The sequence below is a fragment of the Streptomyces sp. Ru73 genome, assembly GCF_002920575.1.
Taxonomy (GTDB): domain Bacteria; phylum Actinomycetota; class Actinomycetes; order Streptomycetales; family Streptomycetaceae; genus Streptomyces.
The window spans coordinates 1-48,629 of the sequence record NZ_PQSQ01000064.1; the positions used below are offsets into that span (position 1 = coordinate 1).

The following is a 48,629-nucleotide window of genomic DNA, read 5'->3' on the forward strand; positions in this document are numbered from 1 at the left end:
CCTTTCCCGGGCGCGTACGGCCGTGGTGCCGCACAGCGACCCCGAGGCGGTGCACAAGACGCTGGACGCGGCCCGCGCCGAAGCGGACCACGACGGGCGTGCGGTCGTCGTCTCGGACTCGGTGTTCTCGGTGGACGGGGACGCCGCCCCGCTGACGGCGTACGCGGCCGCCTGCCGCGCGCACGGTGCCGCGCTGCTGGTGGACGACGCGCACGGGCTGGGCGTCCTGGGGGAGGGCGGCCGGGGCGCGCTGTGGGCCGCGGGGCTGGCGGGGGACCGGGACGTGGTGGCCACGATGACCCTCTCCAAGTCCCTGGGCAGTCAGGGCGGTGCGGTGCTCGGTCCGGCGAAGGTGATCGAGCATCTGGTCAACACGGCGCGGACGTTCATCTTCGACACGGGGCTGGCGCCGGCCGCCGCCGGGGGCGCGCTCGCCGCGCTCCAGTTGCTCCGCCGGGAGCCGGGGCGCGCCGAGCGGGCCCGTGCGGTGGCCCGCGAGCTGCACCGGCGGCTGACGGCCGCCGGGCTGGCCGCGGTGCTCCCGGACGCCGCCGTGGTGTCCGTACGGGCGCCCTCGCCGGAGCAGGCCGTGCGGTGGGCGGCGGACTGCCGGGCCGCGGGTGTGCGGGTCGGCTGTTTCCGTCCGCCGTCCGTTCCGGACGGTATTTCGCGGCTGCGGCTCACGGCCCGCGGAGATCTGACCGAACGCCAGATGGATGAAGCGGTCGGCGCGATCCTTTCGACCGCGCCGACCGCCTGAACTATTTTCATGAAACCGGTCGTCGAATTTTATTCTTGAACCGGTTCCTCAAAGGTGTCCGGATCAGACCGCCTTTGTGGTCCGGCCGGGGTGCAAGGCGTCGACGAATGCCTGCCAAGCGGGGACTGCGAACAGCAACGCGGGTCCCGAAATGTCCTTCGAGTCGCGCACGGCGAGAGTTTCACCGTTGACCCGGGCGGTCTCGACGCAGTTGTTCATTCCCGTGCTGCGCGTGCTGCGCACCCAGCACACGCCCGCAAGGGCGGTGCTGGCGGGTACGTACCGCGGCGATGCCGTCATGTGGTGCCTCCTCAACGCGCCCGGACCAGGCCGTCAGGCATCTGCGATCCGGGCAATCAAAGCCGATGATTCCTCGCATGAGAGGGCGTGCCCCCGCAGCGTGTCGAATGCATCGCTGTACGCCCTGAGGTCCTCTTTGCGTTCGAGGTAGAGGCTACTCGTCAAATGGTCGAGAACCACCACATCCAAGTCAGCAATGAGCGGAAAGGAGAAGATAACGAAAGGGCCGGTGATGCCGATGTGGACACCGGCCGCAAACGGCAGCACCTGCAGCCGCACGTGCGGCAGTTCCATGACATCGAGCAGATGCCGCAATTGGGCCTTCATCACGTCCGGACCACCCGCCGGACGGCGTAGTACGGCCTCGTCCAGTACGGCCGAAAGATTCAGCGGAGAATCGCCGTCCAGCACACTCTGACGGGCTATGCGGACGTCGACCAGTGCATCGATTCTGCTCTGCGGCAGGTCGGCCAGCGCGGCCCGCGTGACGGCCCGCGCGTAGTCCGGGGTCTGCAGCAGACCCGGTACGACGGTGGTCTCCAGCGTCCGCGCGTGCGAGGCGCCGGCCTCCAGGCTGATGAAGTCGCGGTACGCCGGCGGCAGCAGGTCGCGGTAGGTGTGCCACCAGCCGCGCCCCGCATCACCGCCGCCCCCGCCGCCCGCGTCCTGGCCGCACAGCGCGGCCAGCAGCGCACGGGACTCCTCGTCGTGCACGTTGTACGCGTCCAGGAGCCGTTCCACGTCGGCCGGACGCACTCCGCTCCGGCCGGTCTCGATCCGGCTCACCTTCGACTGGTGCCAGCCCACCAGACGGGCGGCTTCGCCGCTGGTGAGCCCGGCCAGATTCCGACGGCGCCTCAACTCCGCACCGAGCTTGCGACGGCGCACTGCGGGACCGTGGTGCATGAACCCTCCTCACGGATAACCGCGACTCGTCATAACTGACACCGATGCGTCAGTGTGCCGCCCAAATACGGTCTCGCGTCGCAGAGTTCACCGCTTCGGGCGACAGATATATGCATATCTTGGTGGATGGCTCACGGCAGGGGCAGCATGAGTGGCAGTCTGGCGCAAACCAGCGGCACGGGGCCGATTTTCGGACCTGATCATGCCGCTGCCCAGCGGTAAGACGGCCTCGGACGGGAAAGGGACGGCGCGGCGATGGCAGATCACCAGGAAGCATCACTGACCCTGCCGAGCGCGCCGGAGTCCGTACCCACGGCGCGCAGATACGTTACTGGAGTCCTCGCCGAGTGGGGTGACACGGAGGCGCCCGACCGCGCCGAACTCCTCGGCACCGTGCAGCTGATCGTCTCCGAGCTGGCCACCAACGCCGTCGTCCACACCTTCGGCCGGTCCCCGTCCTTCACCGTCGTGCTCCGCCTCGACCGGCACGAGCTCCTGCGCATCGGCGTCACCGACGGCCACCCCCGCATGCCGCGCCGGCTGCCGGCCGCCGTCCAGCAGGACAACGGCCGCGGGCTGATCATCATCAGGTCCCTCGTCGCGGAGAGCGGCGGGAAGATCACCGTCGTGCCGACCGGGGACGGCGGCAAGACCGTCTGGGCCGAACTCCCCTGGCCGGGCCAGGTGGTGCCGCTCGCGCCGCGGCACGCGGAGGAGTGAGCCGCCGCACCGGATGCGGCCGAGATCATTCGCCCCCGGACGCGGCCGGCGGGACGCCTGCGCCGTAGAGGTCAGAATGGGGCACGCGTGAGCAGCGCCTCGGCGCCGACGGGCACGAACCCGGCGGCGAGCAGCGCCCGCACGCTGGCCGCGTTCGCCGGCGCGACCTGTGCCCAGACGGGCTCACCGGGCGGCGAGAGATGGCGGGCCGCCACCGCGAGCCGCCGGCCGAGCCCACGCCCGCGCGCGGACTCCGCCACCTCGAACGCGATCTCCCGGCGGCCGGCCACGCCACGGCCGGTCACCATCGTCCCGGCACCCGCGGCACCGGCGCCGTCGCCGCCTTCGGTGATCCAGGCCCGCACCCCGTCCCGGTGACGCAGTGCCCGCGCGACACGGGGATGGTCCGCTCCCTCGGCTTCCCGCAAGGGGAGTGGCGGCGGGCCGGGCAGCGGTTCGGCGACGGTGAGCAGGTCGACGTTCTCGACATGGCGTCCGGTGCGGTCCGCCAGCGCGGCGAGGAACGCGGGGCTGAGCGGCGCCCCGAGGTCGCCCGGCGGGAGGCGGTCCCGCACCCAGGCGGGGGAGACGTCGGCGCACACGTAGGCGCAGCCCGTGAAGGAGAGGACGCCGTGGTCGCGCGGTGAGGCGGGCGGCAGGACGGTGACGCCGCCGTCGGCGGGCGGGAAGGCGCCTCTGGCCGCGGCGGTGAGGATCTTGGCCAAGTCGGTGGTCACGGCGGGAGGTTAACGGGTGGTCAGGACACCCGGCGGCGGTTCCGTGACCGCGCTCCGGGTGGAGGCGGACGGGCGCCCGCCCGCCTCCACCCGTCGCGTCACGCGCGTCCGTACCAGACGCTGCGCGTCCAGATGCGCTCCTTGCGTACCGAGGCACCCGGCTTGGGCGCGTGCCACATGCGGCCCTTACCGGCGTAGATGCCCACGTGGTACACGTACCGGCCCGAGTGGAAGAAGACCAGGTCACCCCGCTTGCGGGAGGATGCCTTGACGTGCCGTACGTGCCGGTACTGGGAGTCGGCCGTACGCGGCAGCCGCTTCCCCGCGCGCTTGAACGCGTACTGCGTCAGCCCCGAGCAGTCGAACCGGTGCGGCCCCGTCGCCCCCCACTTGTACGGTGCGCCCTTCTTCGACGCCGCGACGCGCAGCGCCTTCTGGCCGGACCCGGACGAGGCCGCGGTGACGGCGGACGCCGGGGTGGCCGCCGAGGCGTCCGCCGTGCTGCCGGGGACCAGCCCTCCGCCTCCCATCAGCGCCAGGGTGAGCGCCGAGACGGCCGCGGCACGGGACACCGCGGCGGGGAGGCGAAGAGCGGGATGATGATCGCGCGCAGTCATGCGCACTCCTTCGTCAGCCGCCTGCGAAGGAAGACCTGTCGGGTTCGGGCAGGCGAAGATGCCCGGCCGGACGACCGCCGCCCGAAGGCGGCGCCGGCTTCACCCCAAGGGACCCCCGGCCGCTTCCGCAGCCGGCCGGCAGCCCCGTCGTGCTCGGGTCCTCCGCTCCTGCCGATCCACGTCTCTCGACCAGACGTCCGGGTACGGCGGCAGGATTCGGCGTCCGCCCGGACCGCCCCGCCGCTGCGGCGGGGGCTTGTCGTCGGAGGGATGGTTGCGCAGGGCACCGGTGAATCCCGAGGGGAACATGCCTGGTGTGAGGGTCGTCACGCTTGATCCAACCGGGTGGACAGCCGCCCTGCGTCGAGCGGGCCGACCGTCGTACGCACCCCCGCACCGGGGCCGTCGTACGGTCCGCAACCCGACACGTCGGCGCGGCGCGCAAGTCGTGCCCCGCGCCGGTCGCACACGGGAGTACACCGTTGGGGGTAGTCCGATCGGAGCCCCGACACCATGGGGAACGGAGTCCTCCCGTCATTCCTCAGCAGGCGGTGGGACGGCGACGAGACGGGCCCGCCGCTCCCCGTCCAGCACCCGCAGTGCCCGGGTGAGCGTTTCGGCGTGCAGTTCCGTCTCACCGCGCTCGTGCATCAGCGCCAGGGCGTCCCGCAGCGCGGTCGCCCGGCCCACGAGGGCCTGCGCGGCACGCAGGCCCCGGTACGTCCCGTCGCCGCGCGCCGGGTTGATCCGTCCCAGCAGGTCCAGGACCTGGAGGTAGCTGTCGATGACGGCGCCTTCGGCCCGGGTCAGCGCGGGCAGCGGCGGCAGCTCGGGAGGCAGGGCTGCCATCACCTCACCTCGCGAGGGCCGAGGTCTTGCGGCCGCGGGTGAGGCCGTCGACCAGCCCGTACGCCACCGCCTCCTCGGCGTTGAGGATCTTGTCGCGCTCGATGTCGGCGCTGATCTGCTCGCGGGTCCGGCCGGTGTGCCGGGCGAGCAGCTCCTCCAGGAGCGCGCGGGTGCGCTGCAGTTCGCGGGCCTGCAGGTCGAGGTCGGTGATCTGGCCCTCGATCGGTTCGCTGACGGAGGGCTGGTGGATGAGGACGCGGGCGCCGGGGAGGACGAGGCGGCGGCCGGGGTGGCCGGCGGCGAGCAGGACGGCCGCTGCCGAGGCGGCCTGGCCGAGGCAGACCGTCTCGATGGGGCTGGTGACGTACTGCATCGTGTCGTAGATCGCGGTCATCGCGGTGAACGAGCCGCCGGGGGAGTTGATGTAGAGCGAGATGTCCCGCTCGGGCGCGGCGTGTTCGAGGTGGAGCAGCTGAGCCATGACGTCGTTGGCCGCGGTGTCGTCGATCGGGGTGCCGAGGAAGACGATGCGCTCCTCGAGCAGTTTGGAGTACGGGTCGAGCGTGCGGACGCCGTGGGTCGTGCGCTCGGTGAACTCCGGAAGGACGTAGCGGGCCATGGGTGCGCGCATGAGGGAGCTCCTCACTCTTCGTTTGTAAAAAATGTACAGGACGTACATCCCGTTAGAATGGGGAGCATGACCTACGAGATTCCGGTGACGCAAGCCCGGGCGGAGCTCGCGGATCTGATCAACCGCGTCGTCTACGGCTCCGAGCGCGTGGTCGTCACGCGCCACGGCAAGCCTCTGGTGGGGTTGGTCTCCGCGGCTGACCTGCGCAGACTCGAAGAGCTCGACCGGGCGGAGGCGGCCGCCGATGAGGAGGTCATCAGCACCGTCTCGGCGGTCCGGGAGCTGCCGCAGTCCGCTGCGGGCGAACGCCGGCGGTTCGGCATCGCCGCCGAGCACCGCGGCCCGGCCGCCGGGGATCGGCGACCGGGCCACGGGAAGTGAGGCGGGTCAGCGGCTGAGCCGGCCCGCGGGACGCGCGGGCGTCAGGAGCTGAGCTCCCAGACCGCGTGCGCGATGGCGTCGGTGTTGGTGTCCAGCGCCTTGTCGTCGATGTTCTCCGACGTGTCGCAGGACTGGTGGTAGCAGGCGTCGAAGGCCTTGCCCTCGGTGCCGCCCCAGTTCTTGGCCTGTTCCGCGGTCTTCTTGTAGTCCGCGCCGGAGAAGAGGCCGCCGACGGGGATGCCGGCGTCCTTGAACGGCGCGTGGTCGGAGCGGCCGTCGCCCTCGGTCTCCTTCTCCGTGGCGATGTCCTTGCTCGCGTACCAGTCCTTGAAGACCTTCTCCAGGCGCGGGTCGTCGTCGTAGACGAAGTAGCCGGGGTTGGGCGAGCCGATCATGTCGAAGTTCAGGTAGGAGTCGAACTTCGCGCGGTCGGCGTCGGCCAGCCCTTCCACGTAGTGCGTCGAGCCGACCATGCCCAGCTCCTCGGCGCCCCACCAGGCGAACCGCAGGTGCTTGGCGGGCTTGAGGTCCGCCTTGGCGACCGCGAGGGCGACCTCGAGGATGCCGGCCGAGCCGGAGCCGTTGTCGTTGATGCCCGGGCCCTCGTCGACGGAGTCCAGGTGTGCGCCGGCCATCACCGTCTTGCCCTCGTCGCCGCCGGGCCAGTCGGCGATGAGGTTGTAGCCCTTGCTGCCCCCGGAGTCGAACTCCTGGACCTTCGTGGTGAATCCGGCCTTGTCCAGCTTGCCCTTGATGTAGTCGACGGACGCCTTGTAGCCGGGCTGTCCGTGCGCCCGGTTGCCGCCGTTGGCGTCGGCGATGGACTGGAACTGGTCCAGATCGCCCTTGACCGCGGAGACGGGGATGTCCGGCGCGGCCTGCGGGGCGGTGCCGGCCTGGGCGCCGGCCGCGGTGAAGAGCGTCGCGGCGACGGCGGTGCAGGCGCCCGCCGCCAGGACGGCCCGGCGTATTCGTACGGAACGGGTCACGATGTGGCTCCGATACTGGTGTGGGGGGTGGTGTTGCGGAGCGTGCTGTTGTGCATGCGTGCGGACGCGACGCGTGGGGCGTGCGAGCGCGCGGGGATGAGCATCGTGACTTGTCGATGGGCAGTCAAGAGCGCATAACGAACGCGCTGTTCCGGGCACCGGAGCCGACGGTGTGTTTTGTCTCTTTCGGGGGAAGTGGGGGATGGGCCGGAAAGGCCTTCCGGGGGCCCACTCCCCAGATTTAACAAGGGATTCACCGGGTTAACGCGGCCGACATCGGCCGGGGCTAGCCTCCGAAGTCCGCACGGATTCATGGAACTTATCTGGAGATCAGTTTGCTTTTCCTTTGTTGAATGTGTGATACATCTACTTATACGGGTGGGTCGCCGCCCGTGACCTGGGCTGATGCGGTCCGGGCGCAGAATTGTGAGGTGGAATATGCAACTGACTCCGCATGAACAAGAACGGCTGATGATTCATGTCGCGGCGGACGTTGCCGAAAAGCGCCGGGCCCGCGGCGTACGGCTCAACCACCCCGAAGCCATTGCCCTGCTGACCGTGCACATCCTGGAAGGCGCGCGCGACGGCCGGACGGTCGCCGAGCTCATGTCCTCCGGGCGCAAGGTGCTCACCCGCGACGACGTCATGGAGGGTGTCCCCGAGATGATCCACGACGTCCAGGTCGAGGCGACCTTCCCCGACGGCACCAAGCTCGTCACCGTCCACGACCCGATCAGCTGACCCAGGAGAGCCGAAGATGATCCCGGGACAGATCGTCTACGCGGACGAGCCGGTACGCCTCAACGAGGGGCTTCCCGTCACGCGCCTGACCGTCCTGAACGTCGCCGACCGCCCCGTGCAGGTCGGCTCCCACTACCACTTCGCCGAGGCCAACCCCGGCCTCGACTTCGACCGTGCGGCCGCGCACGGCAAGCGCCTGAACGTCGCCGCCGGCTCTGCCGTGCGCTTCGAGCCCGGTATCCCCACCGAGGTCGAACTCGTGCCCCTCGGGGGCAAGCGGATCGTCGCGGGCCTGCGTGGCGAGACCGGAGGCACCCTCGATGGCTGAACTTTCCCGCGCCGCGTACGCCGACCTCTTCGGCCCCACGGCGGGCGACCTGGTGCGGCTGGCCGACACCGACCTGCTGATCGAGATCAGCGAGGACCGGTCCGGCGGCCCCGGGCGCAGCGGCGACGAGACCGTCTTCGGCGGCGGCAAGGTCATCCGCGAGTCGATGGGCCAGTCCCGGCTCTCCCGCGCGGACGGCGCGCCGGACACCGTCATCACCGGCGTGGTCGTGATCGACCACTGGGGCATCGTCAAGGCCGACGTCGGCATCCGCGACGGCCGCATCGTGGCGCTCGGCAAGGCCGGCAACCCCGACACCATGGACGGCGTCCACCCCGACCTGGTCATCGGCCCCGAGACCGAGATCATCGCCGGGCAGGGCAAGATCCTCACGGCCGGCGCCATCGACACCCACGTGCACTTCATCTGCCCCGAGCAGGCGACCGAGGCGCTGGCCTCCGGCGTCACCACCATGATCGGCGGCGGTACCGGCCCGGCCGAGGGCAGCAAGGCCACCACCATCACCCCCGGCTCCTGGCACGTCGCCCGGCTCCTGGAGGCGATGGACGCCTTCCCCGTCAACGTCGGGCTGCTCGGCAAGGGCAACACCACCTCGGTCGCCTCCATGCGCGACCAGCTGCGGGCCGGCGTACTCGGCTTCAAGATCCACGAGGACTGGGGCGCCACCCCGGCCGTCATCGACGCCTGCCTGAACGTCTGCGAGGAGAGCGGCGCCCAGCTCGCGATCCACACCGACACCCTGAACGAGGCCGGCTTCCTCGGCGACACCCTCGCCGCCATCGCGGGCCGCTCGATCCACGCCTTCCACGTCGAGGGCGCCGGCGGCGGCCACGCCCCCGACATGATCGCCATGGTGTCGGAGCCGAACGTGCTGCCCGCCTCGACCAACCCGACCCGGCCGCACACCGTCAACACCGTCGAGGAACACCTCGACATGCTGATGGTCTGCCACCACCTCAACCCCGCGGTCCCCGAGGACCTGGCCTTCGCCGAGTCCCGCATCCGCCCCTCGACCATCGCCGCCGAGGACATCCTGCACGACATGGGCGCCATCTCGATGATGTCCTCCGACGCGCAGGCGATGGGCCGCATCGGCGAGGTCGTGATGCGCACCTGGCAGACCGCGCACGTGATGAAGAAGCGCCGCGGCGCGCTGACCGGCGACGGCGCCGCCGACAACAACCGGGTACGGCGGTACGTCGCGAAGTACACCATCAACCCGGCCATCGCCCAGGGCATCGACCACGTCGTCGGCTCCGTCGAGCCCGGCAAGCTCGCCGACCTCGTCCTGTGGGACCCGGCGTTCTTCGGCGTCAAGCCGCGGCTCGTCCTCAAGGGCGGCCAGATCGCGTACGCGCAGATCGGCGACGCCAACGCCTCCATCCCCACCCCGCAGCCCGTGCTGCCGCGCCCGATGTTCGGCGCGATCGGCAAGGCCCCCGGCGCCAACTCCCTCAACTTCGTCTCCGAGCAGGCGGTCGAGGACGGGCTGGCCGGCCGGCTCGGAGTCGCCAAGGAGCTGACGGCCATCCGCTCCACCCGCGGCGTCGGCAAGCACTCCATGCGCAACAACGACGCGCTGCCGAAGGTCGTGGTGGACCCCGACACCTTCACGGTGACCATCGACGACGAGGTGGTCGAGCCCGACCCCGCCGCCGAACTGCCCATGGCCCAGCGGTACTTCCTCTTCTGATGAACACCGCCGACACACCCCGGGCGGAGGACCGCCGATGAGCCGCGCCGCGCTGCTCGTCCTCGCCGACGGCCGCTTCCCCGCCGGAGGGCACGCGCACTCCGGCGGGGCCGAACCGGCCGTCGCCGCGGGCCGCATCAAGGACGCGGGGCAGCTGGAGGAGTTCTGCCGCGGCCGGCTGCACACCGCCGGACTGGTCGCCGCGGGGCTCGCCGCAGCGGCCGCGGCCGGCTGCGACCCGCTCGCCCTGGACGAGGCGGCCGACGCCCGCACGCCCGTACCGGCGCTGCGCACCGTCGCCCGCAAGCTCGGCCGTCAGATGATGCGGGCTGCCCGCGCGACCTGGCCCTCGCCCGAGCTGGACGCGCTCGCCGCGGCCCGCCCCAAGGGCGCGCACCAGCCGGTCGTCCTCGGGCTCGCCGCCCGCTCGGCGGGCCTCACGCCCGAGGACGCCGCGTACGCCGTCGCGTACGAGACGGTGAGCGGCCCGGCGACCGCCGTCGTCCGGCTGCTGAGCCTCGACCCGTTCGACGCGACAGCGGTGCTCGCGCGGCTCGCGCCCGACCTGGACCGGGTCGTGGCCGAGGCCGTCGCCGCCGCCGGGCACGTCCCCCGGGAGGGGACCGGCGCGCTGCCCGCGCGCTCGGCGCCGCTGCTGGACATCACCGCCGAGCAGCACGCCGCCTGGCCGGTACGGCTGTTCGCGTCCTGACGGCACGCAGCGCCGCGCCGCCCCCGTACGACTTACGCACCACACGGAGTGACCATGCACCTCGACCACGACCTCGACGAGAAGTTCCCCCACCGGCACACCTACAGCGCCGCCGATGCCAAGCGCCCCGACGGCAGCCGCCGCGCCGTGCGCATCGGCCTCGGCGGGCCGGTGGGCTCCGGCAAGACCGCCACCGTGGCGGCGCTGTGCCGCAAGCTCCGCGACGAGCTGTCCATCGCCGTCGTCACCAACGACATCTACACCCGCGAGGACGCCGAATTCCTGCTCCGCGAGGCGGTGCTGCCGCCCGAGCGGATCGCCGCCGTGGAGACCGGCGCCTGCCCGCACACCGCCATCCGCGACGACATCTCCGCCAACCTGGAGGCCGTGGAGGACCTGGAGGACGAGGTCGGGCCGCTCGACCTCATCCTCGTGGAGTCCGGCGGCGACAACCTCACCGCCACCTTCTCCAAGGGCCTCGTCGACTTCCAGATCTTCGTGATCGACGTGGCCGGCGGCGACGACATCCCGCGCAAGGGCGGCCCCGGCGTCACCACCGCCGACCTGCTCGTCGTCAACAAGACCGACCTCGCCCCGTACGTCGGCTCCGACCTGGAGTCCATGGCGCGGGACGCCAAGGCGCAGCGCGGCGAACTCCCCGTCGTCTTCACCGCGATCAAGTCCGAGGGCGGCGTGGCCCCGGTCGCCGACTGGGTCCGCGAGCGCATCGCCGAGTGGACCGCGGGCGCGGCATGACGCTCGCGCCGCCCCCGCCCGCTCCCGCCACGGCCACCGGCGTGCCGCCCACCGCCCGGCAGCTGCGCGCCACCGCCCGCATCACCGCGGTCGCAGGCCCGGACGGCACCTCCCGGCTGCCGGTCCTGGACGGCGACGGCCCGCTGGCCCTGCGCCGGCTCAGCTCCCACGACGGCGCGGCCCGGGTCTGCGTGGTCGGTGCGATGAGCGCCCCGGTGGGCGGTGACCAGCTGCGCGTCGAGGCGGCCGCCGGCGCCGGCAGCGACCTGCGGATCACCGCGGCGGCCGCGACCCTCGCGCTGCCCGGCCACCACCCGGGAACGGCCCGCTACGACGTGGCGCTGGACGTGGCCGAAGGGGCCCGGCTGGACTGGCTGCCCGAGCCGCTGATCACCGCGGCCGGCAGCGATCTGATCCAGACCACCACCGTGGACCTCGCGCCCACCGCCCGGCTGGTGCTGCGCGAGGAGCAGGTGCTCGGCCGGGCCGGCGAGGACACCGGACGGCTCAGGGCCCGGCTGACGGTCCGCCGCGCCGGCCGGGTCCTGCTGGACCAGGAGACGGCGTACGGACCGGGGGTGCCCGGGTGGGACTCGGCAGCGGTGCTCGCCGGGCACCGCGCGGTCGGCCAGCTGCTCGTCGTCGACCCGGCGTACGAGGAGCGGCCCGAGCCGGTGCGGACCCTGGAGGCACCGGACGGCGCGGGCCAGGCGGTGGTCACCCCGCTCGCCGGGCCCGCGGCTCTGGTCACCGCCGTCGCGCCGGACGCCCTGGCCGTCCGGCGGCTGCTGGACGCGGCCGCGATTCCCGCGGGCTGGTGAGGGCGCGAATCCTACGGGTTGGTAAAGAATAGGCCGCCCGGTCTTTTCATCGGACGGATGTACGAGACAGGATCCCCCTGCAGCTCTGTGATCATCGCCGCCACAAGTGGCGCACCATGCAGGGGGATCATCCACGTGAGACGTACAGCAGCGCTCGGCGCCGCCGGCAGCCTGGTGGCCGGCGCGCTCATAGCCGGCGCCATAGCCGCCACGCCCGCCAGCGCCGGCGTGAACCACCAGCGCGGCTCGGCCGAGGACCGCGGCGTCCAGACCGCCGCGGCCCGCGCCGCCAAGGCGGGCATCGACTGGCAGACCTGTCCCAAGGACTGGGGTCTGAACGCGCCGATCGAGTGCGGTTTCGTGACCGTGCCGGTCGACTACGCGAAGCCGGACGGCAAGAAGATCAAGATCGCGGTGGACCGTGCCAAGAGCACCGGCACCAAGGACGAGCGCCAGGGCTCCCTGGTCTACAACCCCGGCGGCCCCGGCGGTTCGGGCCTCCGCTTCCCGACCCGGGTGACGACCAACAACCCGATCTACGCGAAGATGGCCAAGGCCTACGACTTCGTCGGCTTCGACCCGCGCGGCGTCGGCCACTCGTCCCCCATCTCCTGCATGGACCCGCAGGAGTTCGTCAAGGCCCCCAAGGCCGACCCGGTCCCGGACGACGAGGCCGACAAGCGCGCCCAGCGCAAGCTCGCGGCGGAGTACGCCGAGGGCTGCAAGGAGCGCAGCGGCAGCCTCCTGAAGTACATGACGACGCCCAACACCGTGCGTGACCTTGACGTCATCCGCGCCGCCCTGGGCGACAAGAAGCTCAACTACCTCGGCGTCTCCTACGGCACCTACATCGGCGCCGTCTACGCCACGCTCTTCCCCGACCACGTGCGCCGGATGCTCGTCGACTCCGTGGTGAGCCCCTCGCGCGAGAAGGTCTGGTACGAGGCCAACCTCGACCAGGACATCGCCTTCGAGACCCGCTGGGGCGACTGGAAGAAGTGGGTCGCGAAGAACGACGCGACCTACCACCTCGGCGACACCCCCGAGAAGGTCCAGGCCCAGTGGGAGAAGCTGCGCGCGACGGCGAAGAAGTCCCCGATCGGCGGCCAGGTCGGCCCGGCCGAGCTCACCGGCTTCTTCCAGAACGCGCCGTACTACGACTCGATGTGGGCGACCGTCGCCAAGGCGTGGAGCGCGTACGTCGCCGGTGACGAGAAGCCGCTGGTCGAGAACGCGGCGCCGGACATGAGCGACAAGGCCGGCAACATCTCCTCGGAGAACGGCAACGCGGTCTACACGGCCGTGGAGTGCAACGACGCCAAGTGGCCCACCAGCTGGCAGCGCTGGGACCGCGACAACACCCGTATCCACCAGCAGGCACCGTTCATGACCTGGTCCAACGCCTGGATGAACCTGCCCTGCGCCACCTGGCCCGAGAAGCAGCAGACCCCGGTGAACGTCAAGACCGGCAAGGGCCTGCCCAGCGTCCTCATCGTGCAGAGCACCCGGGACGCCGCGACGCCGTACGACGGCGCCGTCGAGCTGCACCGGCGGCTGGCCGGCTCGCGCATGATCACCGAGAAGGACGCCGGCTCGCACGGCGTCACCGGCCAGGTCAACCCCTGCATCAACGACCGCGTCGACGCCTACTTCGTGCACGGCAGGACCGACGCCAAGGACGTGACCTGCGCACCGCACGCCACGCCCAAGCCGTAGGCACGCAGCCGGCGGCACAGCACAGCGCACACAGGGCGGGGCGCCCGGGACCGGTCTCCCGGGCGCCCCGCCCCGCTGCTGCCCCTTCGCTGATCACCCGAAGGCGTCCGTGAACGGCTGCCGGGTCGGGGACGGCGTACGGCGGTCCAGGACCGCGAAGACGACGTGCCCGAACCGGCCGTGGAAGCGGCCGCCGGGGCGCAGCAGTGCGGCGAAGGCGGCCGCCACGTCGGCCGGGCGGTTCCGGAAGACGCCGCAGCCCCAGGCGCCCAGCACCAGCGCGCGGTGCCCGCTCGCCGCCGCGACCTCCAGCACCCGTTCGGCCCGCACGGCCAGCGCGCCCGGGACGGCGGCCAGGTCCTCGGGCCGCCGCCGCGCGATCACCCCGGCGTTCGGCGCCGCAGCGGTCAGGAAACCCGCCTCGTACGGCGCGTCGAGCAGCCGTCCGCGGTCGTCCCGGAAGACCGGGACGCCGGGGGAGAGGATCACCCGGTCGCTGTAGAACGGGCTGGGCTCTGCGCGGTGCGCGGCGTAGAACTCCGGCACCTCCCGCAGACAGGCGTACAGGGCCGAGCCCCGGCACACCGCCTCCTCCTGCGCCTGCGCGCCGTTGAGGTAGCCGCCGCCGGGGTTGCGCGCCGAGGCGAAGTTCAGGATCGCGACCGGGCCGAGTGCGGTGCCGTCCCGCTCGGCCGCGCTCGCCAGCCGCCGCCCGGCCGCGAGACCGCCCTCGTCGGTCACCTCGAACACGGTGTCGCCGCCGGCCCCGTCCGGCAGCGGGCCGACGGCCACCGGCTCCGGCCCGTACAGCCGCGTCCCGGCCCGTGCGCGGGCCACCGCGGCGCCGATCTCCCACGTGCGCCCGCCGGGTGACACGTACGCTCCCGCCGCGACGATCCCTTCCGTCTCCTGCGCCATGCCGCGCAGCCGGGCACTCATCCGCGCTTCCCCCGTCCTGGCCCGTGGGCCGTCGTCCATGATCGACGAGGCTAGAAGGCGGGGCGTCCGGCCGCGAGGCAATTAAGGGGCAGCGGCGCTACGGGCGACGGGCCGCCTGCTGCTGGGCGGCCTTGGCGTCGGGTGCGTACATGTCGACGTACTCCTGCCCCGACAGCTTCATGATCTCGTACATGATCTCGTCGGTGACGGCCCGCAGCGCGGCGTGCTCGGACGACAGGCCCTTGTACCGGGAGAAGTCCATCGGCTCGCCGAACCGGATCGTGACCCGCATGGCGCGCGGCAGCCGCCGCCCGGCGGGCTGCGCCTCGAACGTGCCGATCACCGCGCACGGCACGACCGGCACCCCGGCCTCCAGCGCCATCGCCGCGACGCCCGTACGGCCCTTGTAGAGCCGCCCGTCGTGGGACCGGGTGCCCTCGGGGTAGATGCCCAGCAGCCGGCCCCTGCGCAGTACGTTCACGCCCGACCTGATCGCGGCCCGCGACGCCTGGCCGCCGGACCGGTCCACCGGGATCTGCCCGACGCCCCGGAAGAACGCGGCGGTCAGCCGGCCCTTGAGCCCGGGGCCCGTGAAGTACTCGGACTTGGCCAGGAACGTGACTCTGCGCGGCACGATCGCCGGCATCACGAAGTGATCGGCGAAGGACAGATGGTTGCCGGCGATGATCGCCGCGCCTTCCTCGGGCACGTGCTCCAGCCCCTCCACCCGGGGCCGGAACACCACCCGCAACAGCGGCCCCAGGACGACGTACTTGAGCACCTGATAGAACACGCCCTACCCCCTCCACCTGCCGACCGTTGCCCCAACATTCCACTCCCGGCTCGCCATGAGCAACGGAACGGTCACCGGGCGAGGGCAATCCGGCCACTCCGGGCGCCGGGCGGGCGCCCGTCCCGAGCATCGCAGGATCAGCCCAGGGCGGCGAGGCCCTTCGCGATGCCGTTGCGCTGGATCTCCGACGTGCCGGTCAGCACCCGGAACATGCGCAGCTTCCGGAACAGGTACTCGATCTCGTTGCCCTGCGTCAGCCCCTCCTTCCCGTGGATCTGCACGGCGCGGTCGAGGATGCGGAAGGCCGACTCGGCGACGAACAGCTTGCACATGAACGCCTCGGTACGGACGTCGGCACCGCGGTCGAGCGCCGCGAGCGCTGCGTACGTCATGGACCGCGCCGCGTAGAACTCGGTCGCCATGTCGGCGAGTTGGTGCTGTATCGCCTGGAGTGAGAGCAGCGGACGGCCGCCCGCCACGGTGCGGTGGAGCGCGCGGTCACGGGTCAGCCGGAGCGCGCGGCGGGTGGCGCCGAGCGCGCTGGGGCAGTGCAGCAGACGGTTGACCGTGACCCGGCCCAGCGCGATGCGCAGACCGTCGCCCTCCTTCCCCAGCAGGTTGCCGGCCGGCACCCGGCAGCCGTCCAGGACGATGTCGCTCTCGATGTGCTCGCCGGACATCGGCGTCGCCCCGTCCCGCACCTCACAGCCGGGACTGTCCAGGTCGACGAGGAACGTGGCGAAGGAGTCCTCGCCGTCCGCCATGCGGGCCACCACGAGGGCGAAGTCGGCGAACGGCCCGGCCGAGCTGAACACCTTGTGGCCGGTGAGCCGGTAGCCGTCCCCGTCCCGCACGGCGGTGGTCCGCATGGCGCGCACGTCGGAGCCCGCTTCGGCCTCCGTGAGCGAGAAGCAGCAGGCCCGCTCGCCGCGCACCACCGGCAGCAGGTACGTCTCCAACTGCTCCTCGGTGGCGTGCCGCATGATGTCCCCGGCGCGCAGCGGCCCGCCCATGTCGCCCAGCACCGAATGGCCGAGGACGCGGCCGCTCGCCGCGACCTCCTCCTTGAGCACGGCCAGGTGCGTGTGCGAGAGGTTCCGGCCGCCGTACCGCTCGGGCAGGTGGATGCCGTAGAAGCCCAGTTCGCGGCTGCGCCGCCAGACCGGTTCGAGGTCGGCGCGGGTGAGCCGGGACTCGTGGGTGAGGCCGCGGTCGCGTTCGTACGCGGCGAGTTCGCCGTCGAGGTAGCCGCGCAGCTCCCCGACGAGGGCGGCGAGCTGCGGGTCTTCGTACTCGGGCTGGAGGGAGAAGGACGTGGGCGGGGCCGCCGGCGGGGTGACGGTCGGCGTCTCGGGCGAGGTCATGGGCGGGACTCTCCTGGGGGTGGGGTCAGTTCACGCGGCGGGCGGCGCCCGCCCAGTACGGCTCGCGGACGGCCTTGCGGTCGACCTTGCCGTTGCGGTTGTGGGGCAGTTCCGGGACGAAGGCCACCGAGCGGGGCCGCTTGAACCGGTCCAGGTGCCGCGCGCAGAACTCCGAGAGCTCCTCGCCCGACACGGTGTGGCCGTCCTTCGTGACCACGACGGCCTGCACCGCTTCGCCCCACCGCTCGTCGGGCACCCCGACGACGCACGCCTCCTGCACGGCGGGGTGCTCGTACAGCGCGGACTCCACCTCGGTGCAGTAGATGTTGAAGCCACCGGAGATGATCATGTCCTTCTTGCGGTCGACCAGGAAGAGATAGCCGTCCTCCCGCATCCAGGCCAGGTCACCGGTGTGCACCCAGCCCGCACGGAAGGTCTCCGCCGTCAGCTCCGGGGCGCGCCAGTACTCGCGTACGCAGTCGGGGCCGCGCACGATGATCTCGCCGACCTCGCGCGGTGGCAGCTCCCTGCCCTGCTCGTCCACCACCCGTATCTCGGTGTCGTAGGCGGCGCGGCCGCAGGACTGCAGCAGCTCGGGGTCCTCCGCGACGGCCCGTGCGAGGTCGGGCCCCGAGATGCCGGCGACCACGCTGGTGGTCTCGCCCAGCCCGTACCCCTGCGCGACGACCGGGCCGAACGCGGCCACCGCCGCGCGCAGCCGGGCGGGGGACACGGGGGCGCCGCCGATGCGGACGCTGGCGAGGCTGGAGAGGTCGCGGCCGGGAAGATCGGGGTGGGCCAGGACGCCGTTGAGCATGGCGGGCACGAGGAACGTGGCGGTGATCCGCTCCCGCTCCACGGTGTCGAGGAAGGACTCAGGGCTCCAGGCGGGCAGGACGTGGGTCGCCGCGCCGCCGAACACATTGGCCAGCAGCACCATGCCGGTGGCGTGGGTGATCGGCCCGCAGGCCAGGTAGCGGGTGCCGGGCCGGGGCCGGGACTCGTCGTTCATCAGCTGCTTGCGCATGTTGGCCAGCCGGTTCCCGAACGTCTGCACCGCCGCCTTGAGCGCACCGGTCGAACCGGAGGTGAAGTTCAGGACGCAGGGATCGTCCTCGGCGGTCTCGACGCGGACCGGGTCGGTGCCGCCCTCGGCGACCAGCCGCTCGTAGGGGAGGACCGCGGTGCCGTCCGGGGCCGCGGTGCCGTCGGGGGCCGAGGGACCGCCCGGGGCCGCGGCAACGGCCGTTGACGGCGCGCGATCGTCGCCGGCCCCGCCGTCCGCCAGCTCCACGGGGAGGCAGTCGGTGCCGGCCGCGGCGAGGGCCGCCAGCGCGTCCTCCCGGTGCGCCGGGTCGAAGACGAGCACCCGCACCGGGGCGTCGCGCAGGATGTGCGCGATCTCCCGCCGGCCGAGGCGGGCGTTGACCGGTACGCGCATCAGGCCGGCCTTGTACAGCGCGAACTCGATCTCCACCAGCTCGCCGGTGTTCCACGCGAGCGGGGCGACCGCGTCGCCGGGGCGCAGCCCGCGCGCCAGGAGCGCGGCCGCCAGCCGGTTGGCCCGCTCCTCCAGCTGCCGGTACGTCCAGCTGCGGGGGCGGCAGACGAGCGCGGTCGCGTCGGGCCAGTGGCGGGCGCTGCGGGTGAGGTAGACGCCGAGGTTCATCGAGCAACTCCAGAGCGGGCGGGACGGCGGGCGGACGGGACAGTGGACGGGCGGGACGAGGGGTGGTGCGTCCAGTGGAACAGTAGTGGCTTCGTTGGCTGTTTCCAGACAGAGTGTTCAGTAACAAATCTGCTGTCAAGGGCTGGGCTTCGAAGTCCCTAGACTGGGACCGCGCTCCGGCCGCCGCGCTCCGGCCCGGCCGCGGGCGCGCCGAAGCAAGGGCCGGTAGGGGAGTTGCGGAGAGCGATGGCCGAGGACAGAAGGGTCAGGAAGACCCGCAGGGCGCTGCGCGAGGCACTGGTCGCGCTCGTGCTGGAACGCGGCTTCGCCGCACTCAGCGTCGAGGACATCACCCGCCGCGCCGACGTGGCGCGCGCGACCTTCTACAGTCACTGCCGCGACAAGGACGAGCTCTTCGCACGGGTGACGACCGACCTGCTCGACGAGCTGGAAGCGCGGCTGCGGCCCGCGGTCGCCGGCAGCGCCGTCGGCTTCACCGGCAAGCCGGTGCTGGAAATGCTCCGGCACGCACGCGACGAGCGGGACCTGTACCGGATCGTGCTGCGCGGCGAGGGCGACGGCAAGCCGCTGCGGATGTTCACGGAGGCCTGCGCGCGGGTCACGGCCGACGAGTTCCGCACCCGTTCCGAACGCAACGACGTCCAGCCGCGCATCGACCCCGGCCTGCTCGCCCGCGCATGGGTCGGCGAACAGATCGCCGTACTGCAGTGGTGGGTCGAGCAGGACACGATGCCCATGCCGGCCGAGGAAGTCGTCCGCCAGCTCCTCGACCTGGCGCTGCGCGGCCGCTACTGGGCAACGGGGTTCGAGGCGCCGGCCTGAGCGCCCCGGGCGCCTGCCTGATGTGCCGCGGGGGCTGCGTGACGGGCCTCGGGCCCCGTCCGGCTGCGGGCCCCGATCGGCTGCGGGCCCCGATCGGCCGTGTGCGTGCGGGGCCCGTACGGGCGGTGTGGTCAGCGGGCAAGGGCGCCCGGGAGTTCCAGCCGGGCCGCGTCGCGCTCCGGGCGGATGGTCGCGAGGGCGAGGGCGCCACAGGCCGCCATGACCGCGGCGGTCAGCAGGAACGCCTGGGTGTACCCGGCGGACTCGGAGGCGGCACCGTCGAGGAGACGCCCCGTCAGGTACGGCACGATCAGCCCCGGCAGGGTGCCGGTCGCGGCGACGATCCCGAAGACCGCACCCCGTTGCCGTGCGGGCACGACCTCGGCGGTGGTGACGTAGTGCAGCGGCAGCGCGACCGCATGGCAGCCGAACCCCACCGCGAGCAGGACCAGTTGTGCGGGCCCCGGCCCCGCGAAGGGCACGGCGGCCAGGGCGCAGGCCGCCACCAGTACGGCCACCCCCTGCGGGACCCCGCTCGCGGCACGGCTGGACGCGCCGCGCGTCTTGAGCCGGTCGGTGAACGGCGAGACGGTCAGCAGCAGGACGAAGCTCAGCGCCGAGATGCCGCTGACCATCAGCCCCACGTGCGCGGCGCCCATGCCGGCCTGCGTCCTCAGGTAGGCCGGCAGCCAGGCGCTCGCGAGGGCCAGCGCCCACTGTGCGGCGAACGCGCTGCAGATCCCGCCCAGTACCGTCCCGGTCAGCAGCACCTTCCGGTACGGCAGCGCCTTCGGGTGCGGCAGCGCGGCCCCGTCCGACTGTCGCGCTCGCCGCGTCCACCGTTTCCGCCCCGCCCGCTCCGTCCCGGCGCCGGCCGCCGCGCGCCGCCCGTCCTCGCCGAACGGCCCCTCGTGGCCGGTCCGCAGCCACACCAGCCCCCAGCCGAGGCTGAGCACCGCCAGCGCCCCGAATGCCGCACGCCAGCCGAAATCGCTGATGAGCCAGGTCAGGAAGGGCGCCGCGAGCAGCGTGCCCAGGGCGGCCCCGCTGATGTGCAGCGCCGACGGCAGCCCCCGCCGGTCGGCCGGGAACCACTTGTACAGGGCGTGCATGGACATCGCGGCCGCCGGCCCCTCGGCGGCACCCAGCAGCACCCGGCCGGCGACCAGCGTCGGTACCGCCGCCACCAGCAGTACCGGCAGCTGCGCGACCGCCCACAGCATCGTCAGGGTGAACAGGATGCCGCGCGTGGAGATCCGCGCCGAGAAGAACCCGACCACCAGCCCGGACAGGCTGAACAGCAGGTAGAAGGAGCCGGCCACCAGCCCGTACGTGCTCCTGCCGATGTCCAGCTCCGCCATGAGCGGCACGGCGGCCAGGCCCAGCACGGCCTTGTCCGCGTGGTTGATCACCATGAAGACGACGATCAGGGCGGTGATCAGCCACGCCCGCCGGGGCGTGCCGCCGGGCGGCCCCGGCGGATCGGCGGGAACGGCGAGCGAGGGCTCGGAGGGATGGACGGCCATGGCAGCTCCCGCAACGTCACGGAGGTACGGAGGAGATACGGCGGAGATACAGACGGAGTACAGAGAGACAGTTAATGAACGCTCTGTCTGCTAACGCTTCCGCTGTCACGAAAGTAGACGCCACTCGCACCCCGGTCAACGGTCCGGAAGGGAGCGCTCGTGAGTTCGTGTCCGACGTCCGCCAGGAGTTGCGGGCGCCTGGCACGCGGGAGGCGATCGCCCGTGCCGCCGCCGGCTTTTCCCGGCCGTCGCGCTGATGAGCGCGCTGGTCGCGCAGTTCGTGCGCGCCGAACGAGGGGCCGAGCGCGGAGGGCGGCCGACCGGTCGCTACGGGCTCACCGAGCGGTAAATGCGGTCCGGCAGGGTGCGGGCCGCCTGGGTCAGGTCGATGTCGCCGACCGAGAGCCAGCGGCGGGCGACGGCCACGACAGGTCCCAGGACGAGGGATTCGAGGAGGGGGGCGGGGAGCGGGGCGAGTTCGCCGGCGGAGATGTGCTTGTCGAGCCAGGCGGCGAGGGGGGAGATCCTGGCCTCCTGGGCGTCGCGCAGCTCCTTGCCGTGCTTCATCGTGTGGTTGTCGGCGGTGGCGGAGTGCACCAGCCGGGCCGCGTCGGGGTGGTCCCGTACGAAATCCAGGTAGGCGTGGACGAGGGCGCGGATGCCCGAGCGGGCGGTGCGCGACCGTTTCAGCGCTCCGGTCAGTTCGTCCACCAGCCGGCCCAGCCAGCGCATCGTGAGCGCGGCGACGAGGCCGTCGAGGCTGCCGAAGTGGTGGTAGAGACTGCCGAGGCTGACGCCGCTGGCCCTGGTGACCGCGCTGACGGTCAGGCCCTGTTCGCCCGAAGCGGCGTACACGCCGAGGGCGGCCTCCAGGAGCTGTTCGACGGTGGCCTCGCCACGCTGCTGTTTGGGGCTCATCGGGCGGCGTCCTCGTGTCGTGCCGGCGGGGCCTTCGTGGTCCCCCCTCGGCTCAGCCTAGAACACCCGGCTTTCTAAAATCATTTTCTAGAAAACTCTTCCACTCCCGGGGACCGGTGCCCCACACTGGAGCCGCGTCCGGAGCCGGTCCGTCCGTACCGGGGGAGGTGGACGGGCCGGCTCAGGACGGCGGGCCCGCGGCCGTTCGTACTCACGCACGGCAGGCCACGCCACCGGGCGCGAAGGGGGGAGCAGCCCATGGCCGCCGTACGGGGGAGCGACGTCCTGGTGGCGTCGCAGGTCCGGATCCGCTCGGCATCCGGAGAGGTGATCGGCGCCGGATTCCTCGTCGCCGCCGACGTGGTGTGCACCTGCGCCCATGTCGTCGCCCGGGCGCTCGGGGAGCCGGACTCCGTCGCGGAGCCGCCCGGCGACCCGCTGGACCTCGACTTCCCGCTGCTGCCCGGCAGCCCCCGCGCGCGGGCCGCCGTGGTGTCCTGGCGGCGCGGCGGGCAGGACGTGGCACTGCTGCGGCTGGCGGCGGCGGTCGCGGACGCCCGGCCCGTACCCCTGGTCGACGGAACCGGCGTCTGGGGACACGCCTTCCGGACGCTCGGCCATCCGGCCGGCGCCGACCACGGCGTCTGGGCGTCCGGCACCTTGCGCGCCGGACAGGGCGCCGGCTGGGTGCAGATGGAGGCGCACGGGCCGGGACCGCGCATCGCGGGCGGGTTCAGCGGAGCGCCGGTCTGGGACGACACACAGGACGGCGTCGTCGGCATGACCGTCGCGGCGCACCGGGGCGAGCGCACCGCCTACCTGCTGCCCTCCGCCGAACTGGTCGACGAGGAAACCCTGCGGCCGCGCTGCCCGTTCCGCGGGCTCGCCGCGTTCACCGAGGACGACGCGGAGTTCTTCCACGGCCGCGACGCCGACATCGCCCGCGTGCACACGGCCGTCCGCCGACGCCCCGTGACGCTGGTCGCAGGACCCTCGGGCTGCGGCAAGTCCTCCCTCGTACGGGCCGGAGTGCTGCCCCGGCTGCGGGCCGCGGGGATGAGCGTGTCCGAGCTGCGCCCGGTACCCGGCGTACGCCCGGCCGCCGTGCTCGCCCGGGCGCTGGCCGGACTCCTGGCACCGGAGCTCGGCGAGGTCGGACGGATCGCGGCGGCCGAGGAACTGGCCGGGCTGCTGGAGACCGGCGCCGACGTGCCGGCCGAGCTGCGCGGCCGGGTCCTCGCCCGCGCGGACACCGCCGGCCACGTCCTCTTCGTCGACCAGCTGGAGGAGTACGCGGGCGCCGGGAGGGCCGCGGCCCGCGACCTGTTCGGCCTGCTCGTCGCACTGGCCGGCGAGGACGGGACGGCCGGCGAGGACGGCGCGGCGGCCCTGCGCGTCGTCGCCACCGCGCGCCCCGACTCCCTCGACGCGCTGCTCACCGCCGGCACGTCCGACCTGGTCAGCGACGCCGTCCAGTTCCTCGCGCCGCTGGCCGCCGAGGACCTGGAACGGGCGGTGACCGCGCCCGTCGACGCCGTACCGGGCCTGTGGTTCGAGCCGGGACTGCCCGAGCGGATCGTCGCGGACGCGGGCGACGAACCCGGCCGGATGACCCTCGTCCAGTTCGCCCTCACCGAGCTGTGGCGGCGCCGCAGCCGGTCGATGCTCACCCACGCCGCGTACGACGGACTGGGCGGTGTGGCGGGCGCCCTCATCGGCTACGCGGACGAGACGGTCGAGAAGCTGCCCCGCGCCCGGCAGGACACCGCACGAAGACTGTTCGTCCAGCTCGCCAGGCCCGACGCGGACGCCTTCCGCCGCCGCCCCGGCCGGATCACCGAGCTGGCACCCGAACTCGCCGCACTGGCACGGGAGCTGGCCCCCAGCAAGCTCCTCGTCCTCTCCCGTGACCCGGACGGCTCCGGAGAACTCGTCGACCTGGCGCACGAGGCGCTCACCCGCCTCTGGCCGCGCCTGCGCTCGTGGCTGACCGACTCCCGCGACTTCCGCGCCTGGCAGGAGCAGCTACGGGCCGACCAGCGGCGCTGGGAGGCCCAGCAGCGCGAACCCGCCCGGCTGCTGAGCGGTACCGACCTGACGGAGGCCGAGCGGCGGCTCGCCGCGCACCCCGCCGACGTCTCCGCCGACGAGCGCGCCTACATCCGGCTCAGCCGCCGCCACTCCCGGCGCGGCGCCCGCCTCAAGCAGTCCGCCGTCGGCGCCCTCGCGGTCCTCATGGTGCTCGCGCTCGTGCTCGGCTTCTCCACCTGGCAGAGCCTCCGCGGCACCCGGCAGCAGCTGCGCACCCAGGCGGCGGGCCTCCTTGCCCAGGCCGCCGAGGACCGCCCCGGCAACGACCCGGCCACCGCACTGCAACTGGCGCTGGCCGCATGGCACACCCAGCAGACCCCGAAGACGCGCGAGGCGCTGCTGCATCAGTACGCGCGGGGGCAGTACGTCGTGGCCGCCCACCCCGGAGTGTGGCGCGGCCAGGCCACCGGCATGGACGCCACCCCGGACGGCCGCACGCTCGTGGTGGTGTCGAAGCCGTCGGGCGGTGACCGGGCGACACTGACCGTGGTCACGGGCGCCCTCGAAGGGCGGCTGCACACCCGCAGACTCGGCGGGGTACCCGCTGGGCAGTTCGTGAGCGCCGTCAGCCCCGACGGCCGCCTCGTCGCCATGGCCACCAAGAAGACGGTCCGGCTGTGGCACGTGACCGCCCCGGAGCGGCCCGTCACCCTGCGGCGCGGGAAGCACGCCATTCCCGACCAGGCCGGGGCCACCATGGACTTCAGCAGCGACGGGAAGCGGCTGCTGTTCACGATGGACGACCACTCCGTGAAGTGCAGCAACGGCGCCCCCGAGAAGTGCGTGCCGGCCTTCGCCGAGGCCTGGGAGGTGCCGTCCGGCAAACGGCTGCACGTGGCAGCGAACGTCGTGCCACGGCGTGGCGTCGTGGAGGCGGCCTTCACCAAGGACCCCGGCACGGTGGCAGTGGCCCGCTGGGCCAAGGACGGACGGCGCCTCGACGTCCGTGACCTCGCCACCGGACGGCGGCTCTACAGCCCGGGACAGATATTCAACGTGCTCTCCTCCACGACCGCGCTGGTCCGCGAGGGCGGCGAGGCGGCGCTCACGGCCGCCGGCGACCAGTGGTACATCCAGGAACTCGGCCGTACGCCGGGCCGGAAAACCGCGATTCCCGACGTGACCACCGCGAGCGACGACGCGACCGTGAACTACAGCATCGACGGCATGCCCGGCGCCGGGAACGGTCTCACGGAGGCCGGATACATCGAGTCGGCCCTGACCGAGGTGCGCACCGGCCGCGTCTACCGCACGCGCCTGCCCACCTCGGGCGACGCGCCGAACGGGTCCGCGCAGGTCGCTGCGGTACGGCGCAAGGGCGGCGGCCTGACCGTTCTCGTGCCCGTCGGGACGTCCCTGATGGCGGTGCGGGCCGTGCCGTCGGGCAGTGCGCGGTTCCGGGCCGATGACAACGCGGGCGAGAAGCGTGCGCTGGCACCCGACGGGCACGCCGTCGCCAGGGTCACCGGGAAGACCCTGGAAATCCTGAACGCCGCCCGCACCCGCCTCCGGTCCGTACGGATCCCGGAGCAGAAGCGGATCCACGACTGGATGGTCACCTGGACCGCGGACGCACAGCGGGTCGTGGTGTGGTCGCGGTCCAGCGGACTGCACCGTTCGTACGCGGCGGCCAACCTGGAGGAGAGCGTGCCGCTCCCCGACACCGTGCGGGGCGGCAAGTCCATCGACACGGTCGCCGGCGTCCGGGGGAGCGAGTTCGTCCTGCTGACCGAGGACGGGAAGCTGGCGCGGCTCGACGCCGCCGACGGGCGCGTGCTCACCCGGCCGTTCCTCGCCCACCACGGGCCCAACTCCAACGGTCCGCTCAACGACCTCTTCACCTACGGCCAGCTGATCCGCCGTCCCGGCCGTCCCGGCCAGGTCGCCGTCGTGACGCGGGCGGGAGGCGGCCGCGGCGAGGTCATGCTGTGGGACGTCCGCGCCCCGCGCCGGATCGCGATGCTGAAAGGCCCGGCCCTCGGCATGCCGTACTCGGACGATTCGCTCGGCAGCGGGCTCGTCTTCTCCGCCGACGGCTCGCGGCTCGCCGTGCAGCACGCCGACGGCCAGGTACGCCTGTGGGACGCCGACCGCGCGAAACCGCTGCCGGAGCGGGTCTCCCGGGCGACCTCGAACCACATCCTCGGCTTCGGGCCGGACGGCACCCTCGTCACGTTCCGCTCGGACAAGGGGCTGCTGCAGGTCTACGACCTGTCGGACGGGTCCAGCAGGTCGCTGACCGTGACCGACGGGTTCGACGAGGAGCTCACCGACGTGACCACGAAGCTCACGCCGGACGGCCTCCTCATCGACAGCGGCGCCCGCCGCCGCACCCTCGACCTCCGCCCCGAAGCACAGTTCCGCACCCTCTGCGCCGCCCTGGCCCGCGACTACACCAAGTCCGAGCGCAAGCTCCTCCCCGAGGGGACGCCGCCGGAGCCGCCCTGCTCCTGACCGGCGGAGTGGCGGTGGGTCAGGAAGCGGCCCGGTTCCACACCGTGGTGTCGAACTTGACGATCGGGCCGAAGCCCTCCGGGAAGCCCGTCACCCGGAGGCGGGCGATGCGGCCGTCGCGGGTCTGCACGCAGAGGACGGTGCCGGTCTTCAGGGGCTGTGACGACGTGCCGGCCGCGTCCACGATGCCGGCGCAGTCGGCGTGGGACGGCAGCGCGCGGTCGCCCTCCCAGAGCGCGACGGTCGCGCCGTTCACCGTGCCGAGCTCGTAGTCGTCGGAGACCCCGGACGTGACGACGTCGTTGTCGCCGCTGACGTCGGCCGGCCGGGGCGCGTCCAGGTCCTTGCCGCCGCCGTTCAGTACGAGCGTGCCGTGCCACTGGACGGCCGGCGCGGCCGCTCCGCCCGGGGTGCCGCGGCTCGCCCCCGCGCTGGGCGACCCGGCCGCCGCCGAGGCGCTGGAGGAGGGGGCGGAAGAACCGGTCGGCGTGGGTGCGGAGGTGCCGGCCGGGGTGGGCGGCGGGGACGGGTCCGCGCCCTTGTCGTCGCCGGCCGTGGCCGCGTACGTGGCCACGGCGGTGATGACGGCGGCCGCCACCACCCCCGCGAAGCCGATCCACTCCTTGCGGTGGGCCCGGAACCAGCCCTCGCCCGCGCCCCGACCCGTGCCACCGGGCCGCCCGGGAGGCCCGCCCGGTTCCCCGGCAGGCCCCGGAGCGCCGTAGTAGTTGTGGTGCGTGACGTACTGATCGCGGGCAGCCTGGTGCGTCGCGCCCCGGTCGTGCGCCGTTCCGGTCATCCGCACCGTGGGCTGTTCACCGGCCCCCGGCCCGTCGCCCCTCGGCTGGTCATCGGTCATTGCCGCCTCGGCCCCCTCCGCAGCGCCCCGCACCGCCCCCGCACCGCGCGTTCCGCCGGAGCCGCCGGCGCCCGCGCGATGCCACGGGAACGTACTCGAACGGCAGGTCACCCCACAACCGCACCGGTGCCGCCGGAACCGCACGGCACCCCCGGCCGCGGTTGGGCCGGACGGATGTGCGCCAGAACGGTGAACTCCGGGACTAATTCCCCCCGAATGGGTACCCCTGACCACCCGAGCCCCATTCCCACGGCGCGGACACGAGCGCCTTCGAGTGCGAAGGAAACGGAAGCAGTGACAGACGTAGCGAGCCAGGGACCGGCCCCCGGCGACGACCGCCCCGTGCTCACCAACCGTCAGGGCCACCCGGTCTACGACAACCAGAACCAGCGGACCGTCGGCGCGCGCGGCCCGGCCACGCTGGAGAACTACCAGTTCCTGGAGAAGATCAGTCACTTCGACCGCGAGCGCATCCCGGAGCGGGTCGTGCACGCCCGCGGTGTGACCGCGTACGGCTACTTCGAGAGCTACGGCAAGTGGGGCGAGGAACCCATCGGCCGCTACACCCGGGCCAAGCTGTTCCAGGAGCCCGGCAAGCGCACCGACGTGGCCGTACGGTTCTCCACCGTCATCGGCGGCCGGGACTCCTCCGAGGCCGCCCGCGACCCGCGCGGCTTCGCCGTGAAGTTCTACACCGAGGACGGCAACTGGGACCTGGTCGGCAACAACCTGGGCGTGTTCTTCATCCGGGACGCGATCAAGTTCCCCGACGTCATCCACGCGCTCAAGCCCGACCCGGTCTCGCACGAGCAGAAGCCCGGCCGGATCTTCGACTTCATGTCGCAGACCCCCGAGTCCATGCACATGCTCGTCAACCTCTTCAGCCCGCGCGGCATCCCCGCCGACTACCGCCACATGCAGGGCTTCGGCGTCAACACCTACAAGTGGGTCAACGAGGACGGCCGGACCGTCCTGGTCAAGTACCACTGGCTCCCCAAGCTGGGCGTGCGCAGCATGACCGAGGAGGACGCGGCCAACGTCCAGGCCACGGAGCTCGGCCACGCCACCAAGGACCTCTACGAGGCGGTCCGGCGCGGCGACTACCCCGAGTGGGAGCTGGTCGTCCAGATGATGGACGACCACGACCACCCCGAGCTGGACTTCGACCCGCTGGACGACACCAAGACCTGGCCCGAGCAGGACTTCCCGCCGAAGCCGGTGGGCCGGATGGTGCTCGACCGGATGCCGGACAACTACTTCGCGGAGAACGAGCAGATCTCCTTCGGCACCGGCGTCCTCGTCGACGGCCTGGACTTCTCCGACGACAAGATGCTGGTCGGACGGACCTTCTCCTACAGCGACACCCAGCGGTACCGGGTCGGCCCCAACTACCTCCAGCTGCCGGTCAACCGCGCCAAGAACGCCAAGGTGCGCACCAACCAGCGCGACGGCCTCATGGCGTACGAGCAGGACCAGCACGGGGAGAACCCGGAGGTCAACTACGAGCCGTCGATCACCGGCGGGCTGCACGAGGCGCAGTACCCCACCCACGACGAACAGGGGCCGGAGATCCACGGCCGGCTCACCCGCAAGCGCATCCCGCGCACCAACGACTACCTCCAGGCCGGCCAGCGGTACTGCCTGATGGAGGACTGGGAGCGGGACGACCTGGTGAAGAACTTCATCGACCTGATCTCCCAGGCCGACCGCGCGGTCCAGGAGCGGATGGTGTGGCACTTCCTGCTCGTCGAGAACGACCTCGGCCTCCGGGTCGGCGAGGGCCTCGGGATCAGCCCGCAGGACGTCGCCCACCTGAAGCCGCTGGCGAGCCAGGACCTGACGGACGAGGACCGCGAGCGGCTGGCCAGCCTCGGCAAGAACCCGCCGCGTGACGTCTCCGGGCTCACCATGACCCACTGCGTTCCCGACGAGCGGCACGTCGTCACCCGCTGACGGGCAGCGGCACCTATGGCACGCGCGAAACGCTACGCGGTCGCGGCGTCGGGGCAGTGGACGGACGAGGAGGACGGCCGGCGCCGGCTGCCGGCGGGCGAGGTGCACGCCTGGGAGCAGGGTCTCAACCAGACCGTGTGCGGCCTCTCCCTCAGCCGCTCGCAGCTGGGCCGGTTCCCGCACGTCGGCTGGCCCGACATCCTCCCCGAGTCCGGGGGAGCCGCCGACCGCGTGCAGCGGGTGTGTCCCCGCTGCGCGTCGGTCGCCGGCCGCCGGGGCGGTGACGCCCGGCCGCGGTGGCACCGCACCCGCCCCCGGCCCTGACGGCCGCCGGTACCCGGCCGCCGACCTCGGCCACGCCCCGCCCACTTCGTGACACCCGCAGGAGGGGCACGTGACGGACGAGCACAGCATCAGCACGGACGACCGCACTGCCGACGTGTGGGGCGAGCGGACACCGTTCGCCGCCGGCGCGCCGTGGCCGAGCCGGGTGGACACGCATCTGACCGTGCCGGCCGACCGGGTGGAGCGTTGGGTGCCGTCCGCGTGCGTCCTGTGCTCCAACGGCTGCGGGCTGGACATCGCGGTCGCCGACGGGGAGATCGTGGGCGTACGCGGCCGGGCCGAGGACCGGGTCAACCACGGCAGGCTCGGGCCGAAGGGCCTGTACGGCTGGCAGGCCAACCGCTCGGCCGACCGGCTCACCCGGCCGCTGCTGCGCGTCGGCGGCGAGCTGCGGCCGGTGGACTGGGAGACCGCGATGGGAGCGGTGGTCGACCGGTCCAAGGCGGTACTGGCCGAGCACGGGCCGCTGGCGATGGCGTTCTACACCAGCGGACAGCTCTTCGCCGAGGAGTACTACGCCCAGGCGCTGATCGCCCGCGGCGGCATCGGCACCCCGCACCTGGACGGCAACACCCGGCTGTGCACGGCGACCGCGGAGTGGGCGCTGATCGAGACGTTCGGCAGCGACGGCGACCCCGGCTCGTACACCGACGTCGACCTGTGCGACACACTGCTGCTGGTCGGCCACAACGTCGCGGAGACCCAGACCGTGCTGTGGGCCCGGATGCTGGACCGGCTGCACGGCCCCGACCGGCCCGCGCTGGTCGTGATCGACCCGCGGCGGACGCCGACGGCGGCCGAGGCGGACGTGCACCTGGCCGTCCGGCCCGGCACGAACGTCGCGGTCCTCAACGCACTCCTGCACGAGCTGATCAGCAACGACTGGATCGACCGCGCCTTCCTGGACGACCACACGACGGGGTTCGCACAACTGGAGCAGGTCACAGCGGACTACCCGGCCGAGAAGGCGGCGGAGATCTGCGGAGTGGAAGCCGACCGCATCCGGGAGGCCGCGCGGATCATCGGCACCGGCCGGCGCCTGGTCTCCACCGTGCTGCAGGGCGTCTACCAGTCCCACCAGGCCACCGCCGCTGCCGTGCAGGTCAACAACATCAACCTCGTCCGCGGCATGATCGGCAGACCCGGCGCCACGGTCTTCCAGATGAACGGCCAGCCCACCGCCGAGAACACCCGCGAGGCCGGCGCCGACGGCTCCCTGCCCGCCTACCTCAACTGGCAGAACGACGACCACGTACAGCGCCTCGCCGACGCCTGGAACCTCGACCCGCTCCGCATCCCGCACTGGTCACCGCCCACCCACGCGATGGAGATCTTCCGGTACTGCGAGAACGGCACGATCCGCTTCCTGTGGGTCACCGGCACCAACCCCGCCGTCTCCCTGCCCGAACTGCATCGCATCCGCAGCATCTACGGCTCCGACCGGCTGTTCCTCGTCGTCTCCGACGCGTTCCCCACCGAGACCACCGCACTGGCCGACGTGGTGCTGCCCGCCGCGCTCTGGGGCGAGAAGACCGGCTGCTTCACCAACGCCGACCGCACCGTGCATCTCTCCCACCAGGCCGTCGCACCGCCCGGCGAGGCACGCAGCGACTTCGACACCTTCCTCGACTACGCGCGGCGCATGGACCTCACCGACCGCGACGGCAAGCCCCTGCTGCCGTGGCACGGGCCCGAGGACGCCTGGACCGACTTCACCGCGCTGACCAGGGGCCGCCCCTGCGACCAGTCGGCCCTCACCTACGACCGGCTGAGATCCGGCGGCGGCATCCAGTGGCCCTGCACCGACCGGGCGCCCGACGGCACCGAGCGGCTCTACACCGACCACGTCTTCCCGACGGCCGCCGACCGGTGCGAGGACTACGGGCACGACCTCACCAGCGGCGCCCAGTACGAAGCCGACGACTACAAGGCCCAGGACCCGGCCGGCCGGGCCGTCATCAAGACGGCCCACTACCTGCCACCGCACGAACAGACCGACGACACCTACCCGTTCCACCTCACCACCGGCCGTACCGTCCACCACTGGCACACCCGCACCAAAACGGCCCGCAGCCCCGAACTCCAGCGCGCGGCACCGGAGATGTGGGTCGAGCTCCACCCCGAGGACGCCGCACACCTGGGCATCGCCGAGGGCGACCGGGTACGCGTCGCATCCCGGCGGGGCAGCATCGAAGCACCGGCCCTCCTGCGGGGCCACCGCCGCGGCGTGGTCTTCGCGCCCTTCCACTACGGGTACTTCGACGCCGCCGACCCCGGCCGGCACCGGCGGGCCGCCAACGAACTCACCCGCACCGAATGGGACCCGGTCTCCAAGCAGCCGATCCTCAAGGTCACGCCCGTAAGCGTCACCCCGCTCGGCACCGCCGGCCCCGAGGACACCCCGGAGGGACCGCGATGAGCAGCGGCATCACCCTGCTGGTACGGGAGCTGCACCGCGCCGAGACCCAACTGGCCGACGCCTTCCGGGCGGTGGCCGAGCGGCAGGCAGCCGACCACGGCACCCACTACCCCTGCCGCACCCTCGCCGACCAGTGCGACCAGCACGCCCGGCAGATCCGCGACTGGGCGGCCGGACGCTTCGGCGTCACCCTCCACGAACCCCAGCGCCCCGCGCCGCTGACCGCGGCCGTCGGCACCCTGCGCCGCACGTCCTCCGAACTCACCGGCCGGCGCCGCGTGTCCGGACTGCTCCTCCTCCGCGACCTGCGCGGGCTGTACGTCAAGGCCGAGCACACCAGCATCCACTGGGTCATGCTCGGCCAGGCCGCCCAGGCCCTGCGCGACCACGATCTGCTCGGTCACGTCTCCGACTGCCACGAGCAGACCCGCACCCAGGCCAAATGGATCACCACCCGCATCAAGGAGGCGGCGCCCCAGGCGCTCCTGTAGCGGTCCGGCACACCGAAAACCCCGGCGAGAGAAGCCCCATGGCCCACCACGACCCCGACGACTCCGTCCGCGTCCACTTCATCGGCAACGCCACCGTACTGATCCGCCACGGCGAGCTGACACTGCTCACCGACCCCAACTTCCTGCACCGCGGACAGCACGCCTACCTGGGCTACGGCCTGCTCAGCAGGCGTCTGACCGAACCGGCCCTCGACGTACGGGAACTCCCCGGCCACCTCGACGGCGTCGTCCTCTCGCACCTGCACGGCGACCACTGGGACCGCACCGCGCGCCGCCACCTCCCCCGCTCCCTGCCGGTGATCACCACACCGCACGCCTCCCGCCGGCTGCAAGGGCTGCACGGCTTCCACCGGGCGGTGGGACTGCGCACCTGGCAGGACCACACACTCACCCGCGGCGGTGCGCAGGTCCGCATCACCTCCCTGCCCGGCCGGCACGCGGGCGGGCCACTGCGCCGGCTGTTGCCCCCGGTGATGGGCAGCCTGCTGGAGTTCGGCCCGGCCGGCGGCGAGGTCCGGCTGCGGCTCTACCTCTCCGGGGACACCCTGCTCTTCGACGGCCTCGACGAGATCGGCCGCCGCTACCCCGACACCGACCTCGCCGTCCTGCACCTGGGCGGCACCACCCTGCCGGGCGGCTTCGTCGTGACGATGGACGGCGCCCAGGGCGCTGAGCTGGTACGGCGGCTGCGCCCGCGGCTCGTCCTGCCGGTGCACTACGACGACTACACGGTGTTCAAGTCGCCACTGCGCGACTTCCTCACCGAGGCCGACGCCCGCGGCCTGGGCGAGCGGATCGTGCACTGCCGCCAGGGCCAGGAGCTGACCCTCACCGCCGGCGCGCCCCGGGCCATGGTCACCGGCTGACGACGGCCCCGGGCGCCCCGCACCGGCTGACGGCCCGTCTCCACGCACCGGCCGAAGGCGTCAACTCCCGTATCCTGTACGGCACATGGCTCGCACGCCACAACCGTCACCAGGAGACGCAGCATGACGTGTTCGCCCCGCGGGGACGGATCGGCCGGCCCGCACCTCTCCCGGCGCCGCTTCGGGCAATTCGCCGCCCTCGGGCTCGCCGCCGCAACCGGCACCGGTGCGCTCGGCCTCGCCCCGCCGGCCGCTGCCGCCGGGGACGACGCGCAGGCACACTACGACCGGGCCCGCAGGCTCGCGGGGAACGACCCGGTGCTGCGCGCGATCGCGGCGGCGCTGACCCCCGGCGTCGAGTTCCCCCGCTCGCCCACGCGTCCCGCCCCGCTGATGCTCTTCGACAACCTCGCCTTCCTCAGCGCGGGCTGGGTCTCCGCCATGGCGGTGCTGACCCGGGACGGGATCGTGCTGATCGACGCGCTCACCTCGCCGGAGGAGGCCGAGAACGTCATCGTGCAGGGGCTGCGCACTCTGGGCGCCCGCCCGGAGACGATCGAGTACGTCGTCGCCACGCACGGCCACGGGGATCACATCGGCGGCGCGCAGTACCTCGCCGACCGCTACGGCACACGCGTGCTGATGACACCGGCCGACTGGGACCTCGTCGCCCGCACCCGCCCGGACCACGCCCCCGAGCGGGACCTGGACATCACGGACGGACAGCGCCTCACGCTCGGCGGGACGACGATCCGGCTGCACTGCACTCCGGGGCACACCCCGGGCACCGTCTCCCCGGTCCTCCCGGTACGCACGGGCCGCGAACTCCACACCGCCATGCTGTGGGGCGGCGCCAACCCGCCCGAGACGCTCCCGGAACTCCGTACCTACCTGGCGTCCCTCCGTACCTTCCGGCACCGGACGCGCCGGGCGGGCGCGGACGTGGAACTCTCCAACCACCCCAACGACCACGGCCTCCAGCGCGCCGAGCAGCTCCGCGCCGACCCCACCGGGCCGAACCCGTTCGTCCTCGGCCGCCGGCGCACCGACCGCTACCTCGCGGTGATGGAAGCCATGCTGCGCGGCCGGATCGCCGACGCGTCCTGACCGGGTCCCGCCGGGGACCGCCGCACGGCACCCCGGCTAGGCGGACGGCGCGTACTGTGCCTCGCCGTTGCCCAGGGACCAGTCGGCCGGCCCGTTCTCGGTGAGGGTGACGAAGACATTGCGGGGCTCGGTCCCGGCGTACTCGTGGGCGAGCTCGGCGATCCTGCGGTACAGGGCGCGCTTCTGGTCCGGGGTGCGTCCGGCGCGCAGCGTGATCGCGACGTACACGATGCCCTCGTCGCGGTGCACGCCGAGGTAGTCGTCGTAGCGCAGGGTGCTGCGGGTGCCGTCGTGGCCGGTCAGGATCTGGAAGCGGTCGTCGGGCGGGAAGCCGACCGTCTCCACCAGGGCGTCGTGCACGGCGCGGCCGAGCGCGTCCAGGCGCGCGCTGTCGGTACCCATCGCGTCGATACGGACCAGGGGCATGGTGGCGGGTCTCCTTCGGGGCGGGGCAGTGGTGGTCGGGCGCTGGCGTACATACTAGTAGTTACAGCATGCGGCCGCTGCCGCGGGGACTTCCGCCGTCGGTGTGACGTTTCTCCGCTTGAGGCGCGTGCGTTCGGGGCAGATGTCGATCACACTGCCGGTACGCGCCGGTGTGCACCGGTACGTTCCGGTGGCTGCGGGAGAGAGGCGAGGTGCGGGATGGCCGGGGAGACGCAGACGGGTGGAGCCGGGCCGGCCCTGGTGACGCGGGAGGCCGCCGTACGGACGGTGGAGGCCGCCGTCCTCGTGCTGCACGGCGGGCGCGAGCACGGGCTCGCCGCGCCCCGGCGCTGGAACCTCGCGGCCGCCCGGATGCGCCCCGTCACCCGGGGAATCGAGCGGGCCACGGCCGGGGACCGGGTGTGCGTGGGGGAGGTGCGCTACCGCCACCGCGGATGGAACGGCGACCGGGAGGACGCGGCCCAGGACGCCCGGCGCGCGGTGGACGAGCTGGTCGAGCGGGTGGGCGAGGTGCCCGTCGTGCTGGTCGGGCACTCCATGGGCGGCCGCGCGGCGCTGCGGGCCGCAGCGCACCCGCTGGTCCGCGACGTCGTGGCGCTCGCCCCGTGGTGCCCCGCCCAGGAACCGGTGGCACACCTGGCCGGCCGCCGCCTCGTCCTCGTGCACGGCGACCGGGACCGTACGACCGACCCGCGCGACACCTGGCGGTTCGCGGCGCGCGCGGCCGAGGCGGGCGCCCGGCCGTGCGCCGTGACGATGCGGGGCGGCGACCACCCGATGCTGCGCCGGGCCGGTGACTGGCACCGGCTCACCGTCTCCCTGGTGTCCGGCCTGCTGGGCACGGCCCCGCTGCCGCCGGTGATCGCGGACCGGCTGTCCGGGGGCGACGGGGCGGCCGCGGCACCGCTGGAGTGGTGACACGGCGGCAGCGTTGACACGACGGGACGCGCCGCCGCGTACGACTGTTGAAGGCAGCGGTACGCGGCAGCGCGTCACCCGGCCCGTACCACCGGTGCCGGCGCGGGTGCCGGTGTCGGCCGGATCGGGTCACCTGCGGACGGCGCCCGCACTGTTGGCGGTGGAGACCCGTACGTGGTCGACGGCGAGCTGCTGGGGGAAGGACGTCGACCCGTCGGGGTCGCCGGGCCAGTAGCCGCCGACGGCGAGGTTGAGGATCAGGAAGAAGGGCTTGTTGAAGACCCACTGCTTGCCGCCGAGGTCGGCGGGGGTGCGGCGCTGGTAGACGTTGCCGTCGACGGACCAGGTGATGGAGTCCGGCGCCCAGTCGATGGCGAAGGTGTGGAAGCCGTCGGCGAACGCCTGCCCGTTCGGCAGGGAGTACGGCGCGCCGATGCCGCCGCTGCCGGAGTAGCCCGGGCCGTGGATGGTGCCGTGCACCGTGCCGGGCTCGAAGCCGACGTTCTCCATGATGTCGATCTCGCCGCTGTTGGGCCAGCCGACCTGGCCGAGGTCGTTGCCGAGCATCCAGAACGCCGGCCACATGCCCTGCCCGCGCGGCACCTTCATCCGGGCCTCGACGTGGCCGTACTGCGCGGTGAACTTCCCGGAGGTGTTCAGCCGGGCTGAGGTGTACTCGCACCGGCCGTACCAGCACTGGTAGTTGCCCGGGTTCTCCTTGCGCGCGGTGATGACCAGCTGGCCCTGGCCGTTCAGGGCGGCGTTGGCGTTGCCGGAGGTGTAGTACTGGCGCTCGTGGTTGTTGACGTTGTCGCCGGTCTCCAGCTGCCACTTGCTGCCGTCGACGGCCGATCCGGCCGGGCCGTCGAAGTTGTCCTCGAAGGTCGCGGCGTTGGGGGTGGCGGCGGGTCCGGCGGGTGGGGGCGCCGCGGTGGCGACGCCGGGTGCCCAGCTCAGCGCGGCGGTGAGCGCGACGGCGGCCAGTGCCGTGGTGCGGGTGGAGCGCCGGTGTCTGCGTAGGGGCACGCGTATGGACATCTGACTCCCTCGGTGTGTGGGGGCGGGGAGGAGCGACCGCACGGCCGGGCGGGGGTCGGCCGGGTGAGGGGCGCGAGGCAGCGCCGGCCGGTGCGGGCGGGTGCGGTCCGGTTGGTCCGGACCTTGCCTTCGGGAAGTGAAGCGCCATTGGCGCGACCCTGTCAATAAGTTGGTGAGAGCGCTCTCCAGAAGTTGGCGAGAGCGCTCTCGAAGAAGCTGGGGCGAGCGCCCTCGGCGAACTCGCCCCGGGCCCGGGCCGGTTACCCCTCAGCGGATCGCCGGTCCACCGCGTCCATGAACGCGAGCATCCGGTCGTTGATCCGTGCCGCGTGATCGATCTGCGGCCCGTGCCCGGTGTCCGCGACGATCTCCGCGCGGGCGCCCGGCACCAGCCGCGGGACGCGCTCGGCCTGGCGCCGCGGGTGCACGAGCAGGCTGCGCTTGCCCAGGAGGAGGTAGAGCGGGGTGCGGACGGTGCGGAGTTCGTCCTCGGTGAGCGGCAGGGGAGCCGGGCGGCGGATGCGGTAGGCGCGGACGCCGGCCCTGACCATCGCACGCAGCTCCGGCTGGACCAGCACCGGCTGCTCCAGCCAGGCGGCCAGGCGCGGCCGGAGCGCCTCGGGCGCGGACGTCGCGAGCAGACTGGCGAAGATCCAGGCGAAGAAGCGCAGTCCCACCTTCTCCAGGCCGCCCGGGTCCAGCAGGGTGACCGAGGCGAGGCGGCCGGGCCTGCGGTGTGCCTGGTTCAGCGCGAGCCACCCGCCGTAGGACGCGCCGACGAGGTGGACGCGGTCCAGGCCGAGCCCCGCCAGCGTCTCGTCCAGCCACTGTGCGGCCCGCTCCGGCTCGTGCAGGGGGAGGCGCTGCACGCTGCGGCCGGGGTCGCCGGGGGTGTCGAGCGCGTAGACGGGGCGTTCGGCGCTGAGCGCGGGGGTGTTGGGGTACCACATGGCGGAGCAGCTGCCGGCCCCGTGCACCAGGACGATCGGTGTGCGGTCCGGGGTGCCGGGGTCGGCGGGCCCGTAGCGGTAGACGTGCGTGGTGCCCGCCTCCGTCGCCACGTCCGTCTCCGCGCGGGCCGGCGCGCCCAGCGCGAACACCGCCTCGCAGGCCGCGAAGTAGCGCTCGCGCAGGGCGTCGCTGACGTAGCGGCCGACGTCCTTTCCGGTGCTGGGCATGGTCTGCGGCACGGTCGGCCACCTCCTGGAGTCTTCAGCCTTCGTGATACGAACGTACCATGAAAGTGGTACGGGCGTATCATCAAAAACGGCCGGGCCGGACAGGCGGAACCGGCCGACCCCACCCGCGGGAGACCGGCCGACGGACCGAGAACGGAGCAGTGCCCATGCCCAAACGCGTGGACCACGACGTACGCCGCGCCGAGATCGCCGACGCGCTCGTACGGGTCGCGGGGCGGCGCGGCCTGCACGCCGTCGGCATGCGCGACGTCGCGGCGGAGGCCGGGGTGTCCCTGCGCCTGGTGCAGTACTACTTCGAGACCAAGGAGAAGCTGCTGCTGCACGGACTGCAGCACCTGGTCGACGGCTTCGGCGAGCGGGTCGCCGCCCGGGTACGGGCAGCAGGGGAGGTCCCGGGACCGCGCGCCACGGTCGAGGCGCTGCTCAAGGCGTCGCTGCCGACCGACGCGGAGAGCCGCACGTTCCACCTGCTCTACACCTCGTACGCGGTACTGGCCGTGACCGACGAGGCGCTGGCAGCGCAGCCGTTCATGAAGAACCCGGACGCCGCCGAGGACACCCTGACGGGCCTGCTCGAACAGGCACGGGACGCGGGGCTCGCGCGCCGCGACCTGGACGCGCGGGCGGAGGCGATCGGCCTGCTCGCCATGGCCGCCGGGCTCGGCACCAGCGTCCTCGTCGGTCAGCGGCCCCCCGAGTCCGCCGTCGCCGTCCTCGACCACCACCTGAACCGGATCTTCGGCCCGGCGGGGGAGGGCCAGCGGGCCGGCGGCTGACCGGGCACGGCGTGAACGGAGACCGGGCCGGACCGGGGTGCCCGTCCCGCGCCGGGACGGCGCTGACCGGATGGCGTCCCTACCCCTCCGGGGTCGGCGCTGGTTTCATGAACCCATGCTCTCCACCGACCGGTTGCTCGCCTTCGCTCTCATGTCGCTGCTGCTGATCGTGGTGCCCGGGCCCAGCGTGCTCTTCGTCATCGGACGGGCGCTGGCGCACGGCCGCCGGGCCGCCCTGACCACGGTCGTGGGCAACACCCTCGGCGCGTACCTGCTCGTCGTGGCCGTGGCGTTCGGGATCGGCGCCGTCGTGGAACGCTCGGTCCTGGTCTTCACGGCGCTGAAGCTCGCGGGCGCCGCGTACCTGGTGTACCTCGGCGTCAAGGCGGTCCGGCAACGCCGGTCGCTGCAGGCCGCGTTCGCCGCCGAAGGGGACGCGGCGCACGGCGGGCTGCGCACGCTGTGGGAGGGGTTCGCTGTCGGCATCGCCAACCCGAAGACCATCGTGTTCTTCGCCGCCGTCCTGCCGCAGTTCGTGGACCGCGGGCAGGGGCACGTCACGGTGCAGATGCTGCTGCTCGGACTGGTCTTCAACGTCATCGCGGTGGCGTCCGACAGCCTCTGGGGGCTGGGCGCCGCCGCGGCGCGCAGCTGGTTCGCCCGCTCGCCGCGCAGGCTCGCCGCGGTCGGCGGCGCCGGCGGCCTCGCCATGATCGGCCTCGGCTTCACCGTTGCCACGACCGGCCGCGCTGACTAGCCGGGGGGACGAGCGGGGGCGGTCCGCGACATGTGCGCGGACCGCCCCCGCCTTCGGTACGGCCGGTTCAGCAGGTGCGGCCGACGTAATGGGCGCCGTCGATCTCGTCCGCGGAGCCGAGCCAGGTCACGCCCGGGACCACGCACCGCTCGTAGTTCGGCCCCCACACCTCCACCTCGATGACCACGTGCGAGCCGTCGCTCGTGCAGTGGTTGTAGAACGCGTCGCTGGACGTCTTGTAGAACCCGCAGGGATCGGCGGCGGCGCCGGGCGCGGCCGCGACGGTCATGCCGAGGACGAGGGCCAGGGCGCCGAGGGCGCCGGTCAGGGAACGGCGAACGCTCATGGGGAACTCCTTCTCCGAGGTTCCTGTGCCGAGCGGCAGGCGGCTCGGGCTTGCGCCGAGCGTTGCGCCATCCGTGTGGTGATGTCAGCCGGTCTCGCCCGGACGAGTGAGGCGAACCATCAGATCGTGCACAGCTATTCGTCATATCGCCGGCCGGGTGGGCGGACTCCCGTGACGTACCTGCCCGCGCCGCCAACAGGCCACCGCGAGCGGGCATTTCAACGGAGGCGAAACGCTCCGGTAACGGTGCCGGGGCGCGACAGCTCCTACGCTCGTACCCGGACCCTGCCGGCCTGCCTGGGGAAGGTGCGCCCGTGGCCATCGGACCGCGTCCGCCCCGTGCGGGGCGGCTGCCCGCCGCCGACGACGACGTGGAACTGCGCTACCACGTCGTGCACGGATACCGCCGTGCCTACCGCTACGCGGGCCGGGGACCCGCGCTCGTCCTCATCCACGGCATCGGGGACTCGTCCGCCACCTGGGCCGGCGTCCTCCCGGCCCTGGCCAGGAACTACACGGTCATCGCCCCCGACCTGCTCGGCCACGGCGCCTCGGACAAGCCGCGCGCCGACTACTCCGTCGCCGCCTACGCCAACGGCATCCGCGACCTGCTCGGCGTGCTCGGCATCGACCGGGCCACCCTGATCGGGCACTCGCTCGGCGGCGGCGTGGCCATGCAGTTCGCGTACCAGTTCCCCGAACGCACCGAACGCCTGGTGCTGGTCAGCGCGGGCGGCGTCGGCCGCGAGGTGACGCCCGTCCTGCGGCTCGTCTCGATGCCGGTGGTGGCCGCGCTGCTCTCCGTACTGGGCCTGCCCGGCATGCGCTGCCAGACCCGCCTGGTCCTCGGGCTGCTCAAGCGCCTCGGCACGGACCTCGGCCAGGACGAACCGACCCTGCTGCGGCTGGTCGACGCGCTCCCGGACGGCGCGTCCCGCAGCGCCTTCGTCCGCAGCCTGCGCGCCGTGGTCGACTGGCGCGGCCAGGTCATCACCATGCTGGACCGCTGCTACCTGGCGGAAGGCATGCCGACCCTGCTCCTCTGGGGCTCGCGGGACGGCGTGATACCCGTACGGCACGCCCACCGCGCGCACGCCGCCATGCCGGGCAGCCGGCTGGAGATCTTCGAGGGCGCCGGCCACTTCCCGTACACCGCCGACCCGGCCCGTTTCCTGGCCGTGGTGGAGCACTTCCTCGCCACGACCCGGCCGGCCGACTGGAGCCCGGAACGGTGGCGCGCGCTGCTCAGGGCGGGTCGCCCCGGCAGCGCGGTGGGACAGCCGGACGACGCCCGCAACCGCGCCGTGGAACGCGAGCTGCAGAGCGAGAGCGAACGCAGCGCCACGTGAGGCGCCGGGACGCGCATGTACGCCGCCGCGGCGCGCCACGTGATCGCCGCCTTCGCCGCCCGGCTGCCCGTGCGCCCGCTGAGCGCCGCAGTCGTCGTCCGGCTGCCGGGCGGCGTACGGGGGAGCGCCGCGCCGTGCGCAGGCGCTCCGCGGCGTCAGGGGCGGCGCCAGCTGTCGTCCTGGAGGTGCGAGCCGGCCATGGGCCCCATGCGGAGCATGCCGCCGTCCACGGCCCAGGACGCGCCCGTGACGTACCCGGCGTCCGGACCGGCGAGGAAGGCGATCACGGCGGCCACCTCGCGGGCGTCGCCCGGCCTGCCGAGCGGCACGCCGGGCCGGCTCTTGGCCGTCACGTCCTCGTCCTCCTGGCCGGTCATGGGCGTGGCGATCTCGCCGGGCGCCACGGCGTTCACACGGATGCCGTGCTCGGCCAGCTCCAGGGCCATGACCTGCGTCAGCAGGCCCAGCCCGCCCTTGGCGGCGCAGTACGGCGCAGCGCCGACCCGGGGCTGGTGCTCGTGCACGCTGGTGACGTTCACGATCCGGCCGCCGTCGCCCTGCTCGATCATGCGCCGGGCCGCCACCTGGGAGCAGAGGAACGGGCCGGTGAGGTCGGTGTCGACCACCTCGCGGAAGGTGTCGAGGCCGATGTCGAGGAACGGCGTTGCGGTGCCGGTGCCGGCGTTGTTGACCAGCACGTCGAGCCGGCCCAGCCGCCCGGCGAGCCGGTCGACGACGCCGGCGGCCGCGGGCAGGTCGGTGAGGTCGAGCCGGGCGGTCTCCGCCCGGCGGCCCGTGCCGCGTACCTCCTCGGCCGTCGCCTCGGCCCCGGCCCGGTCGGTGTGCCAGGTGATGCCGATGTCCATGCCCTGCTCGGCGAGCCGGACGGCGGTGGCGCGCCCGATGCCGGAGTCGGCGCCGGTGATCACGGCGACGGGAGCGGTCCGGGCGGATGTGGTCTGCGCGGTCAACGCGGTCCTCCTGACGTGCAGCGGAAGCGGCTTCTGACGGGCGCGGCCCCACGTGGCGGGCCCGTACGTGAGCGGGCCGTACGTGGGGGCCCGTACGCGGACGGCCCCTGCGCGGTCGAGGGCCCCGCGCGGCCAGCGGCCCTACTCCGGGTCCTCCGTCCGGCTCGCGGGCAGCAGCTCCCGGATGTCGGGCGGCAGGACGCTGCCGAGCTTCCCGGCCAGCTCGGGGGAGAGGGCCGCGTCGAGGACCTCGAAGACCGCACTGGCCTCCCGCAGCGCGGCGTCCTCCGAAACCCCGCCGCGCCAGGCGATCCGCGCGGCGAACGTGGTCAGGTCGAACCGCTCCGCCGTGTGCCGCTCCTCCTGGCCGCCCTCGTGCGTGGCGACCACCCGCCGGACGTGCTCCCCGATCTCCGGCGGGAGCTGGGCGGCCAGATGCCCGGCGAGACCGTCCGGCACCCGCTCCGCCAGCGTCTCCAGGGTCGCCCGCACCGCGCGCTCCGCCGCCCCGCGGTCGGGGAGCGCGGCTCCTGCCTGTACCAGCCGCAGGAACTCGTCGTGCTGCATGCTCAGTCACCTCTCGGTCGCGGCGCCGCACACCGGGTGCGCGCCGGTCGTGCTGCTGCTCTCACCCCGCGTCGTCGACCCGGAGCCGCACCTGCTCCGCCAGCCGCTCCAGGCTTCGGTCCAGGGCCGTGTGCACGGCCTGCTCGCCCGGGTCGTGGTCCTCGTCGAAGAACGACAGGTGGATGGTCACCTCGCTGGCCCCGCTGCCGATGCCGGACACCTGCAGCCACCCCGCGTAGCTGCCGTTCTCCCGGGTGCCCCACTCCACCCGCTGCTGGTCCTTCTCCGCCCGGAACAGCGCGGACTCGTCCTCGCCGGTGCGGTCCTCGTGCACCGTGACGGCCGGGAGCTCCTCCTCCCGTACGTGCAGCTCGTCCGGCAGCCAGGCGTCGAGCCGCGACACATCGCTCACCTGGTCGAAGACGTGCTCGGGCAGTGCCGGCATCGTGCGCGCACGCTCGTACTCGGTCATGCCGCACCCTCCTCTCGGTTGTCGGTACGGATCGCTTCCACGGGTTCCACGGAACTCCGCCGCGGAACGTCCCGGCGGAAACTCCGCCACGCACACGCCCGCGGAACCTCCTGCACCGAACGCCTGCCCCGTGGCACCGGCCGGCGGCGCACAACCACCCATTTGCACGGCATGGCAGGGCATGCCGCCCAATGTCCCGGCACCGCACGCCCGTCCCCGCCCCGGCGACGATCCGCTCACCGTCCGTGAAAAGCCGTGGTCGTCCCGAGATGTGAGCGATTCGTCGCTATTAATTTCCGCACGGATTTTCAAAGAGCGGCCTCGGGCCGTCACAATCACTCAGCGACCCTTCCCCGTTCTCCAGCGGACTCGGTCCTGCCCGCACGCGGTGACGACCGCAGCGGTTCCGGGAGCCGCCGGTACGGGGTGGGCGCTTTCGCACGCACGGAGGAGCGATCTCCCTTCGAGGAGGCACGTAATTGGAAGGAAGGCTGGCCATGACGGCGGATGCGCGTGGCGAGGTCGAGGCGTTCATACTGGGTGAGCGCTTCGCCTGTCTGGCAGGCCGTTCGGCCTGGCGGCGAGGCGGTATCACCCACCGGCACTACGACCGGATGGGAACCGAGGAAGCCGCCCGGCTGATGGCGTACGACCTCTCGGAATTCGTCGCCGGGGCGGACTGGAGCGCCCGGACGTTCACCAGTTTCATCGCGACCTTCGAGGAACCCCGCGGGGTCGACGAACTGCGCTTCGAGGAACTGCTCTGGCAGCAGCTGCAGCTGCTGCACGAACAGGACGCGGAAAGCCATCGCTGGGCCGAGGGCTATTCGTCCGATCCGCAGTCCGGCGAGTTCGCGTTCTCCGTGGCCGGCCATCCCTTCTTCGTGATCGGTCTGCACGAGACACACCGCCGCTATGGCCGCCGGCCGCCCTTCCCCATGCTGGCCTTCAATTCCCACGAGCAGTTCGCCAGCATCAAGAGCGCCGGCATGTGGGACCGCCTCGCGGACAAGATCCGCAAGCAGGACATCAAGCTGCAGGGCGACATCAATCCCAATCTGTACGAGTACGAGCAGCTTTCCGAAGCCCGCCGCTACTCGGGGCGCCCCAAGCCCGCCGACTGGCAGTGCCCCTTCGCCGCCCGGGAAACCACCCGGGAACGCAGCGAGGAGCGCGAGCTGACCACCGTCTCGGCGGTCTGACGCCTCCCGGTACGGCACGGCCACGGACCCGCCCCGGCGCCCGTGGCTGTGCCGACCGGGTGGCCCGTGGCCGATACCGGCCTGTCCGGGCGCACCCCGCAGCCCGGAGCCCCGACAATGCAGCGTGATCTTCGGTAACCGGCTCCGCAGGAGCGCCCCCGCACCCCGTCGCCGCCCCGGCCCGCGCACCGCCCGCACCGTCCCGGCCCTCCTGGGCGCCGCCCTGCTCGGCGCCGCGGCCGTGCCGCCCGCGACGGACGCCACCGCGGCCCCGCGGCCCACCGCCCGCGCCACCACCCCCGCCGAACAGCGCGTCGACGCCTACCTCGACAGCATCCGGAACCGGCCGAGCGAGCTGCGCGCCTTCATGCGGGCCCTGCCCAAGGGCGGCGACCTGCACAACCACCTCTCCGGCGCGGCCTCCACCGAACTGCTCGTCCGGCTCGCCGCACAGGACGGCCTCTGCATCGACCGGAAGACCGACACGGCCCGCCCGGCACCCTGCGGCCCGGGCACCCGGCCCGCCGCCGACACCCGCACCGACCCCGCCTTCCGGCAGCACCTCATCCGTGCCTGGTCCATGCAGGACCTGCCGCCCGGCGAGTCAGGACACGACCACTTCTTCGCCGCCTTCGGCAAGTTCGGGGAGGTCACCAAGCGGCACACCGGAGAGCTGCTGGCCGACGTCACCGCCACCGCCGCCAGGAACCACCAGTCGTACCTCGAGACCATGGTCTCCCCGGCCGGCACCGAAGCCCGCAAGCTCGCCGCCGACGTCGGCTACGACCCCGACCTCTCCCGCCTGCACGCCCGGCTCGTCGCCGGCGGCAAGCTCGACCGCGCCGTACGCCACGCCCAGCGGGAGGCCGACAAGGCGACCGCCGACTACCGCCGCGCCGCGCACTGCGACACCGGCCACCCCGAGCCCGCCTGCCGCGTCACCTTCCGGTTCATCTCCCAGGCCACCCGGTCCGCCGCACCCGAGCAGGTCTTCACCCAGCTCGCGCTCGGCATGCGGCTCGCCGAACGCGACCCCCGGTTCGTCGCCGTCAACCTCGTCGCCCCCGAGGACGGCGCCACGGCCCTGCGCGACTACCGCCTCCACATGCGGATGCTCGACCACCTGCACGGCGTCTACCCCAAGGCCCACATCACCCTGCACGCCGGCGAACTCACCCCCGGCCTGGTCAAACCCGCCGACCTGCGCTTCCACATCCGCGAAGCCGTGCACACCGGCCACGCCGAGCGCATCGGCCACGGCGTGGACCTGGCACACGAGGACGGCGCCGACGACCTGCTGCGCACCATGGCCCGCGAGGGCATCGCACTGGAATCACCGCTGACCAGCAACGCCCAGATCCTCGGCGTCGAAGGCGACGACCACCCCTTCCCGCGCTACCGCCGGGCAGGCGTACCCGTCACGCTCGCCACCGACGACCCCGGCATCTCGCGCACCGACATCAGCCACGAGTACCAGCGCGCCGCCACCACCTACCGGCTCAGCTACCACGAGCTGAAGGACCTCGCCCGCACCTCCCTGGCGGAAGCCTTCCTCCCGGGCCCCGGCCGCCATGACCGCGCCACCGGCCCGTCGGCCGCCACCGCGCCCCGCACCGGCCTGAAGGCCCGCCTCCAGGAGCGCCTGGAAGCCGCCTTCACCCGATTCGAGCAGCACGTACTGCACAAGAACGAGCGAGTACTGCACAAGAAGGAGCGCGTCCCGCACAAGAAGGAGCGCGTACTCCACGAGAGGGGCTGACACCTGGGACAGTGGGCCCGACGCCGGCCCCGGCCCCCGTCCGCCCGCACACGGCCCGCTCGTCCCCGGGAGCACCCATGCCCGTGTCCACCGTCCCCCTCAGGCCCGTCCCCGGACCCCGCGGCCTGCCCCTGCTCGGCAACCTCCCCGCCTTCGGGCGGGACCCCCTCGGCTTCCTCGTACGGCTGCGGGACGAGTTCGGGGACGCGGTGACCTGGTCCCTCGGGCGGAAACGCAGCCTCTTCCTCTGCCACCCCACGCACATCGCGGAATTCCTCGCCGCCCGCGAGCGCACCTTCGAGCTGCTGGAGATCGGCTGGGCCTTCCAACAGGTCACCGGCGAGAGCCTGCTCCTCAGCAAGGGCGCCGACTGGCGCCGCAAACGCTCCCTCGTCCAGCCCACCGTCCGCCCCCGCCAGGTCCGCGCCTACGCCGCCGCCATGGTCGAATGCGCACGCGCCGCCGCCGACGACTGGCAGGACGGCGACCGCATCGACGTACGCGGCCAGATGGCACGGATCACGCAGCGCATCGTGCTGCGCACCCTCTTCGGCAACGACCTGGGGGAGCGGACCCGCGCGCTCGGCGAGGCGATGGCCGTCGCCGAACACGGCATCGGCGCCGAACTGCGGAACATGAGCCTCTTCCTGCCCGGCTGGGTCCGCACCCCCGGGAGGCGCCGCCTCCTCCGGGCCGTCGCCACCATCGACGCCGAGATCCACCGCCTCATCCGCGACCGGCAGCGGCAGGGCGACACCGAGGACCGCGACGACCTGCTGAGCCGCCTCCTCGCGGCCCGCGACGAAGAGGGCCGGCCGCTCACCGCCAAGGAAGTACGCGACGAGGCCGCCACCCTCTGGGCCGCCGGCCACGAGACCACCTCCACAGCCCTGACCTGGACCTGGTACCTGCTCTCCCACGCCCCCGAGGCCCGCGAGCGCCTCACCGCCGAGCTCGAACGGGTCCTCGACGGCCGCCCGCCCACCATCGACGACTACGACCGCCTCCCGTGGACCCGGCAGATCATCAAGGAAGCCCTCCGGCTCTACCCGCCCGCCTGGCTCATCCCCGCCGTCGCCCGCGACGGCGCCACCCTCGCCGGCACCCCCATCCCGCCCGGCACCATCGTCTGGTGCAGCCAGTGGACCACCCACCGCGACCCGCGATGGTTCCCCGAACCCACCCGCTTCCGCCCCGAACGCTGGGACCCCGACGCCCCGGACCCCGTACCGGACCACGCCTGGTACCCCTTCGGCGGCGGCCAGCGCACCTGCATCGGCGCCCGCTTCGCGCAGGTCGAGGCCGCACTGCTGCTCGCCACCCTCGCCCAGCACTGCCACCTGGACGTCGCACCCGCCGACCCCAACCCGCGCGTCGGCCTGCTCCTCCAGCCCGCCGCAGCCCTGCACGCCACCGTGCGGCGCACCTGACCCGGCCGGGTCACCACCGCCGGGCGGTCACCACACCCAGCGTCACCAGCGCCAGCACCACCCACGCGAACCACAGCCAGCCGCTGCTGCCCAGCGCCACCGTGTAGGCCGTGGCCAGGACCAGCCCGCCCACCGTGCACCCCGCCATTGCCTTGGCCGATCCGGGCATGTGGACCTCCCTCACGGCGGCCCCGTACGTGGATATGCCACGGGCCGCGACCTTGGGAACATGTTCCCCGGCCGCGGCCCGTACCGCCAGCTTTCGCCGGATTCCGCCGCGCTCACCCGGTCCGCGACCGGGCGCGGCCTCAGCCCTGGCTGCCCTGGCCCCGCGCGTTGAGCGACGCCAGGTACGCGTTGTACGCCGCCAGCTCCTTGTCACCGTCCCGGTCCGCCGCCCGGTCCTTGCGCACCGACTGCCGCTTCTCCGTCGTGTACCACTGGAAGACCAGCGCGATCAGCACCAGCACCGAGGGGATCTCACTGAACGCCCAGGCGATGCCGCCCGCCGCCTGCTGGTCCGACAGCGCGTTCACCCCCAGCGACGCCGGCGGGTTCTCGAACGTCCTGACCATCGTCTCCGACGCCATCATCAGCGCGATGCCGAAGAACGCGTGGAACGGCATCCCCGCGAACAGCTCCAGCATCCGCATCACGTAACCCGGCCGGTGCGGACCCGGGTCCACCCCCATGATCGGCCAGAAGAACACCAGGCCGACCGCGAGGAAGTGCACCATCATCGCGATGTGCCCCGCCCGCGACTCCATCAGGAAGTCGAACAGCGGCGTGAAGTACAGCACGTACAGGCTCGCGATGAACAGCGGAATCGTGAACGCGGGATGCGTGATGATCCGCATGTACCGGCTGTGCAGCAGCGCCACCAGCAGCTCGCGCGGCCCCTTGCGGCCGCGGCCCGCCGTCGGCAGCGCCCGCAGCGTCAGCGTCACCGGCGCCCCGAGCAGCAGCAGGATCGGCGACAGCATGCTGATCACCATGTGCTGCACCATGTGCACGCTGAACATCACCATGCCGTAGTCGTTCAGCTTGGTGCACATCACCAGC

General features: G+C 72.9%; 48 protein-coding genes. 25 read left to right on the top strand and 23 right to left on the bottom strand.

The features are described 5' to 3' along the window. Positions 1–760, top strand: a 760-nt coding sequence (locus C3486_RS24360) for an aminotransferase class I/II-fold pyridoxal phosphate-dependent enzyme (RefSeq protein WP_146075051.1), incomplete at its 5' end; no start/stop codon positions are given. 63 nt (positions 761–823) lie between these two features. Here C3486_RS24360 and C3486_RS24365 read toward each other — a convergent pair. Together C3486_RS24365 and C3486_RS24370 are read right to left on the bottom strand one after the other, a co-directional pair. Next, positions 824–1,060 carry a DUF397 domain-containing protein gene (locus C3486_RS24365; protein WP_103834898.1) on the bottom strand — a complete coding sequence of 79 codons (237 nt, stop codon included), beginning with the start codon at positions 1,058–1,060 and terminating at the stop codon, positions 824–826. Between the two features lie 33 nt (positions 1,061–1,093). Next, a complete protein-coding gene (locus C3486_RS24370) occupies positions 1,094–1,966 on the bottom strand; it encodes a helix-turn-helix transcriptional regulator (RefSeq protein WP_103834899.1) in 873 nt (290 codons plus the stop codon). 255 nt (positions 1,967–2,221) lie between these two features. Between C3486_RS24370 and C3486_RS24375 the strand changes: the two genes are divergently transcribed. Next, positions 2,222–2,686, top strand: a complete 465-nt coding sequence (locus tag C3486_RS24375; protein ID WP_103834900.1) for an ATP-binding protein — start codon at positions 2,222–2,224, stop codon at positions 2,684–2,686. 71 nt (positions 2,687–2,757) lie between these two features. On the opposite strand, the gene C3486_RS24380 is transcribed toward C3486_RS24375, so the two are convergent. The 4 genes from C3486_RS24380 to C3486_RS24395 form a co-directional block, all read right to left on the bottom strand. After that, positions 2,758–3,423, bottom strand: coding sequence for a GNAT family N-acetyltransferase (locus C3486_RS24380; RefSeq protein WP_103834901.1), 666 nt, complete (start codon positions 3,421–3,423; stop codon positions 2,758–2,760). Positions 3,424–3,521: 98 nt separating this feature from the next. Continuing rightward, the gene (locus C3486_RS24385) at positions 3,522–4,040 is read right to left on the bottom strand and encodes a C40 family peptidase (protein ID WP_103834902.1); all 519 of its coding nucleotides are present in this window, start codon (positions 4,038–4,040) and stop codon (positions 3,522–3,524) included. A gap of 534 nt (positions 4,041–4,574) precedes the next feature. Further along, complete coding sequence (locus tag C3486_RS24390; RefSeq protein ID WP_103834937.1) at positions 4,575–4,889, bottom strand: hypothetical protein; 315 nt, start codon at positions 4,887–4,889, stop codon at positions 4,575–4,577. A gap of 4 nt (positions 4,890–4,893) precedes the next feature. Next, complete coding sequence (locus C3486_RS24395; RefSeq protein ID WP_103834903.1) at positions 4,894–5,520, bottom strand: ATP-dependent Clp protease proteolytic subunit; 627 nt, start codon at positions 5,518–5,520, stop codon at positions 4,894–4,896. Between the two features lie 66 nt (positions 5,521–5,586). Between C3486_RS24395 and C3486_RS24400 the strand changes: the two genes are divergently transcribed. Next, entirely contained in the window at positions 5,587–5,901 is a 315-nt protein-coding gene (locus C3486_RS24400; protein WP_103834904.1) for a type II toxin-antitoxin system Phd/YefM family antitoxin, read from the top strand. A 41-nt stretch (positions 5,902–5,942) separates the two neighbouring features. On the opposite strand, the gene C3486_RS24405 is transcribed toward C3486_RS24400, so the two are convergent. Further along, positions 5,943–6,890 (bottom strand): M28 family metallopeptidase, encoded by a 948-nt coding sequence (locus C3486_RS24405; protein ID WP_103834905.1) that lies wholly within the window; start codon positions 6,888–6,890, stop codon positions 5,943–5,945. A gap of 438 nt (positions 6,891–7,328) precedes the next feature. Here C3486_RS24405 and C3486_RS24410 point away from each other — a divergent pair, with 438 nt between their 5' ends. The 7 genes from C3486_RS24410 (at position 7,329) to C3486_RS24440 (ending at position 13,678) form a co-directional block, all read left to right on the top strand. Further along, positions 7,329–7,631: an urease subunit gamma gene (locus tag C3486_RS24410; RefSeq protein ID WP_030608360.1), complete on the top strand. Its 303-nt coding sequence runs from the start codon at positions 7,329–7,331 to the stop codon at positions 7,629–7,631. A gap of 16 nt (positions 7,632–7,647) precedes the next feature. Then, positions 7,648–7,959: an urease subunit beta gene (locus C3486_RS24415; RefSeq protein ID WP_103834906.1), complete on the top strand. Its 312-nt coding sequence runs from the start codon at positions 7,648–7,650 to the stop codon at positions 7,957–7,959. After that, entirely contained in the window at positions 7,952–9,673 is a 1,722-nt protein-coding gene (locus C3486_RS24420; RefSeq protein WP_103834907.1) for an urease subunit alpha, read from the top strand. The genes C3486_RS24415 and C3486_RS24420 overlap by 8 nt, the downstream gene beginning before the upstream one ends. A 37-nt stretch (positions 9,674–9,710) precedes the next feature. After that, positions 9,711–10,385 carry an urease accessory protein UreF gene (locus tag C3486_RS24425; protein ID WP_103834908.1) on the top strand — a complete coding sequence of 225 codons (675 nt, stop codon included), beginning with the start codon at positions 9,711–9,713 and terminating at the stop codon, positions 10,383–10,385. 54 nt (positions 10,386–10,439) lie between these two features. Continuing rightward, positions 10,440–11,141, top strand: coding sequence for an urease accessory protein UreG (ureG, locus tag C3486_RS24430; RefSeq protein ID WP_103834909.1), 702 nt, complete (start codon positions 10,440–10,442; stop codon positions 11,139–11,141). Beyond that, a complete protein-coding gene (locus tag C3486_RS24435) occupies positions 11,138–11,962 on the top strand; it encodes an urease accessory protein UreD (protein WP_103834938.1) in 825 nt (274 codons plus the stop codon). The genes ureG and C3486_RS24435 overlap by 4 nt, the downstream gene beginning before the upstream one ends. Positions 11,963–12,097: 135 nt before the next feature. Further along, positions 12,098–13,678 (top strand): alpha/beta hydrolase, encoded by a 1,581-nt coding sequence (locus C3486_RS24440; RefSeq protein ID WP_103834910.1) that lies wholly within the window; start codon positions 12,098–12,100, stop codon positions 13,676–13,678. A gap of 93 nt (positions 13,679–13,771) precedes the next feature. Here the strand turns inward: C3486_RS24440 and C3486_RS24445 are convergent, their stop codons facing one another. From C3486_RS24445 to C3486_RS24460, 4 genes are all read right to left on the bottom strand, one after another. Next, positions 13,772–14,617 carry a TIGR02452 family protein gene (locus tag C3486_RS24445; RefSeq protein WP_103834911.1) on the bottom strand — a complete coding sequence of 282 codons (846 nt, stop codon included), beginning with the start codon at positions 14,615–14,617 and terminating at the stop codon, positions 13,772–13,774. A gap of 97 nt (positions 14,618–14,714) precedes the next feature. Then, the gene (locus C3486_RS24450) at positions 14,715–15,410 is read right to left on the bottom strand and encodes a 1-acyl-sn-glycerol-3-phosphate acyltransferase (RefSeq protein ID WP_103834912.1); all 696 of its coding nucleotides are present in this window, start codon (positions 15,408–15,410) and stop codon (positions 14,715–14,717) included. Positions 15,411–15,547: 137 nt separating this feature from the next. Further along, entirely contained in the window at positions 15,548–16,774 is a 1,227-nt protein-coding gene (locus C3486_RS24455; RefSeq protein ID WP_103834913.1) for an acyl-CoA dehydrogenase family protein, read from the bottom strand. Between the two features lie 25 nt (positions 16,775–16,799). Further along, positions 16,800–18,443, bottom strand: a complete 1,644-nt coding sequence (locus C3486_RS24460; protein WP_103834914.1) for an AMP-binding protein — start codon at positions 18,441–18,443, stop codon at positions 16,800–16,802. A gap of 246 nt (positions 18,444–18,689) precedes the next feature. Between C3486_RS24460 and C3486_RS24465 the strand changes: the two genes are divergently transcribed. Continuing rightward, complete coding sequence (locus C3486_RS24465; RefSeq protein ID WP_103834915.1) at positions 18,690–19,286, top strand: TetR/AcrR family transcriptional regulator; 597 nt, start codon at positions 18,690–18,692, stop codon at positions 19,284–19,286. Positions 19,287–19,417: 131 nt separating this feature from the next. On the opposite strand, the gene C3486_RS24470 is transcribed toward C3486_RS24465, so the two are convergent. Together C3486_RS24470 and C3486_RS24475 are read right to left on the bottom strand one after the other, a co-directional pair. Continuing rightward, positions 19,418–20,812 carry an MFS transporter gene (locus C3486_RS24470; protein WP_103834916.1) on the bottom strand — a complete coding sequence of 465 codons (1,395 nt, stop codon included), beginning with the start codon at positions 20,810–20,812 and terminating at the stop codon, positions 19,418–19,420. Positions 20,813–21,139: 327 nt separating this feature from the next. Beyond that, positions 21,140–21,730 (bottom strand): TetR/AcrR family transcriptional regulator, encoded by a 591-nt coding sequence (locus tag C3486_RS24475; protein WP_103834917.1) that lies wholly within the window; start codon positions 21,728–21,730, stop codon positions 21,140–21,142. 258 nt (positions 21,731–21,988) lie between these two features. On the opposite strand from C3486_RS24475, the gene C3486_RS24480 reads away from it, so the two are divergent. After that, the gene (locus C3486_RS24480; RefSeq protein WP_103834918.1) at positions 21,989–26,275 is read left to right on the top strand and encodes a trypsin-like peptidase domain-containing protein; all 4,287 of its coding nucleotides are present in this window, start codon (positions 21,989–21,991) and stop codon (positions 26,273–26,275) included. Positions 26,276–26,294: 19 nt separating this feature from the next. Here the strand turns inward: C3486_RS24480 and C3486_RS24485 are convergent, their stop codons facing one another. Then, a complete protein-coding gene (locus C3486_RS24485; RefSeq protein WP_103834919.1) occupies positions 26,295–27,134 on the bottom strand; it encodes a hypothetical protein in 840 nt (279 codons plus the stop codon). 294 nt (positions 27,135–27,428) lie between these two features. On the opposite strand from C3486_RS24485, the gene C3486_RS24490 reads away from it, so the two are divergent. From C3486_RS24490 to C3486_RS24515, 6 genes are all read left to right on the top strand, one after another. Continuing rightward, complete coding sequence (locus C3486_RS24490) at positions 27,429–29,087, top strand: catalase (protein WP_103834920.1); 1,659 nt, start codon at positions 27,429–27,431, stop codon at positions 29,085–29,087. A gap of 15 nt (positions 29,088–29,102) precedes the next feature. Beyond that, positions 29,103–29,411 (top strand): hypothetical protein, encoded by a 309-nt coding sequence (locus tag C3486_RS24495; protein ID WP_103834921.1) that lies wholly within the window; start codon positions 29,103–29,105, stop codon positions 29,409–29,411. Positions 29,412–29,481: 70 nt separating this feature from the next. Continuing rightward, positions 29,482–31,851: a molybdopterin oxidoreductase family protein gene (locus tag C3486_RS24500; protein WP_258052974.1), complete on the top strand. Its 2,370-nt coding sequence runs from the start codon at positions 29,482–29,484 to the stop codon at positions 31,849–31,851. Beyond that, on the top strand, positions 31,848–32,342 hold the full coding sequence (locus C3486_RS24505; protein ID WP_103834922.1) for a hypothetical protein: 495 nt from the start codon (positions 31,848–31,850) through the stop codon (positions 32,340–32,342). Before C3486_RS24500 ends, C3486_RS24505 begins: the two co-directional genes overlap by 4 nt. Positions 32,343–32,380: 38 nt before the next feature. Continuing rightward, entirely contained in the window at positions 32,381–33,229 is an 849-nt protein-coding gene (locus C3486_RS24510) for an MBL fold metallo-hydrolase (RefSeq protein ID WP_103834923.1), read from the top strand. Between the two features lie 123 nt (positions 33,230–33,352). Continuing rightward, positions 33,353–34,336 (top strand): MBL fold metallo-hydrolase, encoded by a 984-nt coding sequence (locus C3486_RS24515; protein ID WP_103834924.1) that lies wholly within the window; start codon positions 33,353–33,355, stop codon positions 34,334–34,336. 36 nt (positions 34,337–34,372) lie between these two features. On the opposite strand, the gene C3486_RS24520 is transcribed toward C3486_RS24515, so the two are convergent. Continuing rightward, positions 34,373–34,762 (bottom strand): tautomerase family protein, encoded by a 390-nt coding sequence (locus C3486_RS24520; protein WP_103834925.1) that lies wholly within the window; start codon positions 34,760–34,762, stop codon positions 34,373–34,375. A gap of 219 nt (positions 34,763–34,981) precedes the next feature. On the opposite strand from C3486_RS24520, the gene C3486_RS24525 reads away from it, so the two are divergent. Next, positions 34,982–35,701 carry an alpha/beta fold hydrolase gene (locus C3486_RS24525; protein ID WP_103834926.1) on the top strand — a complete coding sequence of 240 codons (720 nt, stop codon included), beginning with the start codon at positions 34,982–34,984 and terminating at the stop codon, positions 35,699–35,701. Positions 35,702–35,830: 129 nt separating this feature from the next. On the opposite strand, the gene C3486_RS24530 is transcribed toward C3486_RS24525, so the two are convergent. Continuing rightward, a complete protein-coding gene (locus tag C3486_RS24530) occupies positions 35,831–36,739 on the bottom strand; it encodes a family 16 glycosylhydrolase (RefSeq protein ID WP_103834927.1) in 909 nt (302 codons plus the stop codon). 260 nt (positions 36,740–36,999) lie between these two features. Beyond that, positions 37,000–37,917, bottom strand: a complete 918-nt coding sequence (locus C3486_RS24535; protein WP_103834940.1) for an alpha/beta fold hydrolase — start codon at positions 37,915–37,917, stop codon at positions 37,000–37,002. Between the two features lie 167 nt (positions 37,918–38,084). Between C3486_RS24535 and C3486_RS24540 the strand changes: the two genes are divergently transcribed. Further along, positions 38,085–38,714: a TetR/AcrR family transcriptional regulator gene (locus C3486_RS24540; protein WP_103834928.1), complete on the top strand. Its 630-nt coding sequence runs from the start codon at positions 38,085–38,087 to the stop codon at positions 38,712–38,714. A 115-nt stretch (positions 38,715–38,829) separates the two neighbouring features. Beyond that, a complete protein-coding gene (locus C3486_RS24545; protein ID WP_103834929.1) occupies positions 38,830–39,471 on the top strand; it encodes a LysE family translocator in 642 nt (213 codons plus the stop codon). 67 nt (positions 39,472–39,538) lie between these two features. Here C3486_RS24545 and C3486_RS24550 read toward each other — a convergent pair whose 3' ends face one another. Next, complete coding sequence (locus C3486_RS24550; RefSeq protein ID WP_103834930.1) at positions 39,539–39,817, bottom strand: DUF6355 family natural product biosynthesis protein; 279 nt, start codon at positions 39,815–39,817, stop codon at positions 39,539–39,541. A 314-nt stretch (positions 39,818–40,131) separates the two neighbouring features. Here C3486_RS24550 and C3486_RS24555 point away from each other — a divergent pair, with 314 nt between their 5' ends. Further along, positions 40,132–41,166 (top strand): alpha/beta fold hydrolase, encoded by a 1,035-nt coding sequence (locus tag C3486_RS24555; protein WP_258052975.1) that lies wholly within the window; start codon positions 40,132–40,134, stop codon positions 41,164–41,166. Positions 41,167–41,321: 155 nt separating this feature from the next. Here C3486_RS24555 and C3486_RS24560 read toward each other — a convergent pair whose 3' ends face one another. From C3486_RS24560 to C3486_RS24570, 3 genes are all read right to left on the bottom strand, one after another. Further along, on the bottom strand, positions 41,322–42,137 hold the full coding sequence (locus C3486_RS24560) for an SDR family oxidoreductase (RefSeq protein WP_103834932.1): 816 nt from the start codon (positions 42,135–42,137) through the stop codon (positions 41,322–41,324). Between the two features lie 141 nt (positions 42,138–42,278). Continuing rightward, entirely contained in the window at positions 42,279–42,704 is a 426-nt protein-coding gene (locus C3486_RS24565; protein ID WP_103834933.1) for a DUF2267 domain-containing protein, read from the bottom strand. 61 nt (positions 42,705–42,765) lie between these two features. Further along, positions 42,766–43,176, bottom strand: coding sequence for an SRPBCC family protein (locus tag C3486_RS24570; protein ID WP_103834934.1), 411 nt, complete (start codon positions 43,174–43,176; stop codon positions 42,766–42,768). Positions 43,177–43,673: 497 nt separating this feature from the next. Between C3486_RS24570 and gntA the strand changes: the two genes are divergently transcribed. The 3 genes from gntA to C3486_RS24585 all read left to right on the top strand — a co-directional run bounded on the left by gntA (position 43,674) and on the right by C3486_RS24585 (position 47,567). After that, on the top strand, positions 43,674–44,378 hold the full coding sequence (gntA, locus tag C3486_RS24575) for a guanitoxin biosynthesis heme-dependent pre-guanitoxin N-hydroxylase GntA (RefSeq protein ID WP_103834935.1): 705 nt from the start codon (positions 43,674–43,676) through the stop codon (positions 44,376–44,378). Positions 44,379–44,502: 124 nt separating this feature from the next. Next, a complete protein-coding gene (locus C3486_RS24580) occupies positions 44,503–46,137 on the top strand; it encodes an adenosine deaminase (RefSeq protein ID WP_258052976.1) in 1,635 nt (544 codons plus the stop codon). A 77-nt stretch (positions 46,138–46,214) separates the two neighbouring features. Then, positions 46,215–47,567 (top strand): cytochrome P450, encoded by a 1,353-nt coding sequence (locus C3486_RS24585; RefSeq protein ID WP_103834936.1) that lies wholly within the window; start codon positions 46,215–46,217, stop codon positions 47,565–47,567. Positions 47,568–47,577: 10 nt separating this feature from the next. Here the strand turns inward: C3486_RS24585 and C3486_RS37435 are convergent, their stop codons facing one another. Together C3486_RS37435 and C3486_RS24590 are read right to left on the bottom strand one after the other, a co-directional pair. Then, positions 47,578–47,736, bottom strand: a complete 159-nt coding sequence (locus tag C3486_RS37435; RefSeq protein ID WP_181138675.1) for a hypothetical protein — start codon at positions 47,734–47,736, stop codon at positions 47,578–47,580. A gap of 139 nt (positions 47,737–47,875) precedes the next feature. Further along, positions 47,876–48,629 (bottom strand): cytochrome c oxidase assembly protein (locus tag C3486_RS24590; RefSeq protein ID WP_103834942.1); only part of this gene is annotated, 754 nt, incomplete at its 5' end.

Excerpts from the sequence above, each read along its gene's own strand:
- C3486_RS24365 (WP_103834898.1), bottom strand. The coding sequence starts at position 1,060 with ATGACGGCATCGCCGCGGTACGTACCCGCCAGCACCGCCCTTGCGGGC.
- C3486_RS24370 (WP_103834899.1), bottom strand. The coding sequence starts at position 1,966 with ATGCACCACGGTCCCGCAGTGCGCCGTCGCAAGCTCGGTGCGGAGTTG.
- C3486_RS24375 (WP_103834900.1), top strand. The coding sequence starts at position 2,222 with ATGGCAGATCACCAGGAAGCATCACTGACCCTGCCGAGCGCGCCGGAG.
- C3486_RS24385 (WP_103834902.1), bottom strand. The coding sequence starts at position 4,040 with ATGACTGCGCGCGATCATCATCCCGCTCTTCGCCTCCCCGCCGCGGTG.
- C3486_RS24390 (WP_103834937.1), bottom strand. The coding sequence starts at position 4,889 with ATGGCAGCCCTGCCTCCCGAGCTGCCGCCGCTGCCCGCGCTGACCCGG.
- C3486_RS24395 (WP_103834903.1), bottom strand. The coding sequence starts at position 5,520 with ATGCGCGCACCCATGGCCCGCTACGTCCTTCCGGAGTTCACCGAGCGC.
- C3486_RS24400 (WP_103834904.1), top strand. The coding sequence starts at position 5,587 with ATGACCTACGAGATTCCGGTGACGCAAGCCCGGGCGGAGCTCGCGGAT.
- C3486_RS24410 (WP_030608360.1), top strand. The coding sequence starts at position 7,329 with ATGCAACTGACTCCGCATGAACAAGAACGGCTGATGATTCATGTCGCG.
- C3486_RS24415 (WP_103834906.1), top strand. The coding sequence starts at position 7,648 with ATGATCCCGGGACAGATCGTCTACGCGGACGAGCCGGTACGCCTCAAC.
- C3486_RS24420 (WP_103834907.1), top strand. The coding sequence starts at position 7,952 with ATGGCTGAACTTTCCCGCGCCGCGTACGCCGACCTCTTCGGCCCCACG.
- C3486_RS24425 (WP_103834908.1), top strand. The coding sequence starts at position 9,711 with ATGAGCCGCGCCGCGCTGCTCGTCCTCGCCGACGGCCGCTTCCCCGCC.
- ureG (WP_103834909.1), top strand. The coding sequence starts at position 10,440 with ATGCACCTCGACCACGACCTCGACGAGAAGTTCCCCCACCGGCACACC.
- C3486_RS24435 (WP_103834938.1), top strand. The coding sequence starts at position 11,138 with ATGACGCTCGCGCCGCCCCCGCCCGCTCCCGCCACGGCCACCGGCGTG.
- C3486_RS24445 (WP_103834911.1), bottom strand. The coding sequence starts at position 14,617 with ATGAGTGCCCGGCTGCGCGGCATGGCGCAGGAGACGGAAGGGATCGTC.
- C3486_RS24455 (WP_103834913.1), bottom strand. The coding sequence starts at position 16,774 with ATGACCTCGCCCGAGACGCCGACCGTCACCCCGCCGGCGGCCCCGCCC.
- C3486_RS24460 (WP_103834914.1), bottom strand. The coding sequence starts at position 18,443 with ATGAACCTCGGCGTCTACCTCACCCGCAGCGCCCGCCACTGGCCCGAC.
- C3486_RS24465 (WP_103834915.1), top strand. The coding sequence starts at position 18,690 with ATGGCCGAGGACAGAAGGGTCAGGAAGACCCGCAGGGCGCTGCGCGAG.
- C3486_RS24470 (WP_103834916.1), bottom strand. The coding sequence starts at position 20,812 with ATGGCCGTCCATCCCTCCGAGCCCTCGCTCGCCGTTCCCGCCGATCCG.
- C3486_RS24475 (WP_103834917.1), bottom strand. The coding sequence starts at position 21,730 with ATGAGCCCCAAACAGCAGCGTGGCGAGGCCACCGTCGAACAGCTCCTG.
- C3486_RS24480 (WP_103834918.1), top strand. The coding sequence starts at position 21,989 with ATGGCCGCCGTACGGGGGAGCGACGTCCTGGTGGCGTCGCAGGTCCGG.
- C3486_RS24485 (WP_103834919.1), bottom strand. The coding sequence starts at position 27,134 with ATGACCGATGACCAGCCGAGGGGCGACGGGCCGGGGGCCGGTGAACAG.
- C3486_RS24495 (WP_103834921.1), top strand. The coding sequence starts at position 29,103 with ATGGCACGCGCGAAACGCTACGCGGTCGCGGCGTCGGGGCAGTGGACG.
- C3486_RS24505 (WP_103834922.1), top strand. The coding sequence starts at position 31,848 with ATGAGCAGCGGCATCACCCTGCTGGTACGGGAGCTGCACCGCGCCGAG.
- C3486_RS24510 (WP_103834923.1), top strand. The coding sequence starts at position 32,381 with ATGGCCCACCACGACCCCGACGACTCCGTCCGCGTCCACTTCATCGGC.
- C3486_RS24515 (WP_103834924.1), top strand. The coding sequence starts at position 33,353 with ATGACGTGTTCGCCCCGCGGGGACGGATCGGCCGGCCCGCACCTCTCC.
- C3486_RS24520 (WP_103834925.1), bottom strand. The coding sequence starts at position 34,762 with ATGCCCCTGGTCCGTATCGACGCGATGGGTACCGACAGCGCGCGCCTG.
- C3486_RS24525 (WP_103834926.1), top strand. The coding sequence starts at position 34,982 with ATGGCCGGGGAGACGCAGACGGGTGGAGCCGGGCCGGCCCTGGTGACG.
- C3486_RS24530 (WP_103834927.1), bottom strand. The coding sequence starts at position 36,739 with ATGTCCATACGCGTGCCCCTACGCAGACACCGGCGCTCCACCCGCACC.
- C3486_RS24535 (WP_103834940.1), bottom strand. The coding sequence starts at position 37,917 with ATGCCCAGCACCGGAAAGGACGTCGGCCGCTACGTCAGCGACGCCCTG.
- C3486_RS24540 (WP_103834928.1), top strand. The coding sequence starts at position 38,085 with ATGCCCAAACGCGTGGACCACGACGTACGCCGCGCCGAGATCGCCGAC.
- C3486_RS24545 (WP_103834929.1), top strand. The coding sequence starts at position 38,830 with ATGCTCTCCACCGACCGGTTGCTCGCCTTCGCTCTCATGTCGCTGCTG.
- C3486_RS24550 (WP_103834930.1), bottom strand. The coding sequence starts at position 39,817 with ATGAGCGTTCGCCGTTCCCTGACCGGCGCCCTCGGCGCCCTGGCCCTC.
- C3486_RS24565 (WP_103834933.1), bottom strand. The coding sequence starts at position 42,704 with ATGCAGCACGACGAGTTCCTGCGGCTGGTACAGGCAGGAGCCGCGCTC.
- C3486_RS24570 (WP_103834934.1), bottom strand. The coding sequence starts at position 43,176 with ATGACCGAGTACGAGCGTGCGCGCACGATGCCGGCACTGCCCGAGCAC.
- gntA (WP_103834935.1), top strand. The coding sequence starts at position 43,674 with ATGACGGCGGATGCGCGTGGCGAGGTCGAGGCGTTCATACTGGGTGAG.
- C3486_RS24585 (WP_103834936.1), top strand. The coding sequence starts at position 46,215 with ATGCCCGTGTCCACCGTCCCCCTCAGGCCCGTCCCCGGACCCCGCGGC.
- C3486_RS37435 (WP_181138675.1), bottom strand. The coding sequence starts at position 47,736 with ATGCCCGGATCGGCCAAGGCAATGGCGGGGTGCACGGTGGGCGGGCTG.